Origin of the sequence: Bradyrhizobium macuxiense, assembly GCF_001542415.1 — a bacterium.
GTDB lineage: Bacteria > Pseudomonadota > Alphaproteobacteria > Rhizobiales > Xanthobacteraceae > Bradyrhizobium > Bradyrhizobium macuxiense.
This window is the reverse complement of record NZ_LNCU01000081.1, coordinates 119,928-177,014: the sequence shown is the minus strand read 5'-3', so window position 1 is coordinate 177,014 and position 57,087 is coordinate 119,928. Positions and strand designations below refer to the sequence as shown.

The 57,087-nt window shown below is 64.3% G+C and carries 48 protein-coding genes and 2 pseudogenes; 25 read left to right on the top strand and 25 right to left on the bottom strand.

Annotated elements, in window-relative coordinates:
* Positions 1-157 precede the first annotated feature (157 nt).
* Positions 158-373, top strand: a complete 216-nt coding sequence (locus AS156_RS24005) for a hypothetical protein (protein WP_066509363.1) — start codon at positions 158-160, stop codon at positions 371-373.
* 62 nt (positions 374-435) lie between these two features.
* Here AS156_RS24005 and AS156_RS24000 read toward each other — a convergent pair whose 3' ends face one another.
* Genes AS156_RS24000 through AS156_RS23990 form a run of 3 tightly spaced genes read right to left on the bottom strand, consistent with a single transcriptional unit; the run spans position 436 to position 2,805 of the window.
* Positions 436-618 carry a hypothetical protein gene (locus tag AS156_RS24000; protein WP_066509361.1) on the bottom strand — a complete coding sequence of 61 codons (183 nt, stop codon included), beginning with the start codon at positions 616-618 and terminating at the stop codon, positions 436-438.
* Between the two features lie 51 nt (positions 619-669).
* Complete coding sequence (locus tag AS156_RS23995; protein WP_066509358.1) at positions 670-1,206, bottom strand: hypothetical protein; 537 nt, start codon at positions 1,204-1,206, stop codon at positions 670-672.
* Between the two features lie 51 nt (positions 1,207-1,257).
* The gene (locus tag AS156_RS23990; RefSeq protein ID WP_066509356.1) at positions 1,258-2,805 is read right to left on the bottom strand and encodes an acetolactate synthase large subunit; all 1,548 of its coding nucleotides are present in this window, start codon (positions 2,803-2,805) and stop codon (positions 1,258-1,260) included.
* Positions 2,806-3,030: 225 nt separating this feature from the next.
* Between AS156_RS23990 and AS156_RS23985 the strand changes: the two genes are divergently transcribed.
* The gene (locus tag AS156_RS23985) at positions 3,031-3,600 is read left to right on the top strand and encodes a L,D-transpeptidase (RefSeq protein ID WP_066509489.1); all 570 of its coding nucleotides are present in this window, start codon (positions 3,031-3,033) and stop codon (positions 3,598-3,600) included.
* A gap of 93 nt (positions 3,601-3,693) precedes the next feature.
* Complete coding sequence (locus AS156_RS23980) at positions 3,694-4,488, top strand: DUF2927 domain-containing protein (protein ID WP_066509486.1); 795 nt, start codon at positions 3,694-3,696, stop codon at positions 4,486-4,488.
* 401 nt (positions 4,489-4,889) lie between these two features.
* On the opposite strand, the gene AS156_RS23975 is transcribed toward AS156_RS23980, so the two are convergent.
* Positions 4,890-5,072: a hypothetical protein gene (locus AS156_RS23975; protein WP_066509353.1), complete on the bottom strand. Its 183-nt coding sequence runs from the start codon at positions 5,070-5,072 to the stop codon at positions 4,890-4,892.
* Between the two features lie 151 nt (positions 5,073-5,223).
* Between AS156_RS23975 and AS156_RS23970 the strand changes: the two genes are divergently transcribed.
* From AS156_RS23970 to AS156_RS23960, 3 genes are all read left to right on the top strand, one after another.
* On the top strand, positions 5,224-6,252 hold the full coding sequence (locus tag AS156_RS23970) for a MerR family transcriptional regulator (protein WP_066509350.1): 1,029 nt from the start codon (positions 5,224-5,226) through the stop codon (positions 6,250-6,252).
* 90 nt (positions 6,253-6,342) lie between these two features.
* Positions 6,343-7,338, top strand: a complete 996-nt coding sequence (locus tag AS156_RS23965; protein ID WP_066509347.1) for a LysR family transcriptional regulator — start codon at positions 6,343-6,345, stop codon at positions 7,336-7,338.
* A gap of 72 nt (positions 7,339-7,410) precedes the next feature.
* A complete protein-coding gene (locus tag AS156_RS23960) occupies positions 7,411-7,779 on the top strand; it encodes a glyoxalase/bleomycin resistance/extradiol dioxygenase family protein (protein WP_066509344.1) in 369 nt (122 codons plus the stop codon).
* Between the two features lie 56 nt (positions 7,780-7,835).
* Here AS156_RS23960 and AS156_RS23955 read toward each other — a convergent pair whose 3' ends face one another.
* From AS156_RS23955 to AS156_RS23940, 4 genes are all read right to left on the bottom strand, one after another.
* Positions 7,836-8,870: a D-alanine--D-alanine ligase family protein gene (locus AS156_RS23955; protein WP_066509341.1), complete on the bottom strand. Its 1,035-nt coding sequence runs from the start codon at positions 8,868-8,870 to the stop codon at positions 7,836-7,838.
* Positions 8,867-9,895 (bottom strand): putative zinc-binding metallopeptidase, encoded by a 1,029-nt coding sequence (locus AS156_RS23950; RefSeq protein WP_066509338.1) that lies wholly within the window; start codon positions 9,893-9,895, stop codon positions 8,867-8,869. The genes AS156_RS23955 and AS156_RS23950 overlap by 4 nt, the downstream gene beginning before the upstream one ends.
* Before the next feature lie 289 nt (positions 9,896-10,184).
* Positions 10,185-10,367, bottom strand: coding sequence for a hypothetical protein (locus AS156_RS23945; protein WP_347336643.1), 183 nt, complete (start codon positions 10,365-10,367; stop codon positions 10,185-10,187).
* Between the two features lie 194 nt (positions 10,368-10,561).
* Entirely contained in the window at positions 10,562-11,137 is a 576-nt protein-coding gene (locus AS156_RS23940) for an alpha/beta fold hydrolase (RefSeq protein ID WP_245313031.1), read from the bottom strand.
* A 145-nt stretch (positions 11,138-11,282) separates the two neighbouring features.
* Between AS156_RS23940 and AS156_RS23935 the strand changes: the two genes are divergently transcribed.
* Together AS156_RS23935 and AS156_RS23930 are read left to right on the top strand one after the other, a co-directional pair.
* A complete protein-coding gene (locus tag AS156_RS23935) occupies positions 11,283-12,719 on the top strand; it encodes a cytochrome P450 (RefSeq protein WP_066509333.1) in 1,437 nt (478 codons plus the stop codon).
* 203 nt (positions 12,720-12,922) lie between these two features.
* Entirely contained in the window at positions 12,923-14,071 is a 1,149-nt protein-coding gene (locus AS156_RS23930; RefSeq protein ID WP_066509332.1) for an ABC transporter substrate-binding protein, read from the top strand.
* 105 nt (positions 14,072-14,176) lie between these two features.
* Here AS156_RS23930 and AS156_RS23925 read toward each other — a convergent pair whose 3' ends face one another.
* From AS156_RS23925 to AS156_RS23915, 3 genes are read right to left on the bottom strand one after another with little or no spacing between them, the layout of a single operon-like run.
* On the bottom strand, positions 14,177-14,422 hold the full coding sequence (locus AS156_RS23925) for a hypothetical protein (RefSeq protein ID WP_066509331.1): 246 nt from the start codon (positions 14,420-14,422) through the stop codon (positions 14,177-14,179).
* Positions 14,423-14,459: 37 nt separating this feature from the next.
* A complete protein-coding gene (locus AS156_RS23920) occupies positions 14,460-15,581 on the bottom strand; it encodes a M48 family metallopeptidase (protein ID WP_136626401.1) in 1,122 nt (373 codons plus the stop codon).
* Positions 15,582-15,584: 3 nt separating this feature from the next.
* Positions 15,585-16,736 (bottom strand): DUF898 family protein, encoded by a 1,152-nt coding sequence (locus tag AS156_RS23915; protein WP_136626413.1) that lies wholly within the window; start codon positions 16,734-16,736, stop codon positions 15,585-15,587.
* Between the two features lie 630 nt (positions 16,737-17,366).
* On the opposite strand from AS156_RS23915, the gene AS156_RS23910 reads away from it, so the two are divergent.
* Positions 17,367-18,638 carry a cytochrome P450 gene (locus tag AS156_RS23910; RefSeq protein ID WP_066509323.1) on the top strand — a complete coding sequence of 424 codons (1,272 nt, stop codon included), beginning with the start codon at positions 17,367-17,369 and terminating at the stop codon, positions 18,636-18,638.
* A 30-nt stretch (positions 18,639-18,668) separates the two neighbouring features.
* Positions 18,669-19,943 carry a cytochrome P450 gene (locus AS156_RS23905; RefSeq protein ID WP_066509320.1) on the top strand — a complete coding sequence of 425 codons (1,275 nt, stop codon included), beginning with the start codon at positions 18,669-18,671 and terminating at the stop codon, positions 19,941-19,943.
* 70 nt (positions 19,944-20,013) lie between these two features.
* Here the strand turns inward: AS156_RS23905 and AS156_RS23900 are convergent, their stop codons facing one another.
* The gene (locus AS156_RS23900) at positions 20,014-20,403 is read right to left on the bottom strand and encodes a hypothetical protein (RefSeq protein WP_136626400.1); all 390 of its coding nucleotides are present in this window, start codon (positions 20,401-20,403) and stop codon (positions 20,014-20,016) included.
* A gap of 224 nt (positions 20,404-20,627) precedes the next feature.
* Between AS156_RS23900 and AS156_RS23895 the strand changes: the two genes are divergently transcribed.
* Together AS156_RS23895 and AS156_RS23890 are read left to right on the top strand one after the other, a co-directional pair.
* Positions 20,628-21,188 (top strand): thiamine pyrophosphate-binding protein, encoded by a 561-nt coding sequence (locus AS156_RS23895; RefSeq protein ID WP_136626399.1) that lies wholly within the window; start codon positions 20,628-20,630, stop codon positions 21,186-21,188.
* Entirely contained in the window at positions 21,188-21,781 is a 594-nt protein-coding gene (locus tag AS156_RS23890; protein WP_066509313.1) for a thiamine pyrophosphate-dependent enzyme, read from the top strand. Before AS156_RS23895 ends, AS156_RS23890 begins: the two co-directional genes overlap by 1 nt.
* Positions 21,782-21,984: 203 nt before the next feature.
* On the opposite strand, the gene AS156_RS23885 is transcribed toward AS156_RS23890, so the two are convergent.
* The gene (locus AS156_RS23885; protein ID WP_066509311.1) at positions 21,985-22,908 is read right to left on the bottom strand and encodes a LysR family transcriptional regulator; all 924 of its coding nucleotides are present in this window, start codon (positions 22,906-22,908) and stop codon (positions 21,985-21,987) included.
* A 179-nt stretch (positions 22,909-23,087) separates the two neighbouring features.
* Between AS156_RS23885 and AS156_RS23880 the strand changes: the two genes are divergently transcribed.
* Genes AS156_RS23880 through AS156_RS23870 form a run of 3 tightly spaced genes read left to right on the top strand, consistent with a single transcriptional unit; the run spans position 23,088 to position 26,250 of the window.
* Positions 23,088-24,257: an acyl-CoA dehydrogenase family protein gene (locus AS156_RS23880; protein ID WP_066509310.1), complete on the top strand. Its 1,170-nt coding sequence runs from the start codon at positions 23,088-23,090 to the stop codon at positions 24,255-24,257.
* Between the two features lie 10 nt (positions 24,258-24,267).
* Positions 24,268-25,368, top strand: coding sequence for a CaiB/BaiF CoA transferase family protein (locus tag AS156_RS23875; protein WP_066509303.1), 1,101 nt, complete (start codon positions 24,268-24,270; stop codon positions 25,366-25,368).
* A 27-nt stretch (positions 25,369-25,395) separates the two neighbouring features.
* Positions 25,396-26,250, top strand: a complete 855-nt coding sequence (locus tag AS156_RS23870) for an HTD2 family dehydratase (protein ID WP_066509301.1) — start codon at positions 25,396-25,398, stop codon at positions 26,248-26,250.
* A 55-nt stretch (positions 26,251-26,305) separates the two neighbouring features.
* Here the strand turns inward: AS156_RS23870 and AS156_RS23865 are convergent, their stop codons facing one another.
* From AS156_RS23865 to AS156_RS23830, 7 genes are all read right to left on the bottom strand, one after another.
* The gene (locus AS156_RS23865; protein ID WP_066509298.1) at positions 26,306-27,127 is read right to left on the bottom strand and encodes a sulfite exporter TauE/SafE family protein; all 822 of its coding nucleotides are present in this window, start codon (positions 27,125-27,127) and stop codon (positions 26,306-26,308) included.
* Positions 27,108-28,661: an amidase gene (locus AS156_RS23860; protein WP_082747696.1), complete on the bottom strand. Its 1,554-nt coding sequence runs from the start codon at positions 28,659-28,661 to the stop codon at positions 27,108-27,110. The genes AS156_RS23865 and AS156_RS23860 overlap by 20 nt, the downstream gene beginning before the upstream one ends.
* Positions 28,662-29,514: 853 nt before the next feature.
* Positions 29,515-31,314 (bottom strand): NAD(P)/FAD-dependent oxidoreductase, encoded by a 1,800-nt coding sequence (locus AS156_RS23850; RefSeq protein WP_066509294.1) that lies wholly within the window; start codon positions 31,312-31,314, stop codon positions 29,515-29,517.
* Positions 31,315-31,501: 187 nt separating this feature from the next.
* Entirely contained in the window at positions 31,502-33,382 is a 1,881-nt protein-coding gene (locus tag AS156_RS23845; protein WP_066509292.1) for a sigma-54-dependent Fis family transcriptional regulator, read from the bottom strand.
* 393 nt (positions 33,383-33,775) lie between these two features.
* The coding region (locus AS156_RS23840) for a LysR family transcriptional regulator (RefSeq protein ID WP_210184218.1) at positions 33,776-34,479 on the bottom strand (704 nt) is incomplete at its 3' end.
* A gap of 32 nt (positions 34,480-34,511) precedes the next feature.
* Positions 34,512-35,852 carry an MFS transporter gene (locus AS156_RS23835; protein WP_066509286.1) on the bottom strand — a complete coding sequence of 447 codons (1,341 nt, stop codon included), beginning with the start codon at positions 35,850-35,852 and terminating at the stop codon, positions 34,512-34,514.
* Complete coding sequence (locus AS156_RS23830) at positions 35,849-37,291, bottom strand: sulfatase-like hydrolase/transferase (protein ID WP_136626398.1); 1,443 nt, start codon at positions 37,289-37,291, stop codon at positions 35,849-35,851. Before AS156_RS23830 ends, AS156_RS23835 begins: the two co-directional genes overlap by 4 nt.
* Before the next feature lie 282 nt (positions 37,292-37,573).
* Here AS156_RS23830 and hisC point away from each other — a divergent pair, with 282 nt between their 5' ends.
* The 3 genes from hisC to mdlC all read left to right on the top strand — a co-directional run bounded on the left by hisC (position 37,574) and on the right by mdlC (position 41,517).
* Entirely contained in the window at positions 37,574-38,626 is a 1,053-nt protein-coding gene (hisC, locus tag AS156_RS23825) for a histidinol-phosphate transaminase (protein ID WP_066509283.1), read from the top strand.
* Positions 38,627-38,726: 100 nt separating this feature from the next.
* Complete coding sequence (gene blaBJP, locus AS156_RS23820) at positions 38,727-39,614, top strand: BJP family subclass B3 metallo-beta-lactamase (protein ID WP_066509281.1); 888 nt, start codon at positions 38,727-38,729, stop codon at positions 39,612-39,614.
* Positions 39,615-39,888: 274 nt separating this feature from the next.
* Positions 39,889-41,517, top strand: a complete 1,629-nt coding sequence (gene mdlC, locus AS156_RS23815) for a benzoylformate decarboxylase (RefSeq protein ID WP_066509280.1) — start codon at positions 39,889-39,891, stop codon at positions 41,515-41,517.
* 156 nt (positions 41,518-41,673) lie between these two features.
* On the opposite strand, the gene AS156_RS23810 is transcribed toward mdlC, so the two are convergent.
* Positions 41,674-43,203, bottom strand: a complete 1,530-nt coding sequence (locus AS156_RS23810; RefSeq protein ID WP_066509277.1) for a 4-hydroxyphenylacetate 3-hydroxylase family protein — start codon at positions 43,201-43,203, stop codon at positions 41,674-41,676.
* A gap of 85 nt (positions 43,204-43,288) precedes the next feature.
* On the opposite strand from AS156_RS23810, the gene AS156_RS23805 reads away from it, so the two are divergent.
* The gene (locus AS156_RS23805) at positions 43,289-43,909 is read left to right on the top strand and encodes a TetR/AcrR family transcriptional regulator (protein WP_066509276.1); all 621 of its coding nucleotides are present in this window, start codon (positions 43,289-43,291) and stop codon (positions 43,907-43,909) included.
* A gap of 4 nt (positions 43,910-43,913) precedes the next feature.
* Positions 43,914-44,447 (top strand): isochorismatase family protein, encoded by a 534-nt coding sequence (locus tag AS156_RS23800; protein WP_066509275.1) that lies wholly within the window; start codon positions 43,914-43,916, stop codon positions 44,445-44,447.
* Between the two features lie 311 nt (positions 44,448-44,758).
* Here the strand turns inward: AS156_RS23800 and AS156_RS23795 are convergent, their stop codons facing one another.
* Both AS156_RS23795 and trhA read right to left on the bottom strand, forming a co-directional pair.
* Positions 44,759-45,553, bottom strand: coding sequence for an SDR family oxidoreductase (locus tag AS156_RS23795; RefSeq protein ID WP_066509478.1), 795 nt, complete (start codon positions 45,551-45,553; stop codon positions 44,759-44,761).
* A 188-nt stretch (positions 45,554-45,741) separates the two neighbouring features.
* Complete coding sequence (gene trhA, locus AS156_RS23790) at positions 45,742-46,437, bottom strand: PAQR family membrane homeostasis protein TrhA (RefSeq protein ID WP_066509274.1); 696 nt, start codon at positions 46,435-46,437, stop codon at positions 45,742-45,744.
* A 178-nt stretch (positions 46,438-46,615) separates the two neighbouring features.
* On the opposite strand from trhA, the gene AS156_RS23785 reads away from it, so the two are divergent.
* Together AS156_RS23785 and AS156_RS23780 are read left to right on the top strand one after the other, a co-directional pair.
* Positions 46,616-48,079 (top strand): YcjX family GTP-binding protein, encoded by a 1,464-nt coding sequence (locus AS156_RS23785; RefSeq protein ID WP_066509273.1) that lies wholly within the window; start codon positions 46,616-46,618, stop codon positions 48,077-48,079.
* Positions 48,076-49,107 (top strand): YcjF family protein, encoded by a 1,032-nt coding sequence (locus AS156_RS23780; protein WP_066509270.1) that lies wholly within the window; start codon positions 48,076-48,078, stop codon positions 49,105-49,107. Before AS156_RS23785 ends, AS156_RS23780 begins: the two co-directional genes overlap by 4 nt.
* A gap of 111 nt (positions 49,108-49,218) precedes the next feature.
* On the opposite strand, the gene AS156_RS23775 is transcribed toward AS156_RS23780, so the two are convergent.
* Complete coding sequence (locus AS156_RS23775; RefSeq protein WP_082747695.1) at positions 49,219-50,286, bottom strand: AraC family transcriptional regulator; 1,068 nt, start codon at positions 50,284-50,286, stop codon at positions 49,219-49,221.
* Between the two features lie 384 nt (positions 50,287-50,670).
* Here AS156_RS23775 and AS156_RS23770 point away from each other — a divergent pair, with 384 nt between their 5' ends.
* The gene (locus AS156_RS23770; RefSeq protein WP_066509269.1) at positions 50,671-54,060 is read left to right on the top strand and encodes an AAA family ATPase; all 3,390 of its coding nucleotides are present in this window, start codon (positions 50,671-50,673) and stop codon (positions 54,058-54,060) included.
* Positions 54,061-54,108: 48 nt separating this feature from the next.
* Here AS156_RS23770 and AS156_RS23765 read toward each other — a convergent pair whose 3' ends face one another.
* Entirely contained in the window at positions 54,109-55,671 is a 1,563-nt protein-coding gene (locus AS156_RS23765; protein ID WP_066509267.1) for a glycosyltransferase family 39 protein, read from the bottom strand.
* A gap of 208 nt (positions 55,672-55,879) precedes the next feature.
* Between AS156_RS23765 and AS156_RS44855 the strand changes: the two are divergent.
* Positions 55,880-56,802 (top strand): annotated as a pseudogene (locus AS156_RS44855) (2Fe-2S iron-sulfur cluster-binding protein); the annotation flags it as partial.
* A gap of 3 nt (positions 56,803-56,805) precedes the next feature.
* Positions 56,806-57,087: pseudogene (locus AS156_RS44850) on the top strand (adenylate/guanylate cyclase domain-containing protein); the annotation flags it as partial.

The window sequence follows — 57,087 nt, the reverse complement described above, 5'->3', positions numbered from 1 at the left end:
ATAACGCGGAGGCAGGTTCCCGGTTCCGCCCGGCGGGCGCAGGCCGCGCTGATCACGCGGCGCTCACAGACAACTGATCTGTGTAGCGGAACCCTGCGACAATCCGTCCCGTTGAGGCCCGCCGGAAACGGCAAACAGCAACTGGGAGAACTATCCGATGCGAACACTCATCCTCGCCGCCACCGCCCTCGCCTTCCTGTCGTCCACCGCATTCGCGCAGGGCACGACCGGCGGGACCCCCGCGCCGGCAGCGCAAAGCGCCGATACCGCGACCAAGGGCGAGGCCACCAAGATGGCGCCGAAGAAGAAGAAGGCGAAGAAGACCGCCAAGAAGTCGAGCGCCAAGACGGGCGACGATGCGACCAAGCAATAGTGGGAAACAATCGCGCACCATGCGCATGGGAAAGGCCGCCCGGGGGGCGGCCTTTCGCTGTTTCAGCCAGTGACGTTGCGATCAGATCGGCCGTCACCGCCGGTGAATTCAGGGTGCGGAGGGGGAAGCGAAGCGAAGCCGGTGATGGGCACCACCATCGGATCGTACTGAAAATTGACCACCAACTCCTGTAATTGCTCCACCTGCCGCACCTCACTTGTGGCGCGATGATGCAGGCGGCGCATGATCCAAACGGGCTATCACGCACAAGCGTCGCCGATGATTCCGCGACAGGCTTAATGCTGCGCACCGTCGTCGCGCGTCTCCTTCAGCCCGCTCGCGCGCAACCTTTCGGCGAACCACAGCGACGTCACGCGCTCGATTCCGCCGCCAACATAGACTTCCGAGAAGCTCACCCCGTTTCGCGCGAGCGTCACCAGCACGCCGATCTCGTAGGCGAACCAGACATGCGGATCGGTCAACCCCTGCAGCTTGTGCTGATCGTGCTCGATCGGCTGGTGATTGCTGTCCTTGCGCAACTCGATGGCGAGCAAATTGTTGGGAATGTCGCGCTGATGCACGACGATGTCGGGATAGATCGACTTGCCGAGATGATCGTCGGACGAAACCGTCGAGCCGCGCGGCAGCTTCAGCGTGCGTTCGCCGAGCCGGTCGTAATTGCAATCGACCTGCCAGCCGGCGAACTGCCTCTCGACATAGACCGCCAGCCGGTGAGTGAGTGTCCGCTCGCCGAGATCACGCTCCAGCAGGAAGCTCTCCTGCGCATAGAAGTCCTGCAGGGCGGTGATCACCTTGTTCAGCGCGGTCTGCATCAGGCCTCCGACTGAAAGGGGCCGCCGCCGCGGCCGGTGGGAACGTGCGCGCTACATTTGCACTTCGATCAGCCGCGGGCCCGGCTCGGCGACGGCTTCCGCCAGCGCCTTGTTGAACTCGTCCGCATTGGTCACCGCGCGGCCGGGTACGCCCATGCCCTTGGCGAGCGCGACGAAATCGAGCGTCGGCCGGTCGATCTTCAGCATGTCCTGCGCCCGCTGCCCCGGCTCGCCGGCGCCGACATTGTCGAATTCGCCGCGCAGGATCTGGTAGATGCGGTTGGCGAACACGATGGTGACGACGTTGAGCCCTTCGCGCGCCTGCGTCCACAGCGACTGGATCGTGTACATCGCACTGCCGTCGCCGACCATGCAGATCACCTTGCGGTCCGGGCAGGCGATCGCAGCACCGGTCGCGACCGGCGTCGAGAAGCCAATCGAGCCGCCCATGTTCTGCAGCCAGTCGTGCGGTGCCGCGGCCGCCGTCGGCGGAAAGAAGCCGCGACCGGTGGTGACTGATTCATCCACCATGATGGCGTTCTCGGGGATCGCGCAGGCGATCGCCTGCGCGATCGTGGTGAAGTTGAGTGCGCCGGTCGGCTTGACCAGTTCTTGCAGCTGCTGCGGCTTGACGTCCTTCGCCGAGGCATGAAGCGCGCCGGCAAGCGCCTCGAGCGCCGCGACCGAATTCTCGCCCCACGCAGTCATGCGATGCACGTCGCAGCCTTCCGGCTTCAACAGGCTCGGCTTGTTCGGATAGGCGAAGAACGCCACGGGGTCGTTGGCCTCGACCAGCACGATGTGCCGGAACTTTTCCAGGATCGGCAGCGCCTGCTCGATCACATAGGGAATGCGGTTGATCGAGAACCGTCCACGACCGCGCGCCATGCGCGGGTGGAAGGTCTGGCCCATCCCGGTGCAGCCGGTCTTGCCGGCGATCCGCTCGGCCAGCACCAGCCCCTGCTCCGAGAGCGCGCTGCCGGTGATCAGCAGCAGCGTGTGCGCCGCATCGCCGTGCAGGATCTTCGCCGCGGTATCCACCGCCTGCGGCGAATAGCCCGGGCGCTGCTTCTCCGCCGGCACTTCGGCAATTCCGTCGGCCTCGTTCCATGCGGTGTCGGCGGGCAGGATCAGCGTCGCGATCTGCGGCGGCGCGCTCTTGGCGGCGGCGATCGCGGCGGCACCGTCGACGGCCACCGACTTCGCATCCGGCGAGGTCCGTACCCATGACGACATCGGCCGCGCCAGTCCCTCGATGTCAGACGTCAGCGGCGCATTGTAACCGATGTGATAGGTCGCATGCTGGCCGACGATGTTGACGATGCCGGAATGGGCCTTCTTGGCGTTGTGCAGATTGGCAAGCCCGTTGGCGAGGCCGGGCCCGAGATGCAACAGCGTCGAGGCCGGCGTGCCCTTCATGCGGAAGTAGCCGTCGGCCGCACCGGTCACGATGCCCTCGAACAGGCCGAGCACGCAGCGCATGCCCGGGACCTTGTCCAGCGCCGCGACGAAATGCATCTCCGACGTGCCCGGGTTGGTAAAGCAGACGTCCACGCCGCCTGCGACCAATGTCCGCACCAGGCTTTCCGCACCATTCATGGTCTCACTCCCGTCAGAGATGTTCTCGAGCTCTGGTCAAGATCAACCACTGTTCACCCGTTTCGTCAAAGGTTTAGCGGGACAATGCTGGTATCACGTGCAGTGTGTTGCCTTTTTAAACCGTGTTGTTCGAAACTTGTCATCTCACGGCATCGTCTGTTGCGAAACACCTGAGATTGTGGCCTGTCTCGATACATATTTGATGCGTCCTTGGAGATCACGACGATGCGCCCGATTGCTCTGATCTTTGCTGCGCTCACGATGCTGGCCGGCGCCAGCCAGGCGCTGGCCGAAAGCAGCGACACCCGCGACTTCATGGGCTTCGGCCCGAGCTTCTTCGGCAGCGGCGCAAGCCCGATCCCGCGGACCACGGTCTACTACCCAACCAACTATGCACCCGGCACTATCGTCGTGAACACCGCCGAGCGCCGGCTCTATCTGGTGCTGCCCGGCGGCCAGGCGCTGCGCTACGGCATCGGCGTCGGCCGTGACGGTTTCCGCTGGGGCGGAGTGCACCGCATTTCGGCGAAGAAGGAATGGCCGTCGTGGACGCCGCCCTCGCAGATGCTGCATCGCCGTCCCGATCTGCCGCGTCACATGGCCGGCGGCATCGAAAACCCGCTCGGCGCACGCGCGCTGTATCTCGGCTCGACGCTGTACCGCATCCACGGCTCGAACGAGCCCGAGACGATCGGCCAGGCAGTTTCGTCCGGCTGCTTCCGCATGACCAATGACGACGTCAAGGACCTCTACGACCGCGTCTCGGTCGGCACCACCGTCGTGGTAAAGAACTGATCGCGCCGACCTCGAACGGCGTCGGCGCAGCCATCCGGCATGATGGCTGATCCAGCCTTGCGCTGCCGCGTCTCTTGCGGCAGCGTCGCGGGAATGCGCCACTACATCTCGATCCTGCTCCTCGCCGCCGCAGCGCTTGCCGCCGTCGATGCCGCGGTCACATCCGCCGTCGCCGCCGAGATTCCGGCAATTACCTCGCGCCAGCGCAGCGAGAAGAAGGTCTTCACCGACACCGAGATCGTCGAGGGCTTCCTGAAGACCGCGTTCGGCGCCGAGTATCATCTTGCCGGGCGGGTCGATCGCATCAGAAAATACGACAGCCCGGTGCGCGTGTTCGCCGACGGCAGCCGCGCCGACCGCAAGGCCCAGCTCGCGAAAGTCGTCGCCGACATCCGCGCCAAGGTCCAGCACCTCGATATCGCGATGACCGAGGACAACGGCACGGCCAACGTGCTGGTCAAGCTGGTGCGCGACCACGATCTCTACCACACCATCGCAACCTTCTACGGCCGCGAGCGCGCCAAGGAGATCCGCACCTCGCTCGACCCGCAATGCCTGTCCGGCTTCCGCAAAAACGATAACTACGAGATCGAGCACTCCGATGTGATCCTCACCGTCGACAACGGCGATTTCGTCTTCCTCGACTGCGCGTATGAGGAGCTGCTGCAATCGCTCGGCCCCATCAACGACACCGCGACCGTACCCTGGACCATGTTCAACGACAGCGTCTCGATGGGCTTTTTCGACGTCTACGATCAATATCTGCTCAACCTGCTCTACGATCCCCGCATCAAGGCTGGCATGACCGTGCAGGAGGTGAAGGCCGTGCTGCCCGACGCGCTCGCCGACGTGCGCGCGTGGGTGAAGAAGGTGAACCATTTGGAGTGAGGCGAGCTGGCGGTGGGATCGCGGTACAAACTCGCCGCGCACACCGCCGTCGTCCCTGCGAAAGCAGGGACCCATAAGCCGCGGCGGATGTTGTATGAGGACTCGTCATTCCAATGTCGATCAACAATAACCATTCGTGGTTATGGGTCCCTGCTTTCGCAGGGACGACTTTGGAGTTGGTTTTGCAGTCCGCAGCCAAACAACCACGGTGTCATCATCCGCGCATGCGCATGCGGGTGATCCAGTATTCCAGAGGCTGTTGTGATTGAATCGATGGGCCGCGGCGTACTGGATCGCCCGGCCGAGGCCGGGCGATGACAGCTGGGGGTGGGGACACAGCTCGCGTTCTCGCGACATGACGCCGCCACCGCCGACTTCCCAATCATCGCCCCGGTTCGAGATCAGGCGACCCGGCGGTAGCCGTTCAGCCAGGCCGACAGATACGTCCCGAGGACGCCGAGGGCGAACCCGGCGGAGAACACATTCAGGCTGTGCAGCCGCGGCGCTCCGGCTTGCCATGCAATGGCGTTGAGTGCGGCGAGAACGATAACGACGCCGATCAGGTAAGCGGTAAGGGTGCGCATTTTGACGATCCCTCTGTCCTGTGGCCCGCCCTGTACCGTTCGATCATACATCCACTTTCCGGCCGAGGCACGGCCGGCGTCCCTGCCCGCTTGACCTTGCCCCTGCGGCTGCCTCCATAAGGACGGCGGTCAGACGATGCGAGGTGATTCGATGAATGCTGCCGCACGATTTTTGAGCCCGTCCGATGCTGCGAGGCAGCTCGGCATATCGGCGAAGGCCCTGCGCCTCTACGAGGAACGCGGCCTGATCGCTCCGCACCGCACGCCGGCGGGATGGCGCGCCTATGGTCCCGCCGAGATGACCCGCTGCGGCGAGATCGTCGAGCTGCGCGCGCTCGGCCTCAGCATCGGCGAGGTGGCGCGGATCCTGAACGGCGACGCCGAAATCCTCGGCCGCGTGCTAACCGTGCATGAAGCCGCGCTCGAGGAGCGCATCCGCCAGTCCGGCACCAGCATCGCCAGAGTCCGCCGGCTGCGCGCCGACCTCGGCCGCGGCAAGACACCGGCGGCACGCGACGTCATTGGCGCGGTCAGGCCGCGGCCGGCCATCAGCGTCGCATTCGACCTGCCCTGGCCATGGGGCGGAGAGCGCTTCGAGCTGCGCGACGTCAGGCTTCTGAACTACATCGTCGGACCGCTCGGCAGCGGCAAGACACGCTTCGCGCAGCGGCTGGCGGAAGCGCTCCCGGATGCCGCATTCGTGGGGCTGGACCGCGCGGCGGACGGCGGTGCCGGCGCTCGCGCGCGCCTCGACGCCGACCCGGCACTGAAAGAAAGGTTCGACGCCAGCCTGGCTGCGCTCGCGAACGACGGCGCGGTGGAGTCGCCGGCGTTGACCGCCCTGCTTGCGGCCCTGCTGGCCGACCGTCCTGCGATCCCGGTGATCGACATGCTGGAAGAGGGACTCGACGCGACCACACAGGAAGCCCTGATGGCGCATCTGCGCCGCCGCGGGCCAGGGGCACGACCGCTGTTCTTCCTTACCCGATCCAATGCGATCCTCGATCTCGATGCGGTCGGCGAGGACGAGGCGATCATCCTGTGCCCTGCCAATCACAGCCTGCCGACCTGCGTCACCCCGGTTCCCGGCGCGCCCGGCTATGAGGCGGTCGCGACCTGTCTGGCCTCGCCGGAGGTTCGCGCCCGCACCGAAGGCGTGATCGCATGGCGGCCGGCCTGACAACTTCTGGTTTCGTTTTCGTCAATCTGAGACCTTAACGCACGGTTCCGGTCGGATAAGTGGCCGGAAATGTGGTACAAGCTTGCCACAATGAGCGAGCTCCCCCGTACCCAGGCCTTGCGCTGCTTCATCACGGTCGCCCGTGAAGGCACCGTGTCACGTGCGGCATCGGTGCTGAAGCTGACCCAGCCGGCCGTCAGCCTGCAATTGAAGGCGCTGGAAGAGAGCACCGGCCTGCAGCTCTTCAACCGCACCCCAAGCGGCTTCACCCTGACGGAAGCCGGCGCGACGCTGCTGCCGCTGGCGCACAAGGCGGTGGCGGCGGCATCCGACTTCAAGGCGACGGCGGACTCGCTGAAGGAGGCCCAGCGCGGCACGCTGCGCGTCGGCACCATCCTTGATCCCGAATTCACCCGGATCGGCCCCTTCGTGCGCAGCCTTGCGACATCGGCGCAGCGCACCGAGGTGTTCCTGCGCCACGGCGTCAGCGGCGATGTGCTCGCGGAGATCGGCCGTGGCGAGCTCGACGTCGGCTATTATGTCGACGCGACGCCGGCGGAGCAGATCGCGCACCACAATTTCGCCGAGCGCACAATCGCGGATGGACGCTTCCAGCTGGCGCCGCTGCTCTGCTACGACTACCGCGTCATCGCACCGATCGGCTGGAGCGACCGCGTGATGGGCAAGGGCTGGGCCGAGCTTGCCCATCTGCCTTGGCTCGCGACACCGACGCATTCGGGCCACCGGCGGCTGCTCGACGACATCTTCCGCCCTCTCGGCGCATTGCCGAAGCGCGTCGCCTGTACCGACCAGGAAGAGGCGATGATCGACTTCGTCGAGTCAGGCATCTGCCTCAGCCTCGCGCGCGACAGCGTGCTCGCGCCGCGGCTCGCGCGACCGCACAATTTCGTGGTCGTCGACAAAGTGAAGCTCACCTGCGACCTCAGCTTCGCCTGCCTCGGCGCACGCCGCCAGGAGCCAACCATCGCCCACGCCTTCACCGTCGTGCGGAGCCTCTGGAACATCAAGCCGGCGGTGACCGGCGCCGGCCCCGCGCGCACGCGGAACGTCGCGAAGAACGTGTAGTCGAGCGGGGCCGCGAAACAACTTCTCCTCGCCAACTACCTCGAGGCGTCGATACCTAGTCGGAGACAGGACATGAGCCAATCCAGGCCCGTCGGCTGGCCTTCCGTCCTGCCGAGGATCTTCACGAGCGACGTCGCCGGCTTGACCGGATTCCTGCGGACGGTGTTCGGCGCGGACGGAAAGGTTCGATCCGGAGCGCCAACGGAAATTCGCATCGGCGATTCGATTATCCTTGTCAGCGACGGCAGCGGCGTACGCGAGGCAATGCCGGCCTTTCTCTATGTCTATGTTGACGATGTAGACGAGGCCTATCGGCGGGCGATTGCAGGCGGCGCTGAATCGATCGAGACACCTGCGGACATGCCTTATGGCGACAGACGAGCGACGGTCCGGGATTCCTGGGCAAACGTCTGGCAGATGGCCACCCACCGCGGCAACTGAGGCAGACGTCCAGCCCGCTCCGGCAGCAGAAACCCGCCATCGGCTCGCCTTGCCGTTCAGCCCAGGGACACGCCTGCCTTCGCACGGCTGATTCCGAGGGTCACAATGCGGTTCAGCAGATCGGGATAGTCCAATCCGTCGTGCTGAGCCGCGGTTGCGAACTCCTGGCTCTTCGCGATTTCGGGATTGGGGTTAGCTTCAATGAAATACGGAATGCCGTCGGCGGCGAGGCGGAAGTCGATGCGCGCGTATCCATCGAGCCCCAGCGTCCGATAGATGCGTTTCGCCATGTGCTGGATGCGGGCGGATACTTCCGGCGCCAGATCCTTGGCCGGGCCATCCACGATTCCGACGCGTTCCTGGTAGCTGGGATCGTGTTTGACTTTTTCGGTGGCGATCTGCCGCGCGCCGTGCCCGCCCATGCTGCCGAACTTCAATTCCCAGACCGGCAGAACGCGCAGCCGGTTGTTGCCGAGCACGCCGACATAGAGCTCACGTCCCTCGATATACTGCTCGGCAATGGCGGCCGTTCCGACCCGCTCATGGATGAAGGCGACCCGCTCCGCGAGCTTCTCGTCGGTATCGACGATCGAGGCCTGCGAGATCCCCAGCGATCCATCCTGGTTCAGGCTCTTGACGATCAGCGGCAGCGCGAGACGCGGCGGCCGCTTGACCTTGCGATGCATCGGGAACACGGCGAAGGCCGGCACCGCGATCCGGCGATGATGCACCAGCGTCTTGGACAGATCCTTGCCGCGCGCCAGGATCAGGCCACGTGGGTTGCACCCGGTATACGGGATCTTCATCAGCTCGAGATAGCTCGCGATGTGGTGGTCGTACACGACCTCATAGTGGAACTCCTCCAGCAGGGTGAAGACCACGTGCGGCTTGAAGCCCTCGATCTCGTCGCGCACCGGCTTGATTTCCTCCTGCACGCCGAGCGGGCGAACGTCATGGCCGGCCGTACGCAAGGTACTCACGACGTCGAATTCCGTTTTCCATGCATTGATCTGCTGCGCGGTGTATCCGTCGGTCGAGTCCGGCGGCACGCAGTCCGGATGCATGAGCACGAGGATGCGAAGGCGCCTCATAGCGCGATCCATTTCCGCCGCGACGGGCCGAACAGCGCGTGCATGGTCTTGGCGGTCAGCAGGATGGTGAAGTTGATCACGAGCTTCTGTTCAGAACCGACGGCACGCAGATCGAGCTCGCGGCAGCGCGAGATCATGTCGTCGAGCACGGCATCGAGCGTGAGCTGGTTCTCTCCCGTCCACCGCGCGACCAGTTGCCTGATCTGGGCCCGGTGCCGCCTGATGAAGGCCGAAGCCGGTGGCCGCCGTCGATGCCGGGGATCGGCGGAAAAGAGCTTGGAAAGGTCGCGGTCGTAAGTCTTCGGCGGCGTGAAGGCGTAGAACGCCTGCTTCCTCCTGTAGTGCTCGCCCAGCGTCTGGCTGAGCTCATGCAGCGGATCGACGCGCTCGCGTGTCGCGATCAGCGGCCGCTTCCCGGCGATCTCGCCCATCAGCTCGTCGACATATTCGAGCTTCTTCAGTGCCGGCCAGCCGGCGTACCGCGTCCGCCAGTTCGAACGCGGCCGCAGCCACACCGCGAAGGTTTCGGCGAAATCCTCGTCGGGATGGCTCTGCGCGTACCAGAGCCGGAGATGCTGGACATAATGCCGGCTCGCCGGATTGGGCCGGTAGTAGCGCGGGTAATGCTTCGAAGACGGACCGAACAGCTGCTGCCAGCGCCGGCGGCGTTGCAGCTGGTAGCCGTGCTGCATGGCATGGCCTGCCTCATGACGGAGAATGGCCATGCACTGGGACCAGGTGCCGCCCTCGACGTCGAGCATCATCTTCTTTTCGATTTTCATCAAGCGGGGATGGGCGAGATAGAATGGGATCGCAATGCCGGGCACGTTTGCCGGACTGAACCATTCGCTCGAGATCCATGCGTGCGGCCGCAGCCGGATGCCCCGTGCTTCGAGCTCTTCATACAGACTGTTGAGACAATCCTCGAGCCAGGTGCCTTCGACCGCGACCCTCAGACTGCTGAGGCGTTGCTCCAGCAACTGCCCGTCCGACAGCTTTTCCCAAGCATATTTCCGCCGTGGCATAGGCCTCCAGACATCACGACCACCCGGTTTTTAATGTTGTCACAGGTTGCTGCCGGCAACAACCGCCGAGTGTACGTGGCGCGCAGCGCCCCCCGAAAGGCATCTCACGAAGGTGCCCAAGAGGGGGTACCGAGAGAATTGCCCAAGAGCGGACGCGCGCCCACCGGATGTCTGGGACCGGCCTTGCTGCGCTCACCGCATAAGACGGATCGGCGTAACCAGGTCATGATGCTATGCAGCCGCGGACGCGATCGTCGCACAGAGCTCGATCGGCCCCACGGTCGCAACGTCATGCGGCGTGGGACTGCCTGACGCCGGCCGGGCGGGCAAACCGAAACGCCTCGATCGGAGCGATCTCACCGTCGAGCCAATCCTGCTCGCGCGCCAGGGCCTTCCAGGCCGCTTCCATGCGCCTGAAACGAGCCTTCGTCGGCTTGTCGGTTGAACGCTTGGCAAGCTTGGAACAGATCATTGCGTTGTCCAAGAGATGCTGCGACCGTTTCATGGAAAGACCCTCCTGTTCAACAAAAACCTAGTCAATCAGGCATGGCCGTTCAACGAAACCTCCGTGACCATTTCGTAACGCAGGTGAACACGCGTTCATCGCGCGTGTCGTGCGATCATGTTTTCGTGGTTCGGCGAAGCAACCGTCGCTGATGCAACGGTTCAGTTGGGCAGGCTGCGCAGAAACGCGATGAGCTCGGCGTTGACCTCCGCGGGACGCTCCTGCTGCGTCCAGTGGCCGCAGCCCGGAAGCATCCTGATCTCGCGCAGCAGCGGCACGACCTGCTTCATGTTGGCGATCTGCTCGGCGGCGCCCGGAAACGCCACGACCATGTCGTGATCGCCGGCAACATAGAGCGCAGGCACCGTGACCTTCACCCCATCGAAGGCCGCCATCAGCTCCCAATTGCGATCGACGTTGCGATAGTAATTGAGCGGACCGCGAAAACCGCTGCGCGCGAATTCTCCGGCGTAGAGATCGAGGTCGGCGGCGCTGAGCCGTGACGGCAATGGCGGCACGCCTGATGGCAGCCAGCCGCCGTTGCGCGGCACCATGCCGACGCCGGGCGTTTGGCCGCTGTTTGCGGCTAGCGCGCGGATCGCGGCGGTCCCTTCCCCGGATGCGCCGTAGAGCATCGCCCCTAGAGTCCGGCGTGGATCTTTCTCGAACTCGGCTTCGGCGACGCCGGGCTCCTGGAAATACAGTTGGTAGAACGGGGCGTCGGCGGTCTGCGGCATCACGGCGGTCGGGCGCCCCCGCCGCGTTGATCGCGGTGTATTGCACCGCGTCACACATGCCGCTTCATGCGAGGGAGTGGCGAAGCACGGAACCAACCCCGCCCGGTCCCGTTCACTTGCATTCACTTTTTTGATGTAGCTGATCATGTTGCATTGCCATGAAATGGAATTTCTCCCGCCCGCGCCGGATCCTCCATTGTCCCGGCCGGGTTTGATCAAGCTATTGATCACGTTAAAGCGAAATCCGCTCGAGTGCTGGAGCGCGGACTTTTTTGAAGAACCGATTGCACGCGTCCGCCTGCCGTTCACCGAAGCATTCCTGGTTCACGATCCAGGCGCCATCAGACGGGTGCTAATGGATAATTCGAGGAACTACCGCAAGGACCCGATCCAGCGCAGGGTACTCTCATCCGGACTGTCGGACGGCCTGCTGAGCGTCGAAGGCGAGCGTTGGGAGATTCAACGGCGCACGATCGCTCCCATCTTCGCCTATCGGACCGTGGCGTCATTCGCGCCGGCGATGCTGAAGGCCGCGAATGAGTTGGTGACGAAATGGAAGAGGATAGCGCCGGACACCACGGTCGACATCGCCGCCGAAATGGCCCTGCTGACCCTGAACGTGCTCGCGCTGACAATCTTCTCGGACGGCATCGGCGGAGACCTGGATGACTTCCGGTCCGCGATGAACGCCTATTTCAGCGTGGTCGGCCGCATCGGGATGCTCGATCTGTTAGGCGTGCCGCAGTCGGTACCACGTCCCGGTTATCGCCGCCTGCGTCGAACGATGGCGTATTTCGAGCAGGTGATCGATACGATCGTCGACACGAGACGTGAGCGGCTCGCTCGTCACGCCGGAGATAACGTCCCGAACGATCTCCTGACGCTGCTGTTGCAATCCATGGATCCCTCGACGGGACGACGACTTGGCTTGCGCGAGGTGCGCTCGAACATCCTCACCTTCCTGTCGGCAGGCCACGAGACGACTGCCAATGCGCTGGCCTGGTCGATCTTCCTGCTGTCGCAAGTCCCCGAGTGGCGATGTCGGGTGGAGGAAGAGGCGGCGCGCGAATTGGCCGATGCGTCCGACGGACTTGCGGATCGGCTGGTCGTGACAAAGGCGGTCGTCGAGGAAGCGCTGCGTCTCTATCCGCCGATCGCCGCACTCAGCCGCGCAGCTATCGGGGCCGACATATTGGGCGACACCATGATCAGCCCACGGTCGCTGATCGTGATTGCGCCCTACGTTCTGCATCGACATCGCCGGCTCTGGAGCAACCCAGACGCATTCGACCCGGCTCGGTTTCTGCCGGGAGCGCGCAGCGAGATTCCCCGTTTCGCCTATCTGCCGTTCGGTATCGGCCCGCGCACCTGCATCGGTGCGTCTTTCGCCTTGCAGGAGGCCACGATCATGCTTGCCTTGCTGACCCACAATTTCGAGATGCGGCTGCTGCCCGATGCGAAGGTATGGCCTATGCAGCGCGTCACCTTGCGTCCGGCAAACGGGCTTCCGATGCTGCTCCGGCAGCGGACCGCGCATGGCACCGAGGATTGCGACGAGCTGCGACTAAACGCCACGAGCTAACCCGGCCAATGCCGGGTTGATTTCTTCCGAGAGCGAAATCCGGCGGCAGGATGATGCGTAGCCACGCCGCTTCCTGCAGTCGCTGGATGTCCCCAATCAGGGGGACAGACGGATGGTCCGGAATCGATATGATGCGAAACTGATCGCGTTCCGGCTATCTTCGGCCGCACATCACAAAAAGAACTTTCAGGGAGGGATTTGCAATGAAGCTGGCTGTTGCCGGACTTTGGATATTTGCGAGTGCGATGCTGGTCGCGCCTGACGCGAACGCGGACATCAAGGTCGGGATCGTGGTCTCGGCGTCCGGACCGGGCTCGGCGCTCGGCCAGCCGCAGATGCGGACGATCGCGGCGCTGCCGAAGGAGATCGCCGGCGAGAAGGTCGTCTACATCCCGCTCGACGACGAATCCGACCCGACCAAGGGGACGCAGAACGTGCGGCGCCTGGTGATCCAGGACGGCGTCGACATCCTGATCGGCTCCTCGCTGACCCCCGTGACCATGCCGATGCTCGACGTCGCGCTGGAATCCAGGACGCCGATCATCTCGCTCGCGGCGGCAACCGCGATCGTGCAGCCGATCGACGACCGGCGCCGCTGGGCGTTCAAGGTGGTGCCCAATGACGATCTGATGGCGAGCGCGATCCTGAAATACATCGCGAAATCCGGAGTAAAGACGCTCGGCTATATCGGCGTGTCGGACGGCTATGGCGAGGGCTACTACAAGGAGATCAGCCGGCTCGCGCCGACGATGGGCCTGACTGTCACGACGCATGAGGTCTACGCCCGCGCCGATACCAGCGCCACCGGCCAGGCGCTGAAGGTGATCGCGACCAACCCCGACGCCGTGTTCATCGCATCCGCCGGCACGCCGGCCGTGCTGCCGCAGGAAGCGCTGCGCGAGCGCGGCTACGCCGGCAAGATCTTCCAGACCCACGGCGTCGCGTCGGAGGAATTCATCAAGCTCGGCGGCGCCAATGTCGAGGGCGCGGTGTTCACCGGCGAGGCCTTCACCATCGCCGACGATCTCCCGGCAAACGATCCATTCCGGCAGGTGCGCGACGAGTTCGTCGCGTCCTACGAGAAGGTCAACGGCTCGAGCCCGAACATCTTCGGCGCGCATCTGTGGGACGCCATCGCGCTGTTCAAGCGTGCGGTGCCGAACGCGTTAAAAGTGGCGAAGCCCGGCACGCCGGAATTCCGCGCAGCCCTGCGCGACGAGCTGGAGCGCGGCAAGGATGTCTATCTCAACAACGGCCTCTCGACGATGAGCGCGACCGATCACAATGGCTACGACGAGCGGTCGGCGTTCCTGATCAAGGTTGAGGGCGGCAAGTTCCGGCTGGTGAAGTAGCCGCGCCGGAGCATGCGACAGCCATAACGCGGCGGAGGGGTTGCGCGTCCCGGGTGATTGCCGGGGCCTCGCGCTCGCGCGGTGCGTGGTGTCACGACGTCGCGGCTACTCGCCGCCCCATCGCCAGCGCGGCGGCTCACCTTTCCACCAGCACACGGCGGTGAGGCACGCGCACAAGACCAGGATATAGGCGATGAAACCGACCGGAGACTGCCGAGCGAGCGTCGCGGCACCGACGACGACCAGGACCAGGAAGCCTGCGAAGATCGCCCAACCTTGCCAGGTGATGGGCAAGCCCCAACCCCAGCCGTATCGCTTGGCAGGAAACCAGTATCTGACGTCATTCGGCATGGGATTCCTCCGACGTTCGGTCTCGAATTCGCCCCCCTTACACCTTCCCCGCCCCGCAAATCCCTTTCAACGCCTGCCATTCGGCCGCCGACAGCAGCGGCGCTCCGGTGATCGCGCTGCCGCCGTCGGCGTTGCCCATGCGCGCGAGGCGGTCCTCGGTGAGCGGGTGGCTGGAGACGAGCGACAGCCCCTTGCCACCTTCCTTGCCGGTGACGCGCAGCATCAGTTCGCCCATCGGCTTCGCGGGACGGCCGAGCCGGTGCATGGTCTCGATCGCGAAGCTGTCGGCATTGGTCTCGGCGTCGCGCGAATAGGACGACGTCACCAGCGTGCGCGAGGCGAAGATCAGCGCGCCGGAGCCGGTGATGTCGCCGAACAACAGCCCGATCAGGAACGAGGTTCCGCCATTGTGGATCAACTCGCGCATGCTGTCGCGATGCCTGACATGACCGAGTTCGTGGGCCAGCACGCCGGCGATCTCGTCGGGGTTCTCGGCCTTCGCCAGCAACCCGTTGAACAGGTAGACCTTGCCGCCCGGCAGCGCAAAGGCATTGGGCACCGACGTCGCCAGCACCGCCGACTGTACCGCATTGTCGAGACCGGCGGACCGCCTGAGCGCGCCGACCAGCTTCTCGAACGCGACCTGGCCTGCGGCGTTGCTGCAGTGCTTGGCGTCGAAGATCACCTTGACCTGCGCGTCGGCGACGTCGCCGAGCCGCCGCTCGAAGGAGTCGGGCATCAGCGGCGTCAGCCGCTCGGCGGCGCGCGGCACGCCGAACAGCACCACTAGCACGATCGACACCGCGGCCGCCAGCGACCAGCCGACGATCGCGGCGACACCCTTGCGGTTCGGAAGGTTGTCTTCGAGGTGGAAGCAGCGCGCGACGAGGTCGGCAGCAAGCCGCGCGTCGCGAACCTCGAGCCGCGCCAGCGACGGCGCAGCGAGGCAGCTCAGCCGCAAGATACCGGACGGGCTGTCGGCACGGCGAATGTCGGCATAGGACCAGCGTGCAAGCGTCGCGCCGTCCTCGCCGATCTCGAGCGTCTCGCCGAGACGAAGCGCCACGATGTGCCGCCTGCTCGACGTCCCGTCGAAATAGATCGCCGTAGCCTCCTGCGAGGGCCGCACGGCGCCGGTTGCATCGTCCTCCAGCGTCATCGATCAGAATCCCGCGACATCGAGGCCGTCGGCGAAACCTTCACCGAGCGCATTGGCGAGCTCGCCGCGCGCAGTGACATTGGCGGCCGCCTCAAGGTTATGGACGATCGTCGACGACAGCACCCGGATCCAGAGATCGCGCAGCAGATAGACGCGCATCACAACGTTCAACGACAGCGCAAAGGCAAGGTAGCCTATGACGAGCAGGGCCAGCAGCGGAATGCTCTTGGCGAATGCCTCGGTCTTGAAGAACGTCTCTATCGATGAGCCGTCGATGCTCGCGACCAGGAACGTGCACAGCAGCAGATAACCTAAGAACACAACGCCGAGCAGCGTGATCCAGCCGATCACCTTCCAGTAGAGCCCGATCAGCGCGCTGCGCCGGAGCGTGGATTCCAGCCTGACCTCGCCGAAGCGAATGCCCGACAGCCACCAGCGCCACTCGATCGCCTTGTACGCGCCATAGACGAACGGCGCGAAGATCATGAGGTACAACGCGAACGGCGTCAGCAGCCATAGCCACCATGCCCGCTTGAAGAACTCCCAGCCGCTGCCTTCGAATGAGCCCTGCAGATCGCCGTAATAGGAGTGGCGCATCTTGTAGCGTTCGAGGGCCGCCTCGCGCCACGGGAGCGCAAGGCCGAGCGTGACCAGGACCAGGAGTCCCCACAGGGAGGCCTGCAATGCGTAGATCCAGCCCGATCCGCTCATCCAGAACCGGACGCCGCGCCACACCGTGCGGGTCAGGCGATAACGCCGCGCGCGGTAGATCGCGAACTGGCCGAACACATAGAAGAAGGCGACCAGCGGCAGCGAGGCGAACGCCTTGACGTGCTCGGCCTCGAGGCCCGCGAGGAAATAGGCGAGATAGACCGGCACCAGGATCGCGAGCGCGACCAGGAAGCCGATCAAGAGCTCCTTGCCGCGGCCGGTGTACTCCGCCCCGTCGCCGTCGACGAGCGTGTTCGACCAGAGGTGACGGCGAATGTCGGTCGCGAGCCAGAACCGGTAGAAGCCGACGGTGACGAGCTCGAGCCCGGCGCCGCGAACGATCAAATGGAAAAAATCTTTCCGATTCCCTGAAAATGCCACCGGCATCGGCGGCGGAACCGGCTGCGGCTGCGGTTGTGGCGGCCCCAGCGGGGTCCAGCTCATGTCATTCACGGGTCACTCCCAAAGGCGGCGACAATCTCTGCGGATCAAAAGCACAGATTAGTCGCAGCGAGTGTGATCCAGGTTTCACGGAAGGTCGAGGGCGCGGCATCATATCGGCATCTTGGCGGAAGCTTTGCATTAACGGGGTGTTGCGCGGAACGTGAAATCGATGGGGGGCGCCACGCGCTGATGCAGCCGCACCGTGTCACCTCCCCCCGTCGCCTGCGGCCGAGCGCTCGCCTCCCCACACGTCGTCTTGGCGAACAGCACGCGAGGCGATCTCGTTGCTGACATGCTCCCGGCCGCGGATCGCATCAGCGGTCTTGCCAGGGCCGGCATTGGACATCCGTTGCGCATGGCCTCATCCCAGCTGAATTAAAACGGTGTTTCAAACATACCCGAGCCCCCGTCGGCCCTGAGCACCAGAACTTGGCTCTAGCTTTTTGTTTTGCCGCGCTTTCTTCGTGCGAAGAGCGAAACGGCCCGGGATCGGGCCGCTACGCTCAGCCGCCGACAATGCGGCCAAATGCGCGTCGAGAGCCCTTGCGCAAATTCGCGAATGGGAATGTAATTCGGTAAAACATCACCGCGCCGGCAACGCTCCGGTGCAAACCGGTTGAGGAGCCGCCCATGCACGGGACCATCGATCTCGGCAAAGACGTGAATCTGGATGCCGCGCGCGAGCGCGCCCATGCGCTTTCCCTGTCGGACTACGACCCCGGCCATCCCGAACTGTTCAAGACCGATACCTTCTGGCCGTATTTCGATCGGCTGCGCAAGGAAGATCCGGTGCACTACTGCAAGGACTCGATGTTCGGTCCGTACTGGTCGATCTCCAAGTACAACGACATCATGGACATCGAGACCAACCATTCGGTGTTCTCCTCGGCGGCTTCGCTCGGCGGCATCACCATCCGCGACGTGCCGCCGGATCTGCGCCGCGAAAGCTTCATCGCGATGGACCAGCCGCGCCATTCGGCGCAGCGCAAGACCGTGGCGCCGATGTTCACGCCGACGCACCTTGACGAGCTTGCCGTCAATATCCGCAAGCGCTCGACCGAATGCCTCGACAATCTGCCGCGCGGCGAGGTGTTCGACTGGGTCGACAAGGTCTCGATCGAGCTGACCACGCAGATGCTCGCGGTGCTGTTCGATTTCCCCTGGGAAGACCGCCGCAAGCTGACCCGCTGGTCCGACGTCGCGACCACCCTGCCCGGCGCCGGTGGCCTCGTCGCCACCGAAGACGAGCGGCAGGCCGAGCTGATGGAATGCGCCAGCTATTTCGCAAGGCTGTGGAAGGAGCGCAGCAGCCAGCCGCCGAAGAGCGACCTGCTCTCGATGATGGCGCACAGCGACGCCACGCGGAACATGGATCCGAAGAACTTCCTCGGCAACCTGATCCTCCTGATCGTCGGCGGCAACGACACCACGCGCAATACGCTGTCGGGCAGCATCTATGCGCTGAACAAGCATCCGGACCAGTATCGCAAGCTGAAGGAGAATCCGGCGCTGATCGACAGCTTCGTGCCCGAGGTGATCCGCTGGCAGACGCCGCTCGCCCATATGCGGCGCACCGCGCTTGCCGACTACGAATTCCGCGGCCGCCAGATCAGGAAGGGCGACAAGGTGGTGATGTGGTACGTCTCGGGCAACCGCGACGAGGAGGCGATCGAAAACCCTTACGAGTTCAACATCGAGCGTGCACGGCCGCGCACCCATATCTCGTTCGGTTTCGGCATCCATCGCTGCGTCGGCCTGCGCCTTGCCGAGCTGCAGCTCAAGATCATCTGGGAGGAGATCCTCAAGCGCTTCGACACGATCGAGGTGGTGGGGGAGCCGCAGCGGGTGTATTCCAGCTTCATCAAGGGCTACGAGACGCTGCCGGTGCGCATTGCCGCCTGACGCGTCACGAGCCAACCGGGATCCACAGCAATGAATGTACAGACCCCCATTCAGGCCGACAAGGCCGAGCTGCTGCGCCAGGCGCGCGAGGAAGCCTATTCCACGCCGCTGAAGGATTTTCATCCCGGCGCGCCGCGGCTGTTCCAGAACGACACGCTGTGGCCGTGGTTCGAACGACTGCGCAAGGAAGAGCCGGTACACTACTGCACCAATGCGCCGATCGAACCTTACTGGTCGGTCGTGAAGTACAACGATATCATGCATGTCGACACCAGTCACGGCATCTTCTCCTCCGACTCCACGCTCGGCGGCATCTCGATCCGTGACGTGCCGCCGGGCTACGACTGGCCGAGCTTCATCGCGATGGACCAGCCGAAGCACGCCCATCAGCGCAAGACCGTCTCGCCGATGTTCACGCCGCAGCATCTGGACGAGCTGGCGAAGCTGATCCGCCAGCGCTCGGCCACCGTGCTCGACAATCTGCCACGCAACGAGACCTTCAACTTCGTCGAGCGCGTCTCGATCGAGCTGACGACGCAGATGCTGGCGACGCTGTTCGACTTCCCCTGGGAGGAGCGGCGCAAGCTGACGCGCTGGTCCGACGTTACGACCGCGCTGCCGAAGAGCGGCATCGTGGAATCGGCGGAGCAGCGCCGCCGCGAGATGGACGACTGCTACGCGTATTTCTCAAGGCTCTGGAACGAGCGTGTCAATGCGCCGCCGAAGAACGATCTGCTGTCGATGATGGCGCATAGCGACGCCACGCGGCACATGGACCCCGACAATCTGATGGGCAACATCATCCTGCTCATCGTCGGCGGCAACGACACCACGCGCAACACCATGAGCGGCTCGGTGCTGGCGCTGCACGAACATCCGGACCAGTTCCGGAAGCTGAAGGAGAACCCGGCGTTGATCGACACGATGGTGCCGGAGGTGATCCGCTGGCAGACGCCGCTTGCCCATATGCGGCGCACCGCTCTTGTCGATACCGAGATCGGCGGCAAGAAGATCAAGAAGGGCGACCGCGTGGTGATGTGGTACGTCTCGGGCAACCGCGACGACGAGGTGATCGAGCGGCCCGACGAGTTCATCATCGATCGCACCCGGCCGCGCATCCACCTGTCGTTCGGCTTCGGCATCCACCGCTGCGTCGGCATGCGCCTCGCCGAGCTGCAACTTCGGATCGTCTGGGAAGAGATGCTGAAGCGCTTCGATCGCATCGAGGTGGTCGGCGAGCCGAAGCGGGTCTATTCCAGCTTCGTGCGCGGCATCGAGAATCTGCCGGTGCAGATTCCGGGCTGACGAGCACGGCGTTGCGGTGGCCAGGCCATTTCTCCAGGCATCCAGCACCGCAAGCAAGCGATCAGGGGACTCAAAATTGGAATGGAACAACTGAGACGGAGATCTTGCCGTCTGATGTCTGCTGCACCGTGAAATCAATCTTTTTCGAAGCTTTCGTGTCGCCGACGGCAGCAGAAATTGCGCCGCTGCATTGCAGCGTTCGCTTGTCCGCGCTCACGGAGGTCGTGACTATTTTGTCGCCGAGAAGATAGAGCGGCTTGGTGTTTTCCGAGCTTGGCTTCGCGGTTGATTCCTTGGCGGCATATTTGGCCAACGGATTGCGGTGGTCGTCCGCAACCATCTGGAGCACGGCCTTCCGGGTTTCGATTGAATCACAATCGAGCTTGTCACTGCAGCCGCCCAAAAGAAGCAGGCACAGAAGACTCCAGGAAGCAAGCAATCGATCGCAGGAATTCGGCATCCGAAGTGCCTTGCATCGTTGCGTACGTCTGACAACCAACCCGGCACAGCGTTGTTCCTGCGAAGTTCCATGCCGGCCGAGGCCGGATCGAGGTCGCCGTTCGAGCCATATACCCTATAAAATTCCGGCATAGCTGCGCGAGCCAGATGCGAAGGGAATAAGGCCTCCGCTTGCCCTAAGCCTTCGGTGTGTCGAGGCGCCACCGCCCGCCCATACCTGAGGCCATGATGGACCAGATTGCCGCTCACCAGGACAATGCGACCGGCCGGGACTGGCCGGTTGCAATCTACCGGACGCTGAAGGATTTCGGCGTCGCCCAACTGTCCTACGTCCCCGACGCCGGACATTCCAGGCTGATCAAGCTGTCGCACGCGGATGCCAGCATCAAGACCACAGTGCTGACCACCGAGGAAGAAGGCGTGGCCCTTTCCGCCGGCGCCTGGCTCGGCGGCGAGCGCGCGGTGCTCTTGATGCAATCGAGCGGCGTCGGCAACTGCATCAACATGCTGTCACTGATGACGAGCTGCCGCTTCCCGCTGCTCACGCTGGTGACGATGCGCGGCGAATGGGCCGAGTTCAATCCCTGGCAGATCCCGATGGGCAAGGCGACGCCGACAACACTCGAGGCGATGGGCGCCACCGTGCTGCGGCTGGACAACCCTGACGACGCCGAGGAGGTGATCTCGGCCGCCGCCTCGCTTGCCTATGATGGCGACCAGCAGGTCGCGGTGCTGATCTCGCAGCGGATGATCGGCCGCAAGAAGTGGACGACGGAGACTCATTGATGTCAGTCCCTGTCGGTACCCTCGATCGCCGCGCCGCCGTCAAGACCCTGCTCGCCGACCGCGGCGATCTGCTCGTCGTCTCCGGGCTCGGCTCCTCGACCTACGACGTATTCGACGCCGGCGAACATCCCGGCAATTTCTATCTCTGGGGCGCGATGGGCGGCGCCGCGATGATCGGCCTCGGGCTCGCCCTGGCGCAGCCGAAGCGGCCGGTGCTCGTCGTCACCGGTGACGGCGAGCAGCTGATGGGGATCGGCAGCCTGCTCACGGTCGCCACCAAACAGCCCGCCAATCTCTCGATCGCCGTGCTCGACAACGGCCAATATGGCGAGACGGGAATGCAGCTCAGCCATTCCGGCCTCGGCGCGAAGCTCGACGTAATCGCGCGTGGTGCGGGGATCGATGATGTCGCCGATATCGCCGACATCGCCGGGATCGAAAGCTTCCGCGCGAGCCTGCGTGATCTCAAGGGCGGTCCGCGGCTGGCACGGATCAGGATCGCGACCGGCGAGCTCGAACGCGCACTGCCGCCGCGCGACGGCGCCTATCTCAAGAACCGCTTCCGCGGCCATCTCGGTTTCGCGGTGACCTGAGAGCGTAGAATGTATGTAGCTCCGTCATTGCGAGGAGCTCGCGACAAAATTGCAAGCAATTTTGCGCTGAAGCGACGAAGCAATCCATCGCTCTGCATAGGCGGTGCGAATGGATTGCTTCGCTTCGCTCGCAATGACGGGGATAGAGCGACGCACGTTAGCACTCAGCCGCATAGGGCTGGATTCCCTGTGAGGAGACGCGCTCAAGTGAGCTGGATATCCCAAAGCCCTTCGGCGCGGCATGCGGCGACCTCGTCGCGCAACAGCTTTGCGATCAGCGTGATCGCGTTGGAGCCGGGATGCTCAACCGGCGAGGCCAGCGTCAGCTCGCGCCGCGGCGCGGGCCGCGCGATCGGCGCGGTCTCGAGCCTTCCATCGGCGACCTCGCCCAGCACCGAGGACGGCGGCAACAGCGTGTATCCGAGCCCTTCCTCGACCAGGCTCGTCAGCACGCGGAACGAATCCGCCTCGAGCTTGACGTCGAGATTGACCTTCTTCTTCGCGGCGGCATGCTCGATCAGTGCGCGGAGCCCGTGCGAATGACTGGGCAACACCAGCCGCTGGCGCATCAGCCAGCCGAGATCGACCTGCTTCTTCTGCTTCAATCCGCTGCCGCGCGGCCCGACCGCGACGATGCTATCGCGGCCGAGGCTCTGCACCGCCAGATGCAGATCGACCGACGGGCCGTAGATCACGGCAAGGTCCATCTCGCCGCGGTGCAGCCACTCGATCAGATGGCCGCTGTAGCTCTCGACGATGCAGAGCGAGATCCCGGGATAGCGTTCCACCGTGCGCCGCGCCAGCCGCGCCGAGATCACACAGCTCACCGTCGGCACCAGCCCGAGCACGACGCGGCCGGACGGCGCACCGCCGGCGGACTGGATGTCATCGCGGATCTGGTCGATCTGCCTCACGATACCGCCGGTGCGCGCGAGCAGCAGCCGGCCGGCATCGGTCAGCACCATGCCGCGGCCGTTGCGCGTGAACAATTCGGTGCGCAGTTCATGTTCCAACAGCTTGATCTGGCGGCTCAGCGCCGGCTGCGCGACCCGCAAGGTATCGGATGCTTTGCTCAGGCTCCCGAGTTCCGCTACGCACGCAAAGGTCCTAAGCTGGCGGAAATCCATACTTGCCAATCCTGGAAGGCAGGTTCATACGCTATAACAAAACAGCATAGGGAGTTTACCGGGGCCCCACAACAGCGGGCACTTCGCCCGCAATTTTGCTTTGAAGCATTTTCGTCACGCGAACCGGTGTCCGCTTCGCTCGAAAAGGCTCTGGCGCAACCTCTCGGCAAGACAAAACAATGACCGCACACGATCAACACACCGACGACCATTCCGACATCCGCGACGCCGTCGCAAAACTCTGCGCGCAGTTTCCCGGCGAATACTGGCGCAAGCTCGACCGCCAGATGGCCTATCCGAAGGAATTCGTCGATGCGCTGACGGAAGCCGGCTATCTCTCGGTGCTGATCCCGGAGGAATATGGCGGCGCGGGCCTGAAGCTGTCGGCAGCGGCGGCGATTCTGGAAGAGATCCAGCGGGCGGGGTGCAACGGCGGCGGCTGCCATGCCCAGATGTACACGATGGGCACCGTGCTCCGGCACGGCAACGACGCGCAGAAGGCGAAGTACCTGCCGAAGGTCGCGACCGGCGAGTTGCGGCTGCAGGCGTTCGGCGTCACCGAGCCGACCAGCGGCACCGACACCTCGTCGCTGAAGACCTTCGCGCGCCGCGAGGGCGATCATTACGTCGTCAACGGCCAGAAGATCTGGACCAGCCGCGCCGAATATTCCGACCTGATGATCCTGCTCGCGCGCACCACTCCGAAGGAGCAATCCAAGAAGCGCACCGATGGGCTCTCGGTGTTCATCGTCGACATGCGCGAGGTGAAGGGCAAGGGTCTGGAGATCCGCCCCATCCGCACCATGATGAACCACGCCACGACAGAGGTGTTCTTCACCGACATGAAGGTGCCGGCGGAGAATTTGATCGGCGAGGAAGGCAAGGGCTTCCGCTACATCCTCTCCGGCATGAATGCCGAGCGCATCCTGATCGCGGCCGAATGCATCGGCGACGCCAAATGGTTCATCGCCAAGGCGACCAACTACGCCAAGGAGCGCAGCGTGTTCGGCCGGCCGATCGGCCAGAATCAAGGCATCCAGTTCCCGATCGCCAAGGCCTATGCCGCGATGCGCGCAGCCGAGCTGATGGTGAAGGAAGCGACCCGCAAATACGAAGCCGGGCTCGACTGCGGCGCCGAGGCCAACATGGCCAAGATGCTGGCGGCTGATGCCTCGTGGGAAGCGGCCAATGCCTGCGTGCAGACCCATGGCGGTTTCGGCTTCGCCGAAGAGTACGACGTCGAGCGCAAGTTCCGCGAGACGCGCCTCTATCAGGTGGCGCCGATCTCGACCAATCTGATCCTCTCCTATGTGGCCGAGCACGTGCTCGGCATGCCCCGCTCCTACTGAGTTCTCGATCATGCTCCCGTTGGAAGGACTGACCGTCATCGCCGTCGAACAGGCGGTTGCTGCGCCGTTCTGCTCATCGCGCCTGGCCGATGCCGGCGCCCATGTCATCAAGGTGGAGCGTCCCGAGGGCGATTTCGCGCGCGGCTACGACGCGGCCGCCAAGGGCCAGAGCAGCTATTTCGTCTGGCTCAACCGCGGCAAGGATTCGATGGTGATCGATCTCGCCACCAAGGATGGCCGCGCGTCGCTGGAGGAACTCATCGCCGGCGCCGACGTGCTGCTGCAGAACCTCAAGCCGGGCTCGATGGACAAGCTAGGCTTCTCGCGCGAGCGGCTGCGCAAGGATTATCCGAAGCTGATCATGTGCACGATATCAGGCTATGGCGACACCGGCCCCTATGCCGACCGCAAGGCCTATGATTTGCTGATCCAGGCCGAGAGCGGCCTCGCCTCGATCACCGGCGGGCCGGAAGGCGCCTCGCGTGTCGGCATGTCGATCGTCGACGTCGCCACCGGCGCCACCGCGCATGCCTCGATCCTCGAGGCGCTGATCGGGCGCGACCGCACCGGGCAAGGCGCCGACATCCGCATCTCGATGTTCGACGTGATGGCCGACTGGCTCACCGTGCCGCTGCTCAACGCCGAGGACGGCAAGCCGCCGAAGCGCATCGGCCTCGCCCATCCCTCGATCGCGCCCTATGGCGTGTTCCGCTCCAAGGACGGCAAGGAGATCCTGATTTCGATCCAGAGCGAGCGCGAATGGAAGAAGCTGTGCGCCGAGGTGCTCGGCCAGCCTGCTCTGCCCGATGATCCGCGCTTTGCCAACATGGTCGAGCGCGTGCGCAACCGCGCGGCTACCGACCAGATCGTCGGCGACAGCTTCGGCAAGCTCGCGCGCGAGGAATTGCTGGCGAAGCTCGCGGCGGCCGACATCGCCTTTGCCGAGGTCAACAGCATGACCGACCTCGCCACCCACCCGCATCTCCGCCGCATCGAGGTCGACACGCCGAACGGCAAGGTCAGCTATCCGGCGCCGGCCGCGATCGTCGTCGGCGAAGACAGGCACTACGGCAGGGTGCCTGCGATCGGCGAGCGCACCAAACGTTCCTGACAAACCACCTGCCCGGGCAAGACAATCATGAGCGACAAACTCGATCTCGATCATCTCCGCCAGTGGATCGGCCGCAGCGCGGAAGCAACTGATGTCGTCACCGCGCATCTGGTGATGGGCCTGCGCGCGACGCTGTTCCAGGAGATCGGCGAACCCAAGACAGGCGATGCCGCGCCGTGGACCACGCATTGGTGTCTGGGCCAGCCGGTGTTCCCGATGTCGCAGCTCGGGCCGGACGGCCACCCGACCCGCGGCGGCTTCCTGCCGCCGGTGCCGCTGCCGCGCCGGATGTGGGCCGGCGGCGAGCTCGAATTCTTCGATAGCTTGCGCGTCGGCGACGAGCCGAAGCGGACGTCGCGCATATCAGACGTGACGGTGAAGTCGGGCTCGACCGGCACGCTCTGCTTCGTCTCGGTCAATCATGAAGTCACGACATCGCGCGGGCTGGCGATCCGCGAGCGGCAGGACATCGTCTATCGCGAGATGACGAGCACACAAGGATCTGCTCCCGCCAAGGCGCCGCCGCCTCCCCCGGTCGCACAGCATCGCGAGAGCCACGTCTCCGATCCGGTGCTGCTGTTCCGCTACTCGGCACTGACCTTCAACGGCCACCGCATCCATTACGATCGCGACTACGTCACCAAGGTCGAGGGCTATCCAGGCCTGATCTTCCACGGCCCGCTGCAGGCCTCCTTCATCGTCGAGTTCGCGGCCAAGCTGCGTGGCGGCAAGCCGCCGAAGAAGCTCGTGTATCGCGGCGTGCAGCCGTTGTTCGAGGGCAGCGAGTTCTCGATCAATGCCAGCGAGAAGGACGGCAGCCTCGAGCTGTGGACCGCGAACGCGGAAGGACAGCCGACCATGAAAGGCACGGCGAGCTGGTAGCCTGACCGGCGCGCGGTTTTTCCCGCGCGCATGAGCGGCCTTTGCGGCGTGGGCTTCAGAGCGAAGCCACGAAGCGAAGGCTGATCAGGATCAGGTACAGCGACAGCGCGACTTCCATCTGGCGCTTCGGCATTTGATGCGCGAGCGCTACGCCGTAGCGCACGGTGAGCAGGCTGAGCGGCGTCAGCAGCGCAAATCCGATCACCGACACGAAGCCGAGCGACCACGGCGGCAGGTCCGGATGATTCCAGCCGGCGACGACATAGCCGATCGTGCTCGGGATCGAGACGAACAGGCCGACGCCCGAAGCCGTCGCGATCGCGGCATGGATCGGGAAGCGATAGAGCGACAGCACCACGTTTGCCACCAACCCGCCGCCAATACCCATCAGCGAGGCGGACGAGCCGATGACGAGGCCATAGCCCGTCATGGTCGCGGTGCCGGGCAGGCCATTGCCCAACTGCCACGCATCCTTGCCGGCGAGTAGCCTGATCGCAAGGAACAGGCAGACGATGATGAAGACGCTTTTGAACACGACAGGCTTCGCCACGGAAGCTGCGACAATGCCGAAGAGCACGCCGACGACGATCGGGATCGCCCACGCCCTCAGCACACCGACGTCCACCGCGCCCTTCCTGTAATGACCGATGAAGGATGAAATCGAGGTCGGCACGATCACGGCGAGCGAGGTCCCGACGCAAAGCGGCATCATGACGTCGTCAGGAACGCCGTAGAGCTGGAACACCTCGTAGAGCACGGGGACGATGACAGTGCCGCCCCCGACGCCAAACAATCCTGCCAGGATTCCGGTGCAGGCGCCGGCCGCGGCGAGTGCTGCCGCAAGCCACGCCGTATGACTAAGCGCAAGCGCACCCATGGGTTTGCTCCTCGGTCGTGACAATCTCTTCTGAAGGCCGGATCGAACACCACGGCGCTACCTGCTCGTAGGCATGCGCCAATTGGAGACAGGCAAGATCGCCATGGCCTGGCGCCAGGATCTGCAACCCCATCGGCAGGCCGTCGCGGGAAAATCCGGCCGGCGCGTTGATCACGGGACAGCCGGCGAGCGTCGCGTAGATGACGACTTCCATCCAGCGGTAGTAGGTGTCCATCCTGCGCCCACCGACCTCCTTCGGCCACGTCACCCTTGCATCGAACGGGAAACACTGCGCCGTCGGCAGCACGAGGAAGTCGTATGTCTTGAACAACCGATCCAGCGTTCGACACCATTCGGCGCGCCGGCCGGACGCCTCGAAGACATCGAGAGCCGAGAGCCGCATCGCCTGCTCGACCTCCCAGCAGGCTTCGTCCTTCATCAGCGCGCGCTTGGCCGGATCGGCATAGCGGCCAGCCAGTGGCCCGCCCGTGAGCCAGGCGCGCAGCACGATCCAGTCCCGCCAGAGCTGGTCGAACGGATAGTCGATGCTGACAGGTTCGACGTCGCAGCCGATGTCTGTGAAGCTGCGCAACGCGTGCCGGCACAGGTCGAGCACGCCGGCTTCGAACGGCAGATAGCCGTGGAGATCGCCGAGCCAGCCGACGCGCGTCCCCTGCCAGTCACGCAGCAGGCGCTCGCGGAAACAGGCCGAAGTCTGTTCCTGTGCGGGCTGCGACCACAGCTCATCTTCAGCCTGCACGGCAAACAGCAACGCGAGATCTTCGACCGAGCGCGCCATCGGCCCGACGGTGCCGAACGACGGGAGATGCGGATCACGCCCCTCAGGCGGCATCCGCCCCTGCGACGGCCGAAGCGAAAACAGGTTGTTATAGGCGGCCGGATTGCGGATCGAGCCGGCGTTGTCGCTTCCGTCGGCAACCGGCACCATGCGGGTAGCGACCGCGACCGCCGCGCCGCCGCTGCTGCCGCCCGATGTCCTGGTCCGGTCATAGGCGTTCAGTGTGGTGCCGAACACCGGATTGTAGGTCTGCGAACCCAGTCCGAACTCGGCAGTGTTGGTCTTGCCGACGAGGACGGCGCCGGAGCGCTTCATCCGTTGCACGAACAGCGCGTCGCGCGACGGGATCGAATCCCGGTGCAGCGGCGAGCCCAGGGTCGTGCGCAATCCCTTGGTGGAGGCCAGATCCTTGATCGCCTGCGGGATGCCGTGCAGCCAGCCCTGACGGACGCCACAGGCCAGCATGGCATCCTTCTCGCGCGCTTCCGCCAGGACCTCGTCGCGATCGCGGATCGAGACAACCGCATTGCAGGACGGATTGATGCGCTCGATGCGGTCGAGACAGGCCGTCGCGACCTCGAGGCAGGACACTTCGCGCGCGGCGATCAAGTCCGACAGCGCACATGCGCCGAGCTCGACGATCTCGCATTGCCGGACGGGCGCGAGGCTAGTGCCTTGCGCAGTCGATATCGGGCTCTCGAGCGGCCGCGCCAGGTTCAGGTGGTCGCTCGACATCCTACGCCTCAACCTCTTCGTGCGCGTCACGTGAGATTGGGTGGACATGCTTGAATTCGCGGGGGGCAGCCGGGCGCGACAGCCTCCGCCATGTCCTTATGAAAAGCATTCGAAGAAAGTAGCTGCGCGAATGCTGCGCGGCGGACCAGATATCACTGAAGCAAACGTCCAAATCCGCTGGGTTCTCGTCCTTGCGCATGACACGAACACCTTATGGATATGAAAATTCTGCAGGAATCACTTGAGCACGAGCGAGACGCGAGCGTCCGTTCGGCACAATTCAGTTCGACATGCTTCGACAGATCGGAGATTCAAGCTCCGGGATTGCAGTCAGGAATTCGCTTTTCGTCAGCTACAATTCACATTCCAAATATCGGCACAGGGCATCCGAACGGTGCACAATTCTGCTGTTCATCCGCCGGGCCGAACTGTCATCACCCGAATAAATTTCAAAGTCACAATGAAAAGTCACAATGAATAGGGCACGCTTGCTGCCGGCATCAGAAATGCCAGGACAATCTGAGCATAACATCTAATCGAAAGTCCGCTGCAGTTTTATGAACCAGACCACATAGTGCCGGTGATGTAGCTGAAATTCTCTGCATCGGTACGAAACCGGGAACTACGATTGCTCAATTTCGAGGCGGGCGCGCTCGATTCATGCGTACTGGCTGCGCTTTCTTCGCTTCGCCGCACTCTACCGCGCTGCGCTCTCGAAGGGTCAGTCATGATGACGTTCGGACGCAGACCACATGAACGTTCGCCGCGCGGACCATAGCCGATCCCGCCTCGACGCAACTCGTTCTCAAGGCACGACCCGCCTGGTCCGCGGGATCAGGCGGGTCGATCAGTTTCAGCCCTTGTGATGCGTGGACTGCAACTCGTAGACGGGCGTCGGGATGCCCTCCATGCGCGCCTTGAGCTGGAGAGCGAGATAGTGCGAGTAGTGGCGTGACTGATGCAGATTGCCACCGTGGAACCACATCGCCTCCTGCTGCGTCGGCTTCCACATATTGCGCTGCTCGCCCTCCCACGGTCCGGGATCCTTCGGCGTGTCGGAGCCGAGCCCCCAGACCTTGCCGACCTTGTCGGCGGTCGCGCGATCGATGAGATCGGCGACCCAGCCGTTCATCGAGCCGTAACCGGTCGCATAAACGATCACATCGGCCGGGATCTCGCGGCCGTTGTCGAGCTTGACGCCGCCCGTCGTGATCTCATCGACCTGGCCGCCGACGAGCTTGATCTTGCCGTCGATGATCAGCTGCGACGCTCCGATATCGATGTAGTAGCCGGAACCACGCCGCAGATACTTCATGAACAGACCGGAATCATCGGTGCCGAAGTCGAGCTTGAAGCCTACCTTTTCCAGCGCGGCATAGAAATCGGCGTCGAGCTCGCGGATCTTGTCGTAGACCGGCTTCTGGAACTTATGCAGGATCCGGTAAGGCAGCGAGGCGAAGATCAGATCGGCCTTCGCCGTAGTCACGCCGGCCTTCACGGCGCGCTCCGAGTAGAGATCGCCGAGGCCGATCTCCATCAGCGGCGCCGAACGGACGATGTGGGTCGATGAGCGCTGCACCATGGTAACATCGATGCCGTTCTCATAGAGCGCAGCACAGATGTCGTGCGCGGAATTGTTCGATCCGACCACCACGACCTTCTTGTCCTTGCAGCCGTCCGGCCCCGGATGCTGCGAGGAATGGTGCTGCTCGCCCTTGAACTGGTCCATTCCCTTGAACTTCGGCACGTTCGGCTTGCCGGACATGCCGGTCGCGAAGACGAGATGCTTCGGCCTCAGCACGACCTCCTGACCGTCGCGATCGACAACGACGGTCCATTCCTTCGTCGTATCGTCGAACGAGGCGCGCTTCGCCGTCGTCTTCGTCCAGTAGTTCAGCTCCATGACCTTGGTGTAGAACTCGAGCCAGTCGCCGATCTTGTCCTTCGGCGAGAACACCGGCCAATTCTTCGGGAAGTCGATGTAAGGAAGGTGGTCGTACCAGACGGGATCGTGCAGGCAGAGCGACTTGTAGCGCTTGCGCCAGCTGTCGCCCGGGCGATCGTTCTTCTCGACGATGATGGTCGGCACGTTGAGCTGACGCAGCCGCGCGCCGAGCGCGATACCGCCCTGACCACCGCCGATGACGACGACATAAGGCTGCGTCGTATACCCGAGCGAGCGGGCCTCCTCCTCCCGCTCCTCCTTCCAGGACTTGGCGCCGGCATTGACGCCATGCTTGGCGCCGAGCGGCCGCGAGAAGCCGGATTTCTCCTCATGGCCCTTCAGCTCTGCCATCGTGGTCAGCAGCGTCCAGATCAGCCCGTCGCGGAAGCGGACGAGGCCGTATCCGCGCGCGACGTCAGTCTCGAACGAGATCCAGGTTTCCAGGATGCCGTCAGCTTCGGTCGCAGTCTCACCGTCGGCGACCCGCCAGTTACGGGGCTTGGCCGTGGCGAGACAGCGGGTGAGCATGTCGCGAACGCCGTCGTGGTCCTCGACCGTCTTGATGTTCCAGGTGAAGGTGACGAGATCGCGCCAGTAGCAGTCTGTCGCGAACATCGCGACGGCCGCGTCGATATCGCCATCCTCGAGCGCCTTTCCGAGCCGGCCGAGCAGAACTTCCGCCTTGGCATTGGTTGTCGTGTCCAGCATGAATTTCCTCCTCTTGATGATTATTGACCCAGCGATCGGCGATCGCCGCGTTCGATCAAGAGATCGCAAGCCGCGTGCCACCAGTGTCATGCTTGCCGGGCTCGTAAAATCAAGGGCTTGGCGGGAGACGGCCGTGGCACACCCCGTGGCGGCGCCACAGCTGTGGCGCCACACCTGCCCCAGCCCCTCAGCTCTTCTTGATGCGGCGAAGCCGGCGATGGATAGTCGATCTGTCGACGCCGAGCCGGCGCGCGAGCTCCGAAACATTGCCGCCGCAGGCCGCGAGTTCGGCCGCCAGATCCTGCGCTGCGGACACGGCCGGCATCGGCGCGCGGGGGGTCTGCACCGCTTCGGGCAGATCCTCCGGCGTGATGTCGGATCCCTCAGCGAGTGCGGAAGCAACGCGCAGCGCGTTGGCCAGCTCGCGCAGATTGCCGGGCCAGCGATGGCTGCGAAGAGCCATGCGGGCGGCGGCGTTGAGACGGATGGTGCGACCTTCATCCGCTCCGATACGGACAAGGAGATGATCGACCAGCCCGTCGAGATCCTGCCGCTCGCGCAACGACGGCAGCACCAGCGTTGCCGCGTTGAGGCGGAAGAACAGGTCCTGACGGAAGCGCCCGTCGGCGACGAGGAGATCGAGACGATGATGCGAGGCCGAGATCAGGCGGAAGCGCACCGGCTTCGGGCGAAGGCCACCGACGGGCGTGATCTCGCCTTCCGAGAGCACGCGCAGCAGCCGCGCCTGGAGGCTGAGCGGCATGTCGCCGATTTCGTCGAGGAACAGCGTGCCGCCATCGGCGGCTTCGATCAGGCCGGTCTTGCCGCGCGACGCCGCGCCGGTGAAAGCGCCGGGCGTGTAGCCGAACAATTCGGACTCGATCAGCGTCTCCGGAATGGCGGCGCAATTGACCGCAACGAAGCGTCCGGCATTCGGACGCGCTTCATGGATCGCGCGCGCGAGAAACTCCTTCCCCGCACCGGTCTCGCCCTGGATCAGAATCGGGACGTCGCGCCCGGCGAGTTTCGACGCCCGCATCTGAACGGCTTCCATGGCGGGATCGCCGAAGCTCAGATCGCGCAATGCCTGCGGCATGCGGGGAATTGAGCTGGACGCGCCCCGGACGCTCACGATCGGCGCGATCGCCCCCGCAAACAGCGGCACACCCGACCGCGTCCGGATCACGCGCTCACGATCGGACCGCCCGCGCCTGAACCGCGGCAAGTCATCGACATCGATGTCGAAGAATCGCGAGATCGGCGCGCCGATCAGGCTACGCGTGACGTTGCCGTCGAGGTCGAGCATGCGCGCGAAGGCGCGAAAGCCACCATGCGTCAGGCCGGTAATCCGTCCACTCGCATCGATGGTCAGCGCAGCTTCCGGATCGACGTCGAGGAAATCGGGGGAGCGGGAGATCCGCAGGATCCAGTCGTGGCGCGTACGGGCCATCAGATTGGCAAGCTCGATCCGCCTCGTGGTGGCGGTCACCAGATGGAGCGCCAAATGCTGGCTCGCCTTGATTGTCGGCGAGCGCAATTGCGAGATGTCGAGTACGGCCGTGAGGTCGCCCAAGGTATCGAAGATCGGCGCGGCTGTGCAGGTCAGGTTGATGTGGCTGGTATCGAAATGGTCGTCCTGATGGATGATGACCGGATCGCCCGAGACGATGCACGCGCCGACCGCGCAGGTGCCTGCGCGGTTCTCCGACCATTCCGAGCCAAGATAGAGGCCGGCGCGCCGCAACTGGTTATCGAACGTCGGATCGCCCATGAAGTCGACGGTCACGCCGCGCGCGTCCGAGAGCAGCAGCACGTAGTTCTGATCCACGACGTGATGAAACAATCCCTCGACCGCCGTGCGGCTGATCCTGATCAGCTCGTCCGCCTGCTCACGATGCTCCTTCAACTGGGTCGCGGGAACGATATAGGCTTCCTGCGCCTGCGCCGGGTCGAGGCGATAATCGTTGAGGCAGCGCAGCCAGGATTGCAGCACCGGCGCATCGCGCAGGCTGCCCTTTCCCATGGCGACGCCAGCGATTTCCTCGACATGTGAGCGGGCCGAGATCATCCGTTTTCCTCCCGGCCGCTTCGCGCCCGCCCTCGGCGGGCGTTCGCGGCGCGGCTACGCATTGTGGCGGGATCTTGCAAGCGTCCCGTGGCGGCAAGTCTATTCTCGTCGGGGATCAAGCGCCAAGCCGGGCGCCACCTGATTCAGCACTTGACTTGCCTGTCACCCAATCAAGCCGCCGCCGGGAACTACTCGTCCGAGGGTGGCGCCCACAGCCTTATTCCTTGGCGAATCCCGCAACCGCCTTGACGATCGGCGAGCGCCAGTTCGCGCTCGTGGTCAGCATCCAGCATTCGTACTGGAAATCCGAGTTCAGCCTGAGCTCGACCAGATCGCCGCGCTCGAGCTCCCCCGCGAACACAAAGCGCGGGCCGCGCGCGACATGGCGGGNNNCGGGTCTCGAGCGCCATCCGCTTGATCAGGTCGTAATCGTCGGACAGGAAGGCTTCGAGGTTCTGTCTCTGCTGATCGCCGAGGACGCCGAGCCAGGCGCGGAAGTCCGGCGTGATACCGGCGCTTGCCAGCGACAGGCGCGCGAGCTCGGCAACCGATAGCGGCGCAGCCTGCAGCGCCGGATGATCCGGGCGCGCCACGACGATGTAGCGATCCTCGAACACCTTGACGCGGATGAACTCCTCTGATGTCGCGAGCTGGTGATTGCAAAACACCAGATCGAACGTGCCGGCGCGCAATGCGCGCATCATCAGGTTCGGCCCGGCATAGCGGGTGACGAATTGCAGTCGCGGAAACGCCTGCGCCGCCTTCTGCAGCACCTTCGGCAGCGGGTGCAGACGCGTCGCGGGTCCGACGCCGATCTTGAGCATGCCCGCTTCACCCTTGGCCATCTGCTCCAGCTCATGGCCGAGCGTGGTCACGTTCTGCAGGAGGGTCTGGGCCTGGTCGGCGACGAACTGGCCGTAGGTGGTCGGACGGGCACTGCTGTTGGTCCGTTCGAACAGCTGGATTCCGAGCTTGGCCTCGAGGCGGCCGATGCTCTTGCTCAATGTCGGCTGGGCGATGCCCAGCTCCTTCGCGGCCCCGCTGAAGCTCCCGGCCCGGCAAATCGCGACAATCTGTTCGAGGTGACGCAAATCCATGCTGCGACCATAGCGGCCGCGATGAGACGCGGCTAGCCGCGCGCCGCCGGCTGCCTGGTCCTGATCAACATGGCGATCAACGCGCTGGTCAGCAGCGACGCGCCCCCGGCCGCCAAGGCCAGCGAGAAACTGCCGGTATGGGTCTTCACCACGCCGAAGAAATAGGGCCCGACCGCGCCGCCAAGATTGCCGAAGCCGTTGATCAGGCCGATCCCGACGCCCGCCACGCTTGCCGGTAGCACTTCGCCGGGCAAGGTCCAGAACGGACCAAAGCGGCCGAGAAATGCGCCCATCGCGATCGAGAGGCAGATCACCGTGACCCAGCTGCCACCGCCCGTGAACTGCAGAGCCAACAGCGGTACGCCCGCAAGCGCAGTCGCCGCGATCATGTGCCATTTGCGTTCGCGCCGCCGATCCGAACTCGCAGCGACCGATAGCATCATGACGATCCCGAGCACGGATGGGACCGACGCGAACAGCCCGACGATCCCGATCGGCAGGCCGGTCTCCTTCAGCACGGTCGGGAACCAGAAGTTCACGCCCCACTCGGCCATCAATGCGAGGAAATTGTAGACCGCGAGCAGAAGCACGCTCGGATGCCAGAGCGTCGAGAGCCAATGGCCCGAGATAGTCTCGGTCGCCTCATTCACGTCGGCGGCGAGCTTCCGCATCAGGTCCGCGCGTTCGTTGTCCGGCAGCCAGAGCGCGTCATCGGGGCGATCCGCGATCGCCCACCACCAGACCATCGACCAGAGGATGCCCGGGATCGCCTCGATCACGAACATCAATCGCCAGTGCGAACAAGTCAGGATCAATCCGGAGATCGGGCCTGCGATGATCGGCCCGATCGGGAAGGTCAAAAGGAACAGTGCATTGGCCCGCGCGCGCTCCGCCCGCGTGAACCAGTTCCTGATCAGCACCAGCGTGCAGGTCAGTACACCTCCTTCGGACAGACCGAGCGCGAAGCGGTTGATGGCGAGTTGAAGCGGTGTATGCACCAGCGCCGTCGTCAGCGAGATCGAGCTCCACAGCAGCAACAGGCAAAGCAGGACCCGCTTCGGGCTCCAGGTCGAGGCCAAGCGGCCTGCGGGAATCTGCAGGATGATGTAGCCCCAGAAGAACAGCCCGTTGGCGAAGCCAAGCCCCGAGGGCGACAGACCGAGATCGTCCCTGACGAAAGGCGCCGCCATCGACAGATTGACGCGGTCGACGAAGGCAAGCAGGTACATCACGAAGGCGACGCCGAGAATCCGGACCCAGCGATTTCGCTTGCCCCTGGCGAAGATCGTCGCCTCTTCGGAGCGCGGCGGGCCAACGGACGTGGCAAGAATCGGATCAGGCCGGTCGAGACGCGACGCCCGGACCTCGCTCACGAGATCAGCCCGTTCGGGACCGGCGTGTAGAGCTTCTTGGTCGGAAGGTTTGCCATCACCTGCTCCGGGCCGCCCTTGCTCTCGATCAGGAGACGCTGCGCCTCATTGGCGCGGCGGTCTTCCTTCTCGGGATCGACGATGTCGCGCAGCTCTGCCTCCAGCTGCTTCACCGTCTCGGCATATTCAGGCCGTGCGGCGAGGTTCGTGCTTTCCTCCGGATCGGCTTCCAGATCGAACAATTCGGGCGCGAAGCGCACGTAATAGATGAATTTGAGCCGGCCCTTGCGCAGCATGTAGGACGCCGACGGCGAGCCGGCCGCGTGATATTCGCTGAACGTCATGCGCTCGCGATCGTCGTCCTTGTTGGCAAGATCGAACAGCGAGTGGCCGGGGACATCATCCGCATCCGCAGAAAGCCCAACGGCGTCGAGGACAGTCGGATAGGCATCGACCAGCGAGACCGGCGTCGCCGACCGCTTGCCCGCGGGCACACCCTCGCCGGCAACGATCATCGGGATCGCGACCGCTTCCTGGTAGTGGTTGGATTTTCCCCAGAACCCACGCTTGCCGGCATTCTCGCCGTGGTCGGAGGTGTAGAGGATGCGCGTGGACTCGCGCAGGCCCGCCTCATCGAGCGCGGCAAGCACGCGGCCGACCAGCGCATCCATGAAGCTGACGAGGCCGAGATAGGCCGCCAGCGCCTTGCGCTGGTCCTGCGGATTGGGCGCGCCGCCCGCCAGCAGGTCCGCCAGCCAGGGATGCGGCTGATAGCCGGTGTCAGGCCCGTAGGTCGGATCGGGCATCTGCTCGATGGGATAGAGGTCGAAGAATTCTTTCGGCGCCACCAGCGGATAATGCGGCGTCACGAACGAGACGAACAACGCCCACGGCTCCTGCGCGCCGGCGGCGTCGCGCAGCCACTGCGCGGCAATATCGGCGACGCGGCGGTCATATTGGGTGTATTCGCTCTCGCCGACGCTGGCGGCCTCCGCGATCGCCGAGCGCTTGCGCGGCGGCGCCACGAAATCCGGAAACTGCTTGCGGATCGACAACTGGATCATGCCGACGCCTTCAGTGATGTGCATCGGGATGTGCTGCTTGTCGAAACCGGTCGGATCCTCCTCCAGCCTGTAATGCAGCTTGCCGACCGACTCGACGCGCACGCCGGCCGCCTGCAGCCTGTGGCCCCAGCTCGGCACGCGGCCGTCATAGGCGATGGAATTGTCCCAGTATTCGATGTCGTGGACATAGCGGCCGGTAGCGAAGCTGGCGCGGGCCGGCACGCAGATCGGGCAGCTGGTATAGGCATCCACGAACCGGGTGCCGCGCGCCGCCAGCGCATCGAGTTTCGGCGTCTTCGCGAGCGGATGCCCGGCACAACCCATCATGCTGGCATTGTGCTCGTCGCACATCAAGATGAGCATGTTCTGGGGCTTCACGGCCGACCTCCCTGTGTTCCTGCCGTGTCGCTCAATCGGCTCATGGGCAGATATTTGCCCGGACACTGCCAGAGCCGGTTGGCGGGAGGTATCGACAATTCTTTACGATGATCATAGCCGCGGGCTATAGCCACCGGGGCGGGCCCGGCCGCGGCCCATGCCCGCGAACGGTCCGGCGTTGAGGTCATTTTCGGCGGCCGAGGCCGGCTTTCACCGACGCCTCGCATCCCCTAGTGTGATGCGGTCCATCCCTGAAGTTCGCAGATTTGGGTTCTGAAGATCATGAGTCGTTTCTGGAGTTCGGTCGTCCACAATCTGTCGCCCTACGTGCCGGGCGAGCAGCCGAAGATCGATGGCCTCATCAAGCTCAACACCAACGAGAACCCCTATGCGCCCTCGCCGCACGCGCTGGCTGCGATCGCCGCCACCATGGATCGGCTGCGGCTCTACCCCGATCCGAGCGCGACGGGCCTGCGCGAGACGATCGCCGCCCATTACGGCGTCACACGCGAGGAGGTGTTCGTCGGCAACGGCTCGGATGAGGTTCTGGCCCATACCTTCCAGGCCCTGCTGAAGCATGACGCGCCGCTGCTGTTCCCCGACATCACCTACAGCTTCTATCCGGTCTATTGCCGCCTCTACGGGACCAACTACGAGACGGTGTCGCTCGATGCCGAGATGCGGGTGCGGCTCGCCGACTACCGGCGGCCGGGCAGCGCCATCCTGCTGTGCAACCCGAACGCACCAACCGGGATCGCACTGCCGCGCGCCGCGATCGAGGCGCTCGTCACCGAACATCCCGACAAGCTCGTGGTGGTCGACGAGGCCTATGTCGATTTCGGCGCCGAGAGCGCCGTGCCGCTGGTCGCGCGCCACGACAACCTGCTGGTGATCCAGACCCTCTCCAAGTCGCGCGCGCTGGCGGGCCTGCGCGTCGGCTTCGCCATTGGCCAGCGCCCGCTGATCGAGGCGCTGGAGCGGGTGAAGGACAGCTTCAACTCCTATCCGCTGGATTGCCTTGCGCAAGCAGGTGCCGCTGCCGCCATCAAGGACGATGCCTGGTTTCAGGCGACACGCGCCCGCATCGTCGCGAGCCGCGAAGCGTTGGTCCGTGGCCTTTCCGAGTTGGGCTTCGAGGTGCTGCCGTCGCAGGCGAACTTCGTGTTTGCGCGCCATCCCGGCCGTCGCGGTGCGGACCTCGCGGCCCGGCTGCGGGAGCGGGCAGTTCTGGTGCGACATTTCCAGAAGCCGCGGATCGAGGACTTCCTGCGCATCACGATCGGAACCGACGAGCAATGCAGCCGTCTGCTTGCGCTGCTGCACGAAATCATCTGATTTTCGCATTGGCCATCCGCAACAGCGTCGCTTGCGATCGGTGGCGGCACCCCGCATAGTGCCGCCACCGAACAACAATAAGAACTGCAGGGAGGCAATCATGAGGACGCTCGCAGCCGCGCTGTGCGCGCTGGCGCTGATCACATCCGGTGCACAGGCGCAGACGCTCAAGGACTTCATGGCCACGGTCATGAAGAAGTGGACCGCACCGTTCGAGCCGTTCCAGCTGATCGGCAACATCTACTATGTCGGCACCGACGGCATCGCCGTCTATATCATCAAGACTTCGCAGGGCCTGATCCTGATGGACACGGCGATGCAGCAGTCGACCGGCATGATCAAGGACAACATCGCCAGGCTCGGCTTCAAGGTCGCCGACATCAAATACATCCTCAACTCACACGCCCATCTCGACCACACCGGCGGCTTTGCCGAGATCAAGAAGGAGACCGCCGCACAACTGATCGCCGGCGAGCGCGACAAGCCGTTGCTCGAGGGCGGATATTATCCGGGCGACGAAAACAACACCGATCTCAGCTTTCAGCCGGTGAAGGTGGACCGCACGGTCAAGGAAGGCGACAAGGTCACGCTCGGCGACACCACGCTGACCGCGCATGCGACGCCGGGCCACTCCCCTGGCTGCACGAGCTGGGAGCTGAAGGTCAAGGACGGCGATCAGGAGCGCAACGTGCTGTTCTACTGCAGCGGAACGGTCGCACTGAACCGGCTGGTCGGCCATCCGACCTATCCCGGCATCGTCGACGACTACCGATCGACCTACGCCAAGGTCAAGGCGATGAAGGTCGACGTGCTGCTCGGGCCGCATCCCGAGGTCTACGGCATGCAGGCCAAGCGCGCGCAGATGAAGGACGGCGCGCCGAACCCGTTCGTCAAGCCCGGCGAGAATGTGACCTATGTGACAGGGCTTGAGCAAGATTTCGACAAGCAGCTCGCCAAGCAGACGGCCGCGTTGCAGAAGGCGAACTAGCCAACACAGCGAAACGTCATCCCGTCATCCTGAGGAGCGCGCATCAGCGCGCGTCTCGAAGGATCGACGGCCCCACTCGGGCCAAGCATCCTTCGAGGCTCGCTCCGCTCGCACCTCAGGATGACGCGGAATAGCCGCCGGCGCTTTGTCCAGGCTTTAACGCCTCCAGACCGCAGCTTGACATCGTCAGGCAATCCATCGACAGGTGGATTGCCTTTCCGCTTTTGCCGCTTGCAATCACGGAACGTAACAAGACAGAAATGGGAGCCACCCGATGTCATCCCGCAAGCCCGCCGCAACGAAAGGCAAGGCCGTCACCGTCAAGGACGCCACCTTTGACCTCCTGCGCGCCTGGGGCATCAAGAAGGTGTTCGGCAATCCCGGCTCGACCGAGCTACCGTTCCTGAGCGACTGGCCCGACGACATCGATTATGTGCTCGGTCTGCAGGAGGCCTCCGTGGTCGGCATGGCCGATGGTTATGCGTTGGCGACACGCAACGCCGGCTTCGTCAATCTGCATTCGGCGGCCGGCGTCGGCAACGCGCTCGGCAATATCTACAACGCCTACCGCAACCAGACGCCGCTCGTGATCACCGCCGGACAGCAGGCGCGCTCGATCATGCCGTTGCAGGCCTTCCTCTATGCCGAGCGCGCAAGCGAATTTCCGCGGCCCTATGTGAAGTTCGCGGTCGAGCCGGCGCGCGCCGAGGATGTGCCGGCGGCGATCGCCCGCGCCTACTACGTCGCGATGCAGCCGCCGTGCGGGCCGACCTTCGTCTCGGTGCCGATCGACGACTGGACCCATGCGACGCAGCCGCTCGAGGCGCGCCAGGTCAGCCGCGAGATCGGACCCGATCCCGCTTCAATGAAAGCCCTTGTGACCGCACTCGGCGACGCCAAGCGCCCTGCCCTCGTGGTCGGCCCCGCCGTCGATCGCGCCGAGGCCGTCGAGCTGATGGTGAAGGTCGCCGAGAAGGTCAAGGCCGCGGTCTGGGTCAGCCCGTTCTCGGCGCGCTGCTCGTTCCCCGAGCGCCATCCGCAATTCGCCGGCTTCCTGCACGCCTCGCCCGGCCAGCTCTCGGATGCACTGCGCGAGCATGATCTCGTGGTCGTGATCGGCGCCCCGGTGTTCACCTTCCATGTCGAGGGCCATGCCGCAATCTTCGACGGATCGACCACGATCTTCCAGATCACCGACGATCCCGACACTGCCGCGATGACGCCGGCAGGGCGCAGCATCATCGCCACCATGAAGCCGGCGCTGTCGGCGCTGCTCGACATGCTGCCAGAGGCCCAGCGCACCGCGCACGCCGGGCGCATCCTGCCGCCGGCGCCTGCGGGCAGCGACCCGATCCCTGCCGAATATGCGCTGCATGCGCTGGCGGCTGCGATGGGGCCGCAGGATGCGCTGGTCGAGGAAGTGCCGTCGCACCGTCCGCTGATGCAGAAGGTGATGCCGATGCGCGGCCAGGACAGCTTTTACACCATGTCGAGCGGTGGCCTCGGCTACAGCCTGCCCGCCGCGGTCGGCATGGCGCTGGGCCGCCGCGAGGGCCGCACGGTCTGCCTGATCGGCGACGGCTCGGCGATGTATTCGATCCAGGCGCTGTGGACGGCGGCGCAGCGCAAGCTGCCGTTGACCGTCGTGGTGATGAACAATTCCGGCTACGGCGCGATGCGCTCGTTCAGCCAGGTAATGCAGGTGCGCAACGTGCCAGGCCTGGAATTGCCCGGCATCGATTTCGTCAAGCTTGCCGAGGGCATGGGCTGCGACGCGGTGCGGGTGACGAAGTCCGCCGAGCTCGCCGGCGCCTACAAACGCGGGCTGACGCATCAGGGCACAAGCCTGATCGAGGTGATGGTGGATTCCGCGGTGCCGCTACTCTACGCGCAGAAGACGTGAGGTCGAGACCTCGTCACGCGTCATTGCGAGCGAAGCGAAGCAATCCATCTTCCGGCAAGCGGAGATATGGATTGCTTCGTCGCTGTCGCTCCTCGCAATGACGGCCGGATAGCTACACGGCCCTCAATGCGAGATCACGGGATCGCCGAGCACAGGCTACGGCTCCAACACCGGCACGAATGGCTCCGGCACCTCGCAGCCGGTGGCGCAGCAGCGTCCCGGTTGTTTTGACACCCGGCGTCCCTCGTCGACGAGGCCGCGGCCAAGCAGGTTCTCGACCAGCTCGGCCTTCTCCATCACCGGGTAGTTGCGCCAGATCTCCCGCTTCATCGCTTCCGGCGAGCCGCCGCCGTGCAGTGAGATCACCGAATACCAACCCGCTTCATGAGACACCGTGAGGTCCTCGATCAGCCGTGCCACCTCGGCGCGCTGCTCGGCCGGGATATCCGGACGTCCGCCCATGACAGCGGCAAGCGAGGCGCGGGTCTCCGGATTGTGGTCCTCGTCCGGCCCCGGCAGCGCGACGATCAGCCCGCCGGAGACGTAATGCGCCACGCGGTGCATGTCGTAGATCTTGGTCGCCAGCAGCAGCTTGCCGATGTTCGAGAACACCGCATCCGGCATCACGGAGCCGGCCGGGTCCTTGGTGCAGTAGACCGAGGACGCGACGCCGCAGGCGTAGAAGCTTTCCGTGATGGTGATCAGCTCGACCATCGCCTCGCGGATATGCGCATGCCGCTCCGCATCGAGGCCGTTGGCCTCGATCATCAGTGCGCCCGCGCCGATCAAGAGATCGCCGAAGCCGGCGCGCGCGCCAATGCAGGAATGACGGTGATGCGTGGCGTAGGACGTGGTCAGGAAGCCGCCCTCCTCGGTCTCGCCGGCGAGGAAGACGCGGTCATGCGGCACGAACACGTCGTCGAAGACGACGACGCCGACGGACTGGCCGTACTTCGCGGAGAATTTCGCCGACGCATCCCCGGGACGGCCGGCCGGGCGCGCGATGATCGTGACGCCGGGCGCGTCGATCGGCACGGCACAACAGACTGCAAAATCCTTGTCATCAGGCACATGGGTCCGGCACGGCATCACCAGGAATTCGTGCATGTAGGGCGCGCCCGTCACGATCGCCTTGGTGCCGCGGATGACGATGCCGTCGGGGCGGCGTTCTTTGATGTGGACATAGACGTCGGGATTGGCCTGCAGGCCGGGGCGCTTCGAGCGGTCGCCCTTGGCATCCGTCATGGCGACGCCGAGCGTCAGGTCGTTGTCCTGGACCTCGTGCAGATAGTTGAGGAAGCGCTGGCTGTAATCGGTGCCGTGACGATCGTCGGTCAGCCGGGTCGCCTGATAGAGACCGTTCAGCGCATCATGGGTGAGATAGCGCTGCGCGCAGCCCGAAGTCCTGCAGACCAGCCGCACCGCCTCGAGCTTGTACAGCAGATCCTGCGAGCTCTCGTTGATATGGAGCATGCGGTTGACCGTCTTGCCCGAGGTGCCCTGCCGTGCCGTCATGATCGGCGCATGCTCGGCGCGGTGAGCGAAATCGTAGGTCACGCCGACGCCCGCGATGCCGGGCGCCAGCAACGGCTCGTCCGCGACGCTTTCAACGGCACTGCCGTTCACGAACACACGCGGCTTGTAGCGGCGCAGGGATTCCCGGTAGTCGGCGGCCGTCATCAGCATCGCACTTCTGCCTTGCTCATTTTTTTGAACGATGTTAAATTATCTAACGCTGTTGGAATAGAGTCAAGGATGGAATCGCCTGGCGATGCAGACGCGCGAGAGCAGGAAGAAAGCGGTAAGCCGCCACAAGCGGGAACTGATCCTCGACGCGGCGCGCAGTGTCTTCGCCGAAGAGGGCCTCGAAGGCGCGAGCCTGCGGGCGATCGCGACGCGCGCCGGCTACACGCCGGCCGCACTCTACTTCCACTTCGATTCCAAGGAAGCGATCTATGCCGAGGTGCTGCGCCAATCGCTGGCCTCCCTGGGCGAAGCCGTCAGCGCCGCCGTCGCAACGACGCGCGCCGCCAGGCAACGGCTGCACTCCGCCGGCATGGCCTTCTTCCGCTATTATGCCGACAATCCGCGCGACCTCGACCTCGGCTTCTATTTGTTCCGCGGCGGCATGAAGCCGGCCGGACTCGGCCACGATCGCGACCGGGAGCTGAATGCCGCGCTGGAGGCTGCCCTGCACCCGATCGCCGAAGCGGCCGAAGCGCTCGGCGCATCGCGGCAGAAGGCCAACACCGTGATGGTGGACTGCTTCGCGCACGCGACCGGCCTGCTGCTGTTGCTGCACACCGGCCGCATCAGGATGTTCGGCGCCTCAGCGCCCGATCTGATGGACGCCTATCTCCGCGACAAGATCGCGCAACTCGTCAAGGAGTGACACCATGCTGACGATCGATCCGCTGATATCGCTGCTGCTGATCGTGGATTTCCAGTCCCGCCTGATGCCGGCGATCGATCAGGGTGCCGCGGCGGTGAAGAACGCGAGGCGATTGATCGACATGGCCGACCTCGTTGGCATTCCCACGATCTTCACCGAACAGAACGCCAAGGGTCTTGGCGCGACCGTCGCCGAGCTGCCGACGGACAAAGCCCGCCTGATCCACAAGATGACGTTCGATGCCGCCCGTGCGCCTGAATTCCTGGAGACAGTCCCCGCCGACAGGCATGTCGTCGTCGCGGGCTGCGAGGCGCATGTCTGCGTGCAGCAGACCGTGCTGGGTCTGCTCAATGCCAGGCGCAAGGTCTACGTGGCACGCGACGCACTCGGCTCGCGCCGCACCGAAGACAAGGAAACCGCGATCCGTCGCATGGAACGGCATGGCGCGGAGATCGTCACCACCGAGATGGTGGTGTTCGAATGGCTGGAAACCGCGGAGCATCCGCGGTTTCGCGAGGCGATTGCGCTGATCAAGTGACGGCAGATGCCGTGAGAACCGACGTATAGAAGTGGAGCAATCCCTACCTCCACCCACGCGTAAGGGACGCACCGGCGGAAGGGTTCCCTCCCCCCTTGTGGGGGAGGGTTAGGGAGAGGGGTGCCACACGACGTGCTCTCTCAATGTGCGCTTGAACGACACGCGATTGAAATTGTGAGAGCGAGACCTACGGAGATCATCTCGCCCGGGACTTACCCCTCTCCCCTACCCTCCCCCACAAGGGGGGAGGGAGCCTGACCTGCGTACTCACCTTACGCAGGTGACAAGCTTGCGTGCCCGCACACCCGTCGTCACTTCCCGTAGGTCTCGCGCATCTTGGCCTGGATCTTGGCCATGCCGCCGATCCAGCGGTCGTAGTTCTCGGTCTTCTTGCGCATGTAGCCGAGCACCTGCGGATGCGGCAGGATCAGGAACGTCTCCTGCTCGAGACCTTTCAGGACATCCCGTGCGACCTGCTCCGGCGCAAGATCGCCGTCGCCCGATTGCGGGCCCTTTGGGATCGAGCGCAGCATGTTGGTGTCGACGCCCTGAGGACAGAGGATCGAGACCTTGATGTTGTCGGCGCGGTGCGAGATCGCGAGATTCTCCGCAAAGCCCACCGCCGCATGCTTGGTGGTCGAATAGGCTGGGCTGCCGACCTGCGACAGCAGGCCCGCGGCCGAGATCGTGTTGAGGAAGTAGCCGCCGCCGCGCGCCTTCATCCGCGGCACCAGGTGCCGCGCGGCATAGACATGCGCCATCACATGGATCGCCCAGCTCCGCGACCACGGCTCGTCCGAGGTGCCGCCGGCATTCACCGACAGCGGATCGAAGCCACCGCCGATGCCGGCATTGGAACAGAACAGCGCGATCGGGCCGAACATGCGCTCGGTTTCCTCGATCACATGCAGGATGTTCTTCTCCTGACCAACATCGCATTTGAACGCCGCGCCGCCGACCGACGCCGCAACCTTCTCGGCCGCCGCATGATCGAGATCGACCACCACCACCTTGGAGGCGCCAGCGGCATGGAACCCCTCGCACAGCGCTTTGCCAATGCCGTTGCCACCGCCGGTGACCACCACGTTTTTACCAGCCACCTGCATGGCCATCCTCCCGATATCTTGATCCCAGAGCACGATCCGGAAAAGTGGAAGACAGTTTTCCGAAAGAACATGCTCGAACGAAGAAGGGTCATGATAACCCATCTTTTGCCGATGCATGATCTTTTCGAAGAGAGCGGGCGCGATTTTGCGCCTGGCGCACTTATGGGTCCCGAGGCCGCCGTTGTCCCTCAGCTCGCCAGCACCACGTCGAACACCGCAGTATAATGGCAGGCGGCGCCGAGCAGCACGAAACTGTGCCAGATCGCGTTCTGGAAGCGCAAGCGCCGCCAAGTGTGGAAGATCACGCCGAGGCTGTACAGAATGCCGCCGGCGAGCACGAAGCCGAGCGCCTTGCTCGGCAACACCTTCACCACGTCGTCGCGGAGCATGATGCCGCTCCAGCCCATCGCAAGATAGAGCCCGACCGAGAGCCGGTCGAAACGGCCTGGATAAGCGAGCTTCAGCCAGATGCCGACGATCGCCACGCACCAGACCCCGACGAGCAGCGCGATCGCGAAATAGCTGTCCTTCAATTCCACGATGAACGGCGTGTAGGTCGCCGCGATCAACAGATAGATCGCCGAGTGATCGAAGCGCCGCAGCACCCATTTGGCGCGCGACACCGGCCACAGATTGTAGGTCGCCGACAGCACCAGCATCGCCAGCAGGCCCGCGACATAGATCGACACCACGGCAACATCGAACCCGCTGGCATAGACCGAGGTCAGCACGATCAGCGCGGTGGCGGCGACCAGCCCGAAACAGACGCCGACAAGATGAACGACACCGTCGGCGATCAGCTCGGCACGGTCGTAGTTCCATAGCGCGGCGCCGGCCGCGTGGATCGAGGTCGATGCGAGTTGCTTCAGGCGGAAGATGGTCATGCCGGGACGCTTTTCTCTGTCCGATTAAACATGGGTATCGCCGGGATGGCAGCGCGTTCAAACCCCTCGCCTTCAAAGGCGCCGGAAATGTGAAGCTTGATTTTGGCCGGATAATCGCCACCTTGCGGATGACCGCCCGCCTCATTTGGCCCCTCCCGCCGGGTTTCTCCAGACCTCCATGGCCCGAAGTTTTTCCGACATCGTCGAGGAAGCGCGTCTCTCGGCGCGGGCGCTGCTCGACTATGGCGAGGGCTTGTTCAACCCGACGGTGCGGCTCGGCGTCACCGGCCTGTCGCGCGCCGGCAAGACCGTGTTCATCACCGCGCTGGTGCACGGGCTGACGCGGGGCGGCCGCTTCCCGGTGTTCGAGGCCTATGGCTCAGGGCGCGTCGCCCGCGCGCACCTTTCACCGCAACCTGATGACGCGGTGCCGCGCTTCGCTTATGAGAACCATGTCCGCACCCTGATCGAGGAACGGCGCTGGCCGAATTCGACCATCGACATCTCCGAGCTCCGTCTCGTGATCGACTATCAGCGACAAAATGGCGCGGATCGCACCCTCACCCTCGATATCGTCGACTATCCCGGCGAATGGCTGCTCGACCTGCCGCTGCTGAGCAAGAGCTACGAGCAATGGTCGGCGGAAAGCCTTGCGCTGTCGCGCGAGCCGCTGCGCGCCGCCCTCGCCGCGCCATGGCACGTGCATCTTGCAACGCTCAAACCAGAAGGCAAGGAGGACGAGCAGGCCGCGCTCGTCGAGGCCAAGCTGTTCACCGACTATCTGCGCGCCTGCCGCGACGAACGCTTCGCGATGAGCCTCTTGCCGCCCGGCCGCTTCCTGATGCCCGGCAATCTCGCCGATACGCCGGCGCTGACCTTTGCGCCGCTCGACGTCCCCACAGATGCCAGCGCGCCGGACGGATCGCTGTGGGCGATGATGCGGCGGCGCTACGAGGCCTACAAGCACGTCGTCGTCCGCCCGTTCTTCCGCGATCATTTCGCACGGCTCGATCGCCAGATCGTGCTGGCCGATGCGCTCGCCGCATTCAATGCCGGGCCGGAGGCGCTGCACGACCTCGAGGCGGCGCTCGCCGGCATCCTCGACTGCTTCCGGATCGGCCGCAGCACGATCCTGAGCGCGCTGTTCCGGCCGCGAATCGACCGCATCCTGTTCGCGGCCACCAAGGCCGACCACCTGCACCACCAGAGCCACGACCGGCTGGAGGCGGTGCTGCGGCGGATCGTGGCCAAGGCCGCCGAGCGCGCCGAATATGCCGGCGCCGAAATCGACGTCGTGGCGCTCGCCGCGGTGCGCGCCACCCGCGAGGCGCAGCTGCAGCGCGGCCGCGACACCCTGCCCTCGATCCTCGGCACGCCGGCGCCGGGCGAGGTCGCCAATGGCGAGACGCTGGACGGCGAGACCGAGGTCGCGACCTTTCCCGGCGATCTGCCCGATAATCCCGAAGCGCTGTTCCGGGGCAAATTCCGCGGCCTCTCCAGCGCCGGCGCCGGGGACGCCGACTACCGCTTTTTGCGCTTCCGCCCGCCGAAGCTGGAACGAAATGGCGATGGCGAGCCCACGCTGCCTCACATCCGCCTTGACCGCGCCCTCCAGTTCCTGATCGGAGACAAACTGCAATGAACGAGAAGACGCCTTTCCGGCGGCCGGCGACGTTCAAGCTCGACGATCCCGGCGTGGTCGTGATGGATCCGGAAGACAGCGGCCGCTTCGCTCGCGGCACGATCCAGATCGTGCCCGAGGCCGAGCCGGCGCAACTGCCCGTGACGGTCGATACGCCGCTGCTGCCCGTGCGCCGCGGCTTCCGCTGGGGCGCGCTGTTCTGGGGCGGGATCGCAGGCCTCGTGCTGCTCGGCACCGGGCTCGGCGTCATGAACCTGATCCAGGATCTGTTCGCGCGCAATGAAGGCCTCGGTTTCCTCGGGCTCGCCTTCGCGATCATCGCGGCGGTCTCGCTGGTGGTCGTCACCGCGCGCGAGGCGATCGGGCTGGCACGGCTTGCGACCATCGAGAAGCTGCATCTTCGCGCTGCCGAGGTCCTCGCCAGCGACGACCGCGCCGCGAGCCGGACGATCGTCGCCGATCTGCTCAAGCTTGCGCACCAGACCCCGCAACTCGCGCGCGCCCGCAGCACGTTGCAGAGCCACACCGACGACATCATCGACGGCGCCGACATGATCCGCCTCGCCGAGCGCGAATTGATGGCGCCGCTCGACGAGGAGGCACGGCGGCTGGTCTCGGCGGCGGCGCAACGCGTCTCGGTCGTCACCGCGGTCAGCCCGCGCGCGGCGATCGACGTGCTGTTCGTGTTCGTGTCCGCGTTGCGGTTGATCCGGCAACTGGCGCGGCTCTATGGCGGCCGGCCCGGCACGCTCGGCATGATCAGCCTGATGCGTCGGGTGATCGCGCATCTGGCGATCACCGGCGGCATGGCGGCGAGCGACAGCCTGATCCAGCAGATGCTCGGCCACGGCATCGCCGCGAAACTCTCGCAGCGGCTCGGCGAAGGCGTGCTCAACGGCCTGTTGACCGCACGGCTCGGCCTCGCCGCGATCGACGTCACCCGCCCGCTTCCGTTCAACGCGCTGCCGCGCCCGGCGCTCGCCGACCTCGCGAAAGACCTCCTGCGCAAGCGGGAGGAAGAGGAATAGGCCTCGCGCCCTTCAGGACCAAACACGAGCAGCGCTCCCGTCTACTGAGCTCATCCTCGGCCGGCGCGCCGATCGACAGTACGGTGCACCGTCAGGATCGATTTGCTCGGTTCAAACCGGCCGGCCGCCTCTCCTTTCAGCGCGACGCCGCTCGACCGATCGGAATTGCCGCGGGGTCATTCCAGTCCACCGCCCGAATGCATGGGTCAATGAGCTAACCTCCCGATAGCCCAGCAGCCACGCTATTTCTGAAACCGGCAACTCGCCGTCGCTGAGATACCGTTTGGCGAGAGCGGCCCGCAATTCGTCCAGAATTTTCGCGAAGGTAACACCCTCATCGCCGAGTTTCCGGGATAGCGTTCGAGGACTCATCCGAAGCTCGCGCGCGACTTCCGGTGCCTTGGCCCTTCCGTGTGGAAGGAGCTGCGGTACAATTCTCTCCACGTTCGAACGGATTGTGGCGCGATCTCTTGGCCGGGAAGCAAGCGCTTCTTCCGCGTATCGTCGCAGTAACTTGTTCAGATAGGGATCGCGTCCCACAATTGGAAGCGAGGCCGCTGATTGCGAAAAGATGATCTCGTCAGCATCGGCGCCAAATTCAACTTCAGTCCCAAAAAAGGTCCTGAACTCGGCCGGAGGGTCAGCACGAAAATGCCTGACTCTCAATCTCCGCGGCGCTAGCTGGTTGTCTGTCACCTGTCTGCAGATGCGCACCAGCGTAACCAGCCAGAACTCAAGGTGATGCCGGTCTGACCATCGGTCCACGTTTATGTAGTTAAGAGTAATCGTCGCTGTTCGATCCAAGCAAAAATGCAGGCGAACCCCTTCATTATTGATCTTGCTGTAGCGCTCGCAGTTGCGAAGGGCGTCCGCAAGTTGCGCCGAGGATGCAATCACATAGTAGACAAGACCAATTTCGCGCAAGTCGAAGCCGAGAGCCAAGTGAAATCCGAGAAATTCATCCCCAAGCTCTTCGGCGGCCAGTTCCAGAATCTTGATCTGGCTATGTACTTCGAGACGAGTGGTCGGGTCATCCATCTCCTGGGCGGTCAGTCCGGCCCCGGACAAAACGGGCCTCACGTCTTTGCGTAACTTGTGCAATTGAGCGCATGCCAGACGAGCGATCCCTCCGGCGGCGCTCGGTATCGTACGGAAACCCCTGGGCTTGGCAGGGCGCATGCTTCGCAACCGTCCAACATCTTGCCTACGGCGCAAAGAGACAAAATCATTGGCTCGCAATCACAAAGATTTTCTCCCAAGTGCGTCCGGGAAATCGCTAGGCTTCCTCGGCGCCGCCTGCGTCCTGTTGATTTGGGTCAAGGCGCCGGAACCGTACGGGACGCTCGGCTAACCTGTCCGCAGCGCCCGCACTCTAGAAAGAGTTGGCCGTCGTCTGCGCCGGAGGGGAACGTCAACATGACCGGCAGCCGCGATGTCGCGACAGGGTTCTCGCATTGTGTTCGCAAGCTGATCGATTCGGCGTTCGACGGTACGTCCGCAAGTCCCGATCTCCGAGAGCAAAGCGCCCACCCAGGCGACCTCCCGCGATGGGACGCGTAGCCAATGCCGTCGATCAGAGAGTGGTTGGCTTCGCTCGGACTATCCGAGTATGGGGACCGCTTTGTCGAGCACCGGATTGACTTTTCGATCCTTCGAGACCTCACGGACAAGGATCTCAAGGAGGAGCTTGGCGTCGTCCGTCTTGGAGATCGCCGGAGACTGCTCCGGGCGATTGCCAAGCTTGCCGGAGCCGCGTCCACGCCCAAGCGTGCGCCTGGATCAGAATCGGGCCCACGGGACGAAGCCGAGCGGCGTCAAGTCACCGTGATGTTCGCGGACCTAGTTGGTTCGACCGCGCTTTCGACCGGCATGGACCCGGAGGACTTGCGGGAAATAATTTCTGCTTATCAGAATTGCGTCGCCGAGGCGGCGCGACGCTTCGGCGGATTCGTCGCGCGATATGTTGGCGATGGTGTCCTCGTATATTTTGGCTATCCCCGTGCCCATGAGGACGACGCCGAGCGAGCGGTACGGGCGGGACTTGAGCTGATTACAACGGTTGCTCGGCTCAAGACGCGTGCCCCTCAGCAGGTCCGGGTCGGAATCGCAACCGGAGTGGTCGTTGTAGGGCACCTGATCCCGTCGGGTGAGTCCGAGGAGCGCGGCATGGTGGGCGAGACGCCGAATCTTGCGGCGCGCCTGCAAGGCATCGCCGAACCGAATATGGTCGTCGTCGCCGAGAGCACGCGAAGGCTTCTCGGCAGCTTTTTCCAGCTTGATGACCTTGGGATGAGGAGTCTCAAGGGCATTGCCGGGCCGGTCCGGGCGTGGGCGGTGCTCCGGGCGAGTGCCGTCGCAAGCCGCTTCGAGGCACTTCACGCGACCAGCTTGACCGCCCTCGTCGGGCGCGAAGAGGAAGTCGAATTGCTGCGGCAGTGCTTCTTCAGGGCAACGGACGGAGAAGGCCAGGTGGTGCTGCTCTCCGGCGAGGCCGGCATTGGGAAATCACGGCTTGCTGGCGTGTTCGCAGGACGTCTTGCTGGCGAGCCGCACATACGCCTACGCTATTTCTGCTCCCCGCAACACACTGACAGCGCGCTTTACCCGTTCATCGGCCAAATCGAACGTGCTGCCGGACTGGCGCGTGAGGATACCTCGCGAGTGAAACTTGACAAACTGGATGCGTTGCTCAAACAGACCGCGACATCTGCGCAAGACGCTGCGCTCTTTGCTGAGATGCTTTCGCTGCCCAACGACCGACGCTATGCCACGGTCGAACTCACTCCACAGCAGCGGCGGCAAAGAACGCTGCAAGCGCTTGCTCTGCAAGTCGAGGCCCTGGTGCGCTCCCATCCGGTACTGATGGTCTTCGAGGATGCGCATTGGTCGGACCCGACCAGTCTCGAGCTGCTGGATCGGATGATCGACCGGGTTCGGACGCTAAGTGTATTGCTGATCGTAACTTGCCGGCCGGAATTCAAGCCGGGCTGGACAGAAAGGCGACATGTGACCTTCCTTAGCCTCAATCGCCTGGTGCCCCGCGAAGTCGATGCTATCATCGACCACATCGTCGGAAACAAGCCGCTGCAGGCGAACATACGGCAGGATATCATCGAGCGCACGGACGGAATCCCCCTGTTCGTGGAGGAGATGACGAAGGCGGTGCTTGAGGCAGAGAGCGAAAGCGAAGCGCAGCGGACCGTCGCCTTGGCTCCTTCGCCGGCACTGGCGGTCCCCGCAAGCTTGCACGCATCGTTGATGGCGCGGCTCGACCGGCTCGGCCCCGGTAAGGAGCTGGCGCAAATCGGAGCGGCGATCGGACGCGAGTTCTCCCATCCTCTGTTGGCTGCAGTCGTGCGCAAGCCGGAGGCGGAGCTGCAAGCGGCAATCAATCGTCTAGTTTCTGCCGGTTTGCTGCTCCAGCGGGGTAGCGCGCCATACGCGAGCTACTCGTTCAAGCACGTACTGGTAAGGGATGCGGCCTACAGCACGTTGCTGCGCGAGCCGAGGCGCCTGCTCCATGCCAGAATTGCCGAAACTCTCGAAAGTGACTTCCCGGAAATTTCCGAGAGCCAGCCCGAGCTGATTGCGCACCATTACCAGGAGGCAGGCGATGTGGCGAAGGCGATCGGTCATTTGTCAGCCGCCGGAGACCGAGCACTGTCGCATTCAGCCCTGAAGGAGGCGCACGAGCACATTACCCAAGCCTTGCAGCTGATTTCCGCATTGCCTGACGATGACATTCGACGGCGCGGCGAGCTGAAGCTGCAAACTGCGTTAGCCCGAACGTTGCAAGAACAGAAGGGCTATGGGAACAGGCAGGTGGGCGAAGCCTATGCCATAGCGCTTGAGGCCGCGAAACGCGTGGGCGATGCAGGGATGCGTTTCGCGGCGCTCTATGGGCTGTGGGCATATCATTACCTCAGTGGTCAACCCACTGCGATGCTGGATCAAGCCAACGAATTCCTTGCCCTTGCCGAGCGCGAAGATGAAGCGGGCCCGATCATCGTCGGGTACCGCCTGGTCGGGACGTCGCGTCTGATCAACGGGTACATCACAGACGCGAGTGAAGCACTGCATCAGGCGCTTGTGCGCTACGATCCCGACGAACATGGCGCGGCCTCGCCGGTCGGGCGCAGCCTGCGGGCCCGCTTCGGCCATGATGTGGGCGTGACGATGTACTCGTATCGAGCGTGGGCGCTGTGGCTGTGCGGGCAGCCGGCGGATGCGGAGAAGGCTGCCGAAAGCGAGCTGGAACGAGGTTACGCGTTAGAGCACGATGATCAGTCGCGGCTCTATGCTCTATGGCATGCCGGCATGACCTATGTGTTGCTGCTCAATATGGACAAGGTGGCAGGCATCGGAGCTCAGCTAACGAAGCTCGCCAATGATCGGCAGCTTCCCTATTGGCAGGCACTCGGTCATTTCTTGTGCGGCTGGCATGCTGTGCGCGCGGGCCGAGCGGGAAACGCGGTCGGGCTGCTGCAGGAAGGGCTGCAGCTTTGGGCGCAAACCGGCTCACGGATATACCGCCCGATTTGCCTGGCATTCCTCGCCGAAGCCCATGCTGCCGACGACAAGCCGGACCTCGCCCATCGCATCTTCGAGGAAGCGCTTCGAACTGCAAGCGAAACCGGCGAGCGATGGGCTGAACCAGAAATCCACCGCCTGCTCGCTGATCTCCTGATCCGCCGCCAAACGAGTGCCGCCGCGATCGCCGGCTACGAGCAGGCGATCACTGTCGCCCGCGCCCAGGGATCACGATCGTTTGAACTCCGCGCGACAACGAGCCTCGCTCGTGTCTTGTGCAACCAGGGTAGGCATGCCGAGGCGCACGACCGCCTGCTGAACATCTATCGGTTCTTTGACGGAGGGTACGACGCGGCAGACTTGGTCAACGCGAGAGCCCTGCTCAACGAATTTCGGGCCGCTTCGCCACGGAGCGGCCAATGAACTGGCCGGCCATACCGCTTTCGTGGCTCCGCCAACTGAGCCGGCCTTCTACGCCGGCCTTGAATGGAAGCCCGGCGGCTTTCGGCTGCCACCTTCTCCCACAACGGGAGAAGGAAGAAGCATCACCAGCACGCGCCAGCGGAAGAAGGTGGTGTCCGGCGGCGGCGACAGATCGGGGGTCCAGCCGCTGATCTTTTCCAGCGAATAGGTGTCCATCACGGTGCCGCGCCAGCTCCGCACCACGCGCTCGAGCGGCTGCCGCACGGCAGTGGTCTCGTTCCACAGCGGCAGATTGTTCTCGGGCTCGCGTCCGACATAGATGCCGACATGATCCCTGATCATGGTCATGCCGGGATCGGCAAAGCCCTGGTAGCGGCCGCGCTCGTTGATCTCGACCACCGGCACCCGTCCGCGCAGGAACCAGCGCAGCATCGCATAGGTGCGGTAATCCGTGGTCGCGACCCAGGTCGCGCCGGTCGCCTTGAGCTGCGCCTCGGTGCGCGCCGCCACCAATTCATAGCCGGCCTCGGTGCCGATCGGATCGGTATGGCCGGTCAGATTCCAGGGCACCACCATGTAATACAGGAACACGCAGACGACGAAGGCGATGCCTGACGTGACCGCGGTCCGCGCCCAGAACGCGGTCGACTTGACGAGCCAAACCGACCAGCCCTCGAACGGCATCCGCGTGACATTGATGGCAACGGCCGCAAAGCCGGCCGGCCACAGGAACATCGGCCAGGTGTCGCCGACCCGCAGCGTCAGCGACTTCCAGAGGAAGTACGCAAACGGCACCAGCACCGCCATCGACAGCAGGATCCCGATAGGCTCGCGCTTGCGATAGCCGCGCCATGCCGTCAGCGCCGTGCCGAACAGTGTGACCGGCAACAGGACGAAGCCGACGAGACCGAACTGCATGCCGACAAACTCGCCCAAGGTGCGAAGCGAGAATGCGCCCTCCGTCGTCGCCCGCACCGCCTGGAAGCGGAACGACGCCCAGTCATGCTCGGCATTCCAGATCAGCACCGGCGAGAACACCGCGATCGCGATCACCGCGGCGAGATATGGATATGGGCTGCGCAACCAGCGCCACCGCCAGTCCGGCACCAGTGCGAAGGCGAGCACCGCCGGAGCAAGCATCACCGTGGTGAATTTCGACAGCAGCGCCAGCCCGGCGAACAACCCCGTGGCGAGCCACCAGCGCCCGTCATTGCTTTGCGCGAGCCGCACCAGCGACCACAGCATCGCCACCGCGAACGGGATCATCGCGGTGTCGGGCGCGACCTTGGCCATCAGCAGTCCGTAATAGAGCGCAGCCTCCGGCAGCAGCAGCGCCAGGATGACCGCGCGGACATTGTTGGCGGTGACGCGGCGGACGATGTCGGCAAGCAGGAGCTGCATCACCAGCATCGCCACGATGCCGCTGAAGCGGGCGCCGAGATTGGTGTCGCCGAAGATCGCGGTGCCGAAGCGGATGAACCAGGCGATCATCGGGGGATGATCGAGGAACGACAGCACATGTTCCTTCGACCAGGTCCAGTAATAGGCCTCGTCGGTGCGCAGATCGAGCACAGAGGCATAGACCAGCCGCATCGCGGTCATGGCGACCATGACAGCGATGACGCCGCGCCACCGGGGCGCGCGCGACCGGACCGGCTTAACGTTGATGTTATCGGCGGAGGCTATCGTCACGGCGCGCTTTTTGTTCGACTCTTGCAAGGGTGTCAACGTGTTACGGCGCCCGTTATCACCCCTCGCGCCGGCCCGTAGTGGTGTTCACCGCGGGAATTAAACACTAGACTTGCCAATCATGACTCACATGCCACCCCCTTCGCGTGAACATTTGCAGGAGATGGTCCGCGGTGTCGGCCTGCGGCAGGTCCGCCTGGTCAGCGGCGCGATCATGTTCGCCTACTTGCTCAGCCATTTCCTCAACCACGCGCTCGGCAATATCTCGATGCACGCGCTGGCGGTCGGCGTCCATTACCACACCGAGTTCTGGCAGTTCCTGCCGGTGGCGATCGTGTTCTACGGAGCCTGCCTGGTGCATGGCTCGCTCGGCATCTGGGCGCTGTACCAACGCCGCGAGTTCCGATGGAAGGCGGTCGAGCCGCTGCAACTCGTGCTGGGCCTGAGCATCCCGATGCTGATCGTCAGCCACATCGTCGGTGTACGGCTCGGCCAAACCCTTTTCGGGCAGGAGAAGCTCTATCCGCAGGAATTGTACACATTCTTCGTCGGTTCGCCGGACCGGCTGTGGACAATGCTCGCAGTGCTGATCGTCGCCTGGATGCATGGCTGCATCGGCCTTTATTTCTGGCTGCGGCTACAACCGTTCTTCAAACGCGCGGCACCGTTCCTGCTCGCCGCCGCCGTTCTGATCCCGACACTGGCGATGCTCGGCATCTACCAGGGTGGCCGCGCCACGATGGCCGACGCGAACGATCCTGCCTGGCGGCAGCGGGAGCTGTCGATCCGGCATCTCGGGACACCGGCTGAGGGCGAGATGCTCGACACCATCACGAACGGCCTGACGATCGGCTATCTCGGCCTGCTCGGCCTTGTCGTGATCGCACGCGGCGCGCGCGCCCTGCTGGAACGCCGCGGCGGCATGGTCGCGCTGTCCTATGGCAACGGCCGCACGGTGCGGGTGCCGAAGGGCTGGAGCGTGCTGGAGGCCAGCCTGCGCAACAATGTGCCGCATGCGAGTGTCTGCGGCGGCCGCGCCCGCTGCTCGACCTGNNNCCTGCCGCATCCGCATCGTCGGCGACCACGCCGCGCTGCCCGAGCCCTCGCCGCGCGAGGCCTTCGTGCTGCACCGGGTCGGCAGCGAGGATCCCTCGATCCGGCTGGCCTGCCAGTTGCGGCCGACCGCCGACTTGACCTTCTTCCAGCTGTTCCTGCCGCACACGATGTCGGCCAATGCGCACGCCACGAACCCGGCGCGGATCGGCCAGGAACGCTATCTCGTCAGCATGTTTGTGGACATGCGCGGCTCGACGCGGCTCGCCGAGAAGCGGCTGCCGT

Excerpts from the sequence above, each read along its gene's own strand:
- blaBJP (WP_066509281.1), top strand. The coding sequence starts at position 38,727 with ATGAGGACGCTCGCAGCCGCGCTGTGCGCGCTGGCGCTGATCACATCC.
- AS156_RS23930 (WP_066509332.1), top strand. The coding sequence starts at position 12,923 with ATGAAGCTGGCTGTTGCCGGACTTTGGATATTTGCGAGTGCGATGCTG.
- AS156_RS23960 (WP_066509344.1), top strand. The coding sequence starts at position 7,411 with ATGAGCCAATCCAGGCCCGTCGGCTGGCCTTCCGTCCTGCCGAGGATC.
- AS156_RS23810 (WP_066509277.1), bottom strand. The coding sequence starts at position 43,203 with ATGCTGATGACGGCCGCCGACTACCGGGAATCCCTGCGCCGCTACAAG.
- AS156_RS23795 (WP_066509478.1), bottom strand. The coding sequence starts at position 45,553 with ATGCAGGTGGCTGGTAAAAACGTGGTGGTCACCGGCGGTGGCAACGGC.
- AS156_RS24005 (WP_066509363.1), top strand. The coding sequence starts at position 158 with ATGCGAACACTCATCCTCGCCGCCACCGCCCTCGCCTTCCTGTCGTCC.
- AS156_RS23865 (WP_066509298.1), bottom strand. The coding sequence starts at position 27,127 with ATGGGTGCGCTTGCGCTTAGTCATACGGCGTGGCTTGCGGCAGCACTC.
- AS156_RS23920 (WP_136626401.1), bottom strand. The coding sequence starts at position 15,581 with ATGACGCTGGAGGACGATGCAACCGGCGCCGTGCGGCCCTCGCAGGAG.
- AS156_RS23905 (WP_066509320.1), top strand. The coding sequence starts at position 18,669 with ATGAATGTACAGACCCCCATTCAGGCCGACAAGGCCGAGCTGCTGCGC.
- AS156_RS23785 (WP_066509273.1), top strand. The coding sequence starts at position 46,616 with ATGGCCCGAAGTTTTTCCGACATCGTCGAGGAAGCGCGTCTCTCGGCG.
- AS156_RS23950 (WP_066509338.1), bottom strand. The coding sequence starts at position 9,895 with ATGCCACGGCGGAAATATGCTTGGGAAAAGCTGTCGGACGGGCAGTTG.
- AS156_RS23915 (WP_136626413.1), bottom strand. The coding sequence starts at position 16,736 with ATGAGCTGGACCCCGCTGGGGCCGCCACAACCGCAGCCGCAGCCGGTT.
- AS156_RS23895 (WP_136626399.1), top strand. The coding sequence starts at position 20,628 with ATGATGGACCAGATTGCCGCTCACCAGGACAATGCGACCGGCCGGGAC.
- AS156_RS23775 (WP_082747695.1), bottom strand. The coding sequence starts at position 50,286 with ATGCGCCCTGCCAAGCCCAGGGGTTTCCGTACGATACCGAGCGCCGCC.
- mdlC (WP_066509280.1), top strand. The coding sequence starts at position 39,889 with ATGTCATCCCGCAAGCCCGCCGCAACGAAAGGCAAGGCCGTCACCGTC.
- AS156_RS23940 (WP_245313031.1), bottom strand. The coding sequence starts at position 11,137 with ATGCCGCAGACCGCCGACGCCCCGTTCTACCAACTGTATTTCCAGGAG.
- AS156_RS23995 (WP_066509358.1), bottom strand. The coding sequence starts at position 1,206 with ATGCAGACCGCGCTGAACAAGGTGATCACCGCCCTGCAGGACTTCTAT.
- AS156_RS23945 (WP_347336643.1), bottom strand. The coding sequence starts at position 10,367 with ATGATCTGTTCCAAGCTTGCCAAGCGTTCAACCGACAAGCCGACGAAG.
- AS156_RS23880 (WP_066509310.1), top strand. The coding sequence starts at position 23,088 with ATGACCGCACACGATCAACACACCGACGACCATTCCGACATCCGCGAC.
- AS156_RS23845 (WP_066509292.1), bottom strand. The coding sequence starts at position 33,382 with ATGATCTCGGCCCGCTCACATGTCGAGGAAATCGCTGGCGTCGCCATG.
- AS156_RS23890 (WP_066509313.1), top strand. The coding sequence starts at position 21,188 with ATGTCAGTCCCTGTCGGTACCCTCGATCGCCGCGCCGCCGTCAAGACC.
- AS156_RS23990 (WP_066509356.1), bottom strand. The coding sequence starts at position 2,805 with ATGAATGGTGCGGAAAGCCTGGTGCGGACATTGGTCGCAGGCGGCGTG.
- AS156_RS23765 (WP_066509267.1), bottom strand. The coding sequence starts at position 55,671 with ATGGTCGCCATGACCGCGATGCGGCTGGTCTATGCCTCTGTGCTCGAT.
- AS156_RS23850 (WP_066509294.1), bottom strand. The coding sequence starts at position 31,314 with ATGCTGGACACGACAACCAATGCCAAGGCGGAAGTTCTGCTCGGCCGG.
- hisC (WP_066509283.1), top strand. The coding sequence starts at position 37,574 with ATGAGTCGTTTCTGGAGTTCGGTCGTCCACAATCTGTCGCCCTACGTG.
- AS156_RS23965 (WP_066509347.1), top strand. The coding sequence starts at position 6,343 with ATGAGCGAGCTCCCCCGTACCCAGGCCTTGCGCTGCTTCATCACGGTC.
- AS156_RS23925 (WP_066509331.1), bottom strand. The coding sequence starts at position 14,422 with ATGCCGAATGACGTCAGATACTGGTTTCCTGCCAAGCGATACGGCTGG.
- AS156_RS23805 (WP_066509276.1), top strand. The coding sequence starts at position 43,289 with ATGCAGACGCGCGAGAGCAGGAAGAAAGCGGTAAGCCGCCACAAGCGG.
- AS156_RS23910 (WP_066509323.1), top strand. The coding sequence starts at position 17,367 with ATGCACGGGACCATCGATCTCGGCAAAGACGTGAATCTGGATGCCGCG.
- AS156_RS23975 (WP_066509353.1), bottom strand. The coding sequence starts at position 5,072 with ATGCGCACCCTTACCGCTTACCTGATCGGCGTCGTTATCGTTCTCGCC.
- AS156_RS23900 (WP_136626400.1), bottom strand. The coding sequence starts at position 20,403 with ATGCCGAATTCCTGCGATCGATTGCTTGCTTCCTGGAGTCTTCTGTGC.
- AS156_RS23875 (WP_066509303.1), top strand. The coding sequence starts at position 24,268 with ATGCTCCCGTTGGAAGGACTGACCGTCATCGCCGTCGAACAGGCGGTT.
- AS156_RS23985 (WP_066509489.1), top strand. The coding sequence starts at position 3,031 with ATGCGCCCGATTGCTCTGATCTTTGCTGCGCTCACGATGCTGGCCGGC.
- AS156_RS23780 (WP_066509270.1), top strand. The coding sequence starts at position 48,076 with ATGAACGAGAAGACGCCTTTCCGGCGGCCGGCGACGTTCAAGCTCGAC.
- AS156_RS23935 (WP_066509333.1), top strand. The coding sequence starts at position 11,283 with ATGTTGCATTGCCATGAAATGGAATTTCTCCCGCCCGCGCCGGATCCT.
- AS156_RS24000 (WP_066509361.1), bottom strand. The coding sequence starts at position 618 with ATGCGCCGCCTGCATCATCGCGCCACAAGTGAGGTGCGGCAGGTGGAG.
- AS156_RS23980 (WP_066509486.1), top strand. The coding sequence starts at position 3,694 with ATGCGCCACTACATCTCGATCCTGCTCCTCGCCGCCGCAGCGCTTGCC.
- AS156_RS23860 (WP_082747696.1), bottom strand. The coding sequence starts at position 28,661 with ATGTCGAGCGACCACCTGAACCTGGCGCGGCCGCTCGAGAGCCCGATA.
- AS156_RS23885 (WP_066509311.1), bottom strand. The coding sequence starts at position 22,908 with ATGGATTTCCGCCAGCTTAGGACCTTTGCGTGCGTAGCGGAACTCGGG.
- trhA (WP_066509274.1), bottom strand. The coding sequence starts at position 46,437 with ATGACCATCTTCCGCCTGAAGCAACTCGCATCGACCTCGATCCACGCG.
- AS156_RS23955 (WP_066509341.1), bottom strand. The coding sequence starts at position 8,870 with ATGAGGCGCCTTCGCATCCTCGTGCTCATGCATCCGGACTGCGTGCCG.
- AS156_RS23970 (WP_066509350.1), top strand. The coding sequence starts at position 5,224 with ATGAATGCTGCCGCACGATTTTTGAGCCCGTCCGATGCTGCGAGGCAG.
- AS156_RS23870 (WP_066509301.1), top strand. The coding sequence starts at position 25,396 with ATGAGCGACAAACTCGATCTCGATCATCTCCGCCAGTGGATCGGCCGC.
- AS156_RS23770 (WP_066509269.1), top strand. The coding sequence starts at position 50,671 with ATGCCGTCGATCAGAGAGTGGTTGGCTTCGCTCGGACTATCCGAGTAT.
- AS156_RS23800 (WP_066509275.1), top strand. The coding sequence starts at position 43,914 with ATGCTGACGATCGATCCGCTGATATCGCTGCTGCTGATCGTGGATTTC.